Annotated in this window: 50 protein-coding genes (1 of these 50 running past the window's edge); 14 read left to right on the forward strand and 36 right to left on the reverse strand. The window is 46.3% G+C overall.

The annotated features are described in order from the left end of the window. Positions 1 to 225 precede the first annotated feature (225 nt). Complete coding sequence (locus MMY95_RS03215) at positions 226 to 1,200, forward strand: Gfo/Idh/MocA family oxidoreductase (RefSeq protein ID WP_241277499.1); 975 nt, start codon at positions 226 to 228, stop codon at positions 1,198 to 1,200. Positions 1,201 to 1,412: 212 nt separating this feature from the next. On the opposite strand, the gene MMY95_RS03220 is transcribed toward MMY95_RS03215, so the two are convergent. After that, positions 1,413 to 2,327: a 1,4-dihydroxy-2-naphthoate polyprenyltransferase gene (locus tag MMY95_RS03220; RefSeq protein ID WP_241277500.1), complete on the reverse strand. Its 915-nt coding sequence runs from the start codon at positions 2,325 to 2,327 to the stop codon at positions 1,413 to 1,415. A gap of 144 nt (positions 2,328 to 2,471) precedes the next feature. Here MMY95_RS03220 and MMY95_RS03225 point away from each other — a divergent pair, with 144 nt between their 5' ends. After that, positions 2,472 to 3,449, forward strand: coding sequence for a polyprenyl synthetase family protein (locus MMY95_RS03225; RefSeq protein ID WP_104795604.1), 978 nt, complete (start codon positions 2,472 to 2,474; stop codon positions 3,447 to 3,449). Between the two features lie 190 nt (positions 3,450 to 3,639). After that, a complete protein-coding gene (locus tag MMY95_RS03230; RefSeq protein ID WP_003641329.1) occupies positions 3,640 to 4,617 on the forward strand; it encodes a L,D-transpeptidase family protein in 978 nt (325 codons plus the stop codon). A gap of 4 nt (positions 4,618 to 4,621) precedes the next feature. On the opposite strand, the gene MMY95_RS03235 is transcribed toward MMY95_RS03230, so the two are convergent. From MMY95_RS03235 to MMY95_RS03255, 5 genes are all read right to left on the reverse strand, one after another. Beyond that, positions 4,622 to 4,723: a ribosome recycling factor gene (locus MMY95_RS03235; RefSeq protein WP_241277501.1), complete on the reverse strand. Its 102-nt coding sequence runs from the start codon at positions 4,721 to 4,723 to the stop codon at positions 4,622 to 4,624. Positions 4,724 to 4,823: 100 nt separating this feature from the next. Continuing rightward, on the reverse strand, positions 4,824 to 6,584 hold the full coding sequence (gene cydC, locus MMY95_RS03240; RefSeq protein WP_104795602.1) for a thiol reductant ABC exporter subunit CydC: 1,761 nt from the start codon (positions 6,582 to 6,584) through the stop codon (positions 4,824 to 4,826). Then, complete coding sequence (gene cydD / locus MMY95_RS03245; RefSeq protein WP_241277502.1) at positions 6,584 to 8,317, reverse strand: thiol reductant ABC exporter subunit CydD; 1,734 nt, start codon at positions 8,315 to 8,317, stop codon at positions 6,584 to 6,586. The genes cydC and cydD overlap by 1 nt, the downstream gene beginning before the upstream one ends. Before the next feature lie 128 nt (positions 8,318 to 8,445). Next, the gene (gene cydB, locus MMY95_RS03250; RefSeq protein ID WP_003641325.1) at positions 8,446 to 9,441 is read right to left on the reverse strand and encodes a cytochrome d ubiquinol oxidase subunit II; all 996 of its coding nucleotides are present in this window, start codon (positions 9,439 to 9,441) and stop codon (positions 8,446 to 8,448) included. Continuing rightward, positions 9,434 to 10,873 carry a cytochrome ubiquinol oxidase subunit I gene (locus MMY95_RS03255; RefSeq protein WP_202861308.1) on the reverse strand — a complete coding sequence of 480 codons (1,440 nt, stop codon included), beginning with the start codon at positions 10,871 to 10,873 and terminating at the stop codon, positions 9,434 to 9,436. The genes cydB and MMY95_RS03255 overlap by 8 nt, the downstream gene beginning before the upstream one ends. 424 nt (positions 10,874 to 11,297) lie before the next feature. On the opposite strand from MMY95_RS03255, the gene MMY95_RS03260 reads away from it, so the two are divergent. Together MMY95_RS03260 and MMY95_RS03265 are read left to right on the forward strand one after the other, a co-directional pair. Beyond that, on the forward strand, positions 11,298 to 13,868 hold the full coding sequence (locus MMY95_RS03260; RefSeq protein ID WP_241277503.1) for a KxYKxGKxW signal peptide domain-containing protein: 2,571 nt from the start codon (positions 11,298 to 11,300) through the stop codon (positions 13,866 to 13,868). Positions 13,869 to 13,939: 71 nt separating this feature from the next. After that, positions 13,940 to 14,116 carry a hypothetical protein gene (locus MMY95_RS03265; RefSeq protein WP_003641322.1) on the forward strand — a complete coding sequence of 59 codons (177 nt, stop codon included), beginning with the start codon at positions 13,940 to 13,942 and terminating at the stop codon, positions 14,114 to 14,116. Positions 14,117 to 14,208: 92 nt separating this feature from the next. On the opposite strand, the gene MMY95_RS03270 is transcribed toward MMY95_RS03265, so the two are convergent. The 4 genes from MMY95_RS03270 to MMY95_RS03285 all read right to left on the reverse strand — a co-directional run bounded on the left by MMY95_RS03270 (position 14,209) and on the right by MMY95_RS03285 (position 19,496). Further along, positions 14,209 to 14,790, reverse strand: coding sequence for an ECF transporter S component (locus tag MMY95_RS03270; RefSeq protein ID WP_003644117.1), 582 nt, complete (start codon positions 14,788 to 14,790; stop codon positions 14,209 to 14,211). A gap of 120 nt (positions 14,791 to 14,910) precedes the next feature. Further along, entirely contained in the window at positions 14,911 to 16,338 is a 1,428-nt protein-coding gene (locus tag MMY95_RS03275) for an amino acid permease (RefSeq protein WP_003641320.1), read from the reverse strand. 501 nt (positions 16,339 to 16,839) lie between these two features. Further along, positions 16,840 to 17,811 (reverse strand): AEC family transporter, encoded by a 972-nt coding sequence (locus MMY95_RS03280; protein WP_054396299.1) that lies wholly within the window; start codon positions 17,809 to 17,811, stop codon positions 16,840 to 16,842. A gap of 41 nt (positions 17,812 to 17,852) precedes the next feature. Beyond that, the gene (locus tag MMY95_RS03285; RefSeq protein ID WP_104795599.1) at positions 17,853 to 19,496 is read right to left on the reverse strand and encodes a malolactic enzyme; all 1,644 of its coding nucleotides are present in this window, start codon (positions 19,494 to 19,496) and stop codon (positions 17,853 to 17,855) included. Positions 19,497 to 19,670: 174 nt separating this feature from the next. Here MMY95_RS03285 and MMY95_RS03290 point away from each other — a divergent pair, with 174 nt between their 5' ends. Further along, positions 19,671 to 20,573 (forward strand): LysR family transcriptional regulator, encoded by a 903-nt coding sequence (locus tag MMY95_RS03290; RefSeq protein WP_003641317.1) that lies wholly within the window; start codon positions 19,671 to 19,673, stop codon positions 20,571 to 20,573. Between the two features lie 176 nt (positions 20,574 to 20,749). Here the strand turns inward: MMY95_RS03290 and MMY95_RS03295 are convergent, their stop codons facing one another. From MMY95_RS03295 to MMY95_RS03335, 9 genes are all read right to left on the reverse strand, one after another. Further along, positions 20,750 to 21,631 (reverse strand): LysR family transcriptional regulator, encoded by an 882-nt coding sequence (locus MMY95_RS03295; protein WP_003644114.1) that lies wholly within the window; start codon positions 21,629 to 21,631, stop codon positions 20,750 to 20,752. Further along, entirely contained in the window at positions 21,628 to 22,164 is a 537-nt protein-coding gene (gene citX, locus MMY95_RS03300) for a citrate lyase holo-[acyl-carrier protein] synthase (RefSeq protein WP_241277504.1), read from the reverse strand. Before citX ends, MMY95_RS03295 begins: the two co-directional genes overlap by 4 nt. A 164-nt stretch (positions 22,165 to 22,328) precedes the next feature. After that, complete coding sequence (locus tag MMY95_RS03305; RefSeq protein ID WP_104795598.1) at positions 22,329 to 23,717, reverse strand: flavocytochrome c; 1,389 nt, start codon at positions 23,715 to 23,717, stop codon at positions 22,329 to 22,331. A gap of 172 nt (positions 23,718 to 23,889) precedes the next feature. After that, the gene (locus tag MMY95_RS03310) at positions 23,890 to 25,272 is read right to left on the reverse strand and encodes a class II fumarate hydratase (protein WP_003644112.1); all 1,383 of its coding nucleotides are present in this window, start codon (positions 25,270 to 25,272) and stop codon (positions 23,890 to 23,892) included. Between the two features lie 1,053 nt (positions 25,273 to 26,325). After that, the gene (gene citF / locus MMY95_RS03315; RefSeq protein WP_003641305.1) at positions 26,326 to 27,864 is read right to left on the reverse strand and encodes a citrate lyase subunit alpha; all 1,539 of its coding nucleotides are present in this window, start codon (positions 27,862 to 27,864) and stop codon (positions 26,326 to 26,328) included. Next, entirely contained in the window at positions 27,854 to 28,768 is a 915-nt protein-coding gene (gene citE / locus MMY95_RS03320; protein ID WP_003645519.1) for a citrate (pro-3S)-lyase subunit beta, read from the reverse strand. The genes citF and citE overlap by 11 nt, the downstream gene beginning before the upstream one ends. Beyond that, complete coding sequence (citD, locus tag MMY95_RS03325; protein ID WP_003641303.1) at positions 28,768 to 29,058, reverse strand: citrate lyase acyl carrier protein; 291 nt, start codon at positions 29,056 to 29,058, stop codon at positions 28,768 to 28,770. The genes citE and citD overlap by 1 nt, the downstream gene beginning before the upstream one ends. After that, on the reverse strand, positions 29,048 to 30,103 hold the full coding sequence (gene citC, locus MMY95_RS03330) for a [citrate (pro-3S)-lyase] ligase (RefSeq protein WP_003645518.1): 1,056 nt from the start codon (positions 30,101 to 30,103) through the stop codon (positions 29,048 to 29,050). The genes citD and citC overlap by 11 nt, the downstream gene beginning before the upstream one ends. 17 nt (positions 30,104 to 30,120) lie before the next feature. Then, a complete protein-coding gene (locus MMY95_RS03335) occupies positions 30,121 to 31,281 on the reverse strand; it encodes an NADP-dependent malic enzyme (RefSeq protein WP_202861305.1) in 1,161 nt (386 codons plus the stop codon). Between the two features lie 195 nt (positions 31,282 to 31,476). Here MMY95_RS03335 and MMY95_RS03340 point away from each other — a divergent pair, with 195 nt between their 5' ends. Further along, positions 31,477 to 32,439, forward strand: a complete 963-nt coding sequence (locus MMY95_RS03340; RefSeq protein ID WP_085775920.1) for a sugar-binding domain-containing protein — start codon at positions 31,477 to 31,479, stop codon at positions 32,437 to 32,439. Between the two features lie 76 nt (positions 32,440 to 32,515). Here the strand turns inward: MMY95_RS03340 and MMY95_RS03345 are convergent, their stop codons facing one another. Together MMY95_RS03345 and MMY95_RS03350 are read right to left on the reverse strand one after the other, a co-directional pair. Then, the gene (locus MMY95_RS03345) at positions 32,516 to 33,934 is read right to left on the reverse strand and encodes an anion permease (RefSeq protein WP_003641299.1); all 1,419 of its coding nucleotides are present in this window, start codon (positions 33,932 to 33,934) and stop codon (positions 32,516 to 32,518) included. A gap of 31 nt (positions 33,935 to 33,965) precedes the next feature. Further along, positions 33,966 to 34,895, reverse strand: a complete 930-nt coding sequence (locus MMY95_RS03350) for an L-lactate dehydrogenase (protein WP_027822238.1) — start codon at positions 34,893 to 34,895, stop codon at positions 33,966 to 33,968. Between the two features lie 395 nt (positions 34,896 to 35,290). Between MMY95_RS03350 and MMY95_RS03355 the strand changes: the two genes are divergently transcribed. Then, positions 35,291 to 35,602, forward strand: coding sequence for a hypothetical protein (locus tag MMY95_RS03355; RefSeq protein WP_003641297.1), 312 nt, complete (start codon positions 35,291 to 35,293; stop codon positions 35,600 to 35,602). Positions 35,603 to 35,712: 110 nt separating this feature from the next. Here the strand turns inward: MMY95_RS03355 and MMY95_RS03360 are convergent, their stop codons facing one another. The 4 genes from MMY95_RS03360 to MMY95_RS03375 all read right to left on the reverse strand — a co-directional run bounded on the left by MMY95_RS03360 (position 35,713) and on the right by MMY95_RS03375 (position 39,433). After that, a complete protein-coding gene (locus tag MMY95_RS03360) occupies positions 35,713 to 36,654 on the reverse strand; it encodes a zinc ABC transporter substrate-binding protein (protein ID WP_104795596.1) in 942 nt (313 codons plus the stop codon). After that, positions 36,651 to 37,523 (reverse strand): metal ABC transporter permease, encoded by an 873-nt coding sequence (locus tag MMY95_RS03365; RefSeq protein ID WP_016511596.1) that lies wholly within the window; start codon positions 37,521 to 37,523, stop codon positions 36,651 to 36,653. Before MMY95_RS03365 ends, MMY95_RS03360 begins: the two co-directional genes overlap by 4 nt. Then, positions 37,523 to 38,260 (reverse strand): metal ABC transporter ATP-binding protein, encoded by a 738-nt coding sequence (locus tag MMY95_RS03370; protein ID WP_202861304.1) that lies wholly within the window; start codon positions 38,258 to 38,260, stop codon positions 37,523 to 37,525. The genes MMY95_RS03365 and MMY95_RS03370 overlap by 1 nt, the downstream gene beginning before the upstream one ends. A gap of 330 nt (positions 38,261 to 38,590) precedes the next feature. Next, positions 38,591 to 39,433: a triphosphoribosyl-dephospho-CoA synthase gene (locus MMY95_RS03375; RefSeq protein ID WP_104795594.1), complete on the reverse strand. Its 843-nt coding sequence runs from the start codon at positions 39,431 to 39,433 to the stop codon at positions 38,591 to 38,593. Positions 39,434 to 39,667: 234 nt separating this feature from the next. Between MMY95_RS03375 and MMY95_RS03380 the strand changes: the two genes are divergently transcribed. The 5 genes from MMY95_RS03380 (at position 39,668) to MMY95_RS03400 (ending at position 44,404) form a co-directional block, all read left to right on the forward strand. After that, positions 39,668 to 40,693: an AraC family transcriptional regulator gene (locus tag MMY95_RS03380; protein WP_015380011.1), complete on the forward strand. Its 1,026-nt coding sequence runs from the start codon at positions 39,668 to 39,670 to the stop codon at positions 40,691 to 40,693. A gap of 255 nt (positions 40,694 to 40,948) precedes the next feature. Further along, the gene (ttdA, locus tag MMY95_RS03385; RefSeq protein ID WP_104795593.1) at positions 40,949 to 41,881 is read left to right on the forward strand and encodes a L(+)-tartrate dehydratase subunit alpha; all 933 of its coding nucleotides are present in this window, start codon (positions 40,949 to 40,951) and stop codon (positions 41,879 to 41,881) included. Then, positions 41,878 to 42,489, forward strand: a complete 612-nt coding sequence (gene ttdB, locus MMY95_RS03390) for a L(+)-tartrate dehydratase subunit beta (RefSeq protein WP_003596657.1) — start codon at positions 41,878 to 41,880, stop codon at positions 42,487 to 42,489. Before ttdA ends, ttdB begins: the two co-directional genes overlap by 4 nt. A gap of 63 nt (positions 42,490 to 42,552) precedes the next feature. After that, entirely contained in the window at positions 42,553 to 42,879 is a 327-nt protein-coding gene (locus MMY95_RS03395; RefSeq protein ID WP_003596658.1) for a metal-sulfur cluster assembly factor, read from the forward strand. A gap of 103 nt (positions 42,880 to 42,982) precedes the next feature. After that, positions 42,983 to 44,404: a DASS family sodium-coupled anion symporter gene (locus tag MMY95_RS03400; RefSeq protein ID WP_104795592.1), complete on the forward strand. Its 1,422-nt coding sequence runs from the start codon at positions 42,983 to 42,985 to the stop codon at positions 44,402 to 44,404. Between the two features lie 458 nt (positions 44,405 to 44,862). Here MMY95_RS03400 and aroB read toward each other — a convergent pair whose 3' ends face one another. The 5 genes from aroB to MMY95_RS03425 all read right to left on the reverse strand — a co-directional run bounded on the left by aroB (position 44,863) and on the right by MMY95_RS03425 (position 51,879). Beyond that, the gene (gene aroB, locus MMY95_RS03405) at positions 44,863 to 45,942 is read right to left on the reverse strand and encodes a 3-dehydroquinate synthase (RefSeq protein ID WP_241277505.1); all 1,080 of its coding nucleotides are present in this window, start codon (positions 45,940 to 45,942) and stop codon (positions 44,863 to 44,865) included. 9 nt (positions 45,943 to 45,951) lie between these two features. Then, entirely contained in the window at positions 45,952 to 46,947 is a 996-nt protein-coding gene (gene aroF, locus MMY95_RS03410) for a 3-deoxy-7-phosphoheptulonate synthase (protein WP_003644102.1), read from the reverse strand. A 40-nt stretch (positions 46,948 to 46,987) separates the two neighbouring features. Next, positions 46,988 to 47,881 carry a shikimate dehydrogenase gene (aroE, locus tag MMY95_RS03415; RefSeq protein ID WP_063852214.1) on the reverse strand — a complete coding sequence of 298 codons (894 nt, stop codon included), beginning with the start codon at positions 47,879 to 47,881 and terminating at the stop codon, positions 46,988 to 46,990. A 19-nt stretch (positions 47,882 to 47,900) separates the two neighbouring features. Then, positions 47,901 to 49,913 carry a transketolase gene (gene tkt / locus MMY95_RS03420; protein ID WP_011101251.1) on the reverse strand — a complete coding sequence of 671 codons (2,013 nt, stop codon included), beginning with the start codon at positions 49,911 to 49,913 and terminating at the stop codon, positions 47,901 to 47,903. 877 nt (positions 49,914 to 50,790) lie between these two features. Continuing rightward, complete coding sequence (locus MMY95_RS03425; RefSeq protein ID WP_104795589.1) at positions 50,791 to 51,879, reverse strand: Ldh family oxidoreductase; 1,089 nt, start codon at positions 51,877 to 51,879, stop codon at positions 50,791 to 50,793. A gap of 578 nt (positions 51,880 to 52,457) precedes the next feature. Here MMY95_RS03425 and MMY95_RS03430 point away from each other — a divergent pair. Continuing rightward, entirely contained in the window at positions 52,458 to 53,327 is an 870-nt protein-coding gene (locus MMY95_RS03430; protein ID WP_015825292.1) for a DegV family protein, read from the forward strand. A gap of 263 nt (positions 53,328 to 53,590) precedes the next feature. Here MMY95_RS03430 and rpsI read toward each other — a convergent pair whose 3' ends face one another. The 6 genes from rpsI to MMY95_RS03460 form a co-directional block, all read right to left on the reverse strand. Then, entirely contained in the window at positions 53,591 to 53,983 is a 393-nt protein-coding gene (gene rpsI, locus MMY95_RS03435; RefSeq protein WP_003638099.1) for a 30S ribosomal protein S9, read from the reverse strand. 13 nt (positions 53,984 to 53,996) lie between these two features. Further along, the gene (rplM, locus tag MMY95_RS03440; protein WP_003638098.1) at positions 53,997 to 54,440 is read right to left on the reverse strand and encodes a 50S ribosomal protein L13; all 444 of its coding nucleotides are present in this window, start codon (positions 54,438 to 54,440) and stop codon (positions 53,997 to 53,999) included. 108 nt (positions 54,441 to 54,548) lie between these two features. Further along, complete coding sequence (gene truA, locus MMY95_RS03445) at positions 54,549 to 55,337, reverse strand: tRNA pseudouridine(38-40) synthase TruA (protein ID WP_003644097.1); 789 nt, start codon at positions 55,335 to 55,337, stop codon at positions 54,549 to 54,551. 64 nt (positions 55,338 to 55,401) lie between these two features. Continuing rightward, positions 55,402 to 56,202, reverse strand: a complete 801-nt coding sequence (locus MMY95_RS03450; protein ID WP_015379999.1) for an energy-coupling factor transporter transmembrane component T — start codon at positions 56,200 to 56,202, stop codon at positions 55,402 to 55,404. Beyond that, on the reverse strand, positions 56,192 to 57,079 hold the full coding sequence (locus MMY95_RS03455; RefSeq protein WP_015379998.1) for an energy-coupling factor ABC transporter ATP-binding protein: 888 nt from the start codon (positions 57,077 to 57,079) through the stop codon (positions 56,192 to 56,194). The genes MMY95_RS03450 and MMY95_RS03455 overlap by 11 nt, the downstream gene beginning before the upstream one ends. Next, positions 57,055 to 57,671, reverse strand: the 3' portion of a protein-coding gene (locus MMY95_RS03460; protein ID WP_027822229.1) for an energy-coupling factor ABC transporter ATP-binding protein. 226 nt of this gene lie beyond the right edge of the window; only the last 617 of its 843 coding nucleotides appear in the window; its start codon lies beyond the right edge, outside the window — the gene reads right to left on this strand; it ends in the stop codon at positions 57,055 to 57,057. Before MMY95_RS03460 ends, MMY95_RS03455 begins: the two co-directional genes overlap by 25 nt.

Here is a 57,671-nt window from a genome sequence, read left to right on the forward strand (position 1 = left end):
TCGATTCGTTTTTCCTCAGATTATACCTGAATTTTTAGTTTTCAGACAGTCCCTAACCAACATGTTTTAATTCTAAGTAAGCCTAAATCGCAATGAGCACCGGTCATATTACACTCTATTTTACCGACTTTTGTATTAATTTTACATGATTATTGGGCGCCAATTCCTTATTTTTTTGCTAAAATGTAAGTGGTCACATTCGATTAATCCTAGGAGGAACCTATAATGTCGAAAACTTATCGCTGGGCCATTGTTGGCCTTGGTAACATCGCGCACAGTTTCGTTAAATATTTTGATCAACCTGACGGAAAAATCTACGCCGTTTGCTCACGTTCGCAGGATAAAGCTAACTCCTTTGCTGCCGAACACAATATTCCAAAAGCTTATGGTAATTTAGACGAGCTACTGGCTGATGAACAAGTCGACATCGTTTACGTGGCAACGCCCCATAATTATCACATTGACACGATTTTACCCGCCTTACGTGCTGGCAAACACGTCCTCAGTGAAAAGGCCATCACAATGTCTAGTACCCAACTCGCAATCGCCAAGGAAGTGGCTGCTAGCAACCACCTTATCTTAGCGGAAGCGATGACCCTGTATCACATGCCATTATACGAGAAGCTCCATGATTTTGCGGCAGAACGTCATCTTGGTGATCTGAAAATGATCCAAGCTAGCTTTGGTAGTTTTAAAGAACCAGACCCAACTAATCGCTTCTTTAATTCCGACCTTGCCGGCGGTGCTTTACTGGACATTGGTGTCTATGCCCTAGCCTTCGTGGAAGAATTCTTGACTGCTAAACCATACATTACCGGAACAACCATGCACCGATTCAGCAGTGGCGTCGATGAATCTTCGACAATCACGTTACGAAACGCCAATGATGAACTGGCCACCGTTGCCTTAACGTTCCGAGCTAAAATGCCTAAACGCGGTATCGTCGCGTATGAGAATGGTTACTTTACCGTTGATACCTATCCACGTGCCGACAGTGCCACTTTCACCGACAGCGAAGGCCATACTGAAACCATCACAGCCGGCGATAGCACTAACGCCATGAATTACGAAATTGCTGACATGCAAAAAATGGTTGCTGGCGAATTACACAACACGAGTCTTGCTAAAACGACTGACGTTATGGATATCATGACTGCCGCTCGTGCACAATGGGACTTCCGCTATCCATTTGAAAACTAGTTATAAATAACATCTTTATGTAAATTAAAAAAGCTTAGATACCGTGTGTTTTTTCACACGATATCTAAGCTTTTTTTACCCCCGTGAAATACCATTGAAAAACCCCAAGCCATAAAATCAGAAAGCCAGCTTGGACTCGCTGGGAAAAATACTGCTTAGTATCAACTTGGTTAGTTGGCGCTTTCTCAAAGCCATACTCGTTTATTGAAGGACTAGTTAAAAATCAGTCCTAAGCCCATGAAAACGATAAATGAAAGACAAATCAACGTTGCGTTTTTAATTGAAATCGTGAAAGTTTCTCGTTTGACCTGTTTGTGCAAGAAGACCCGCGTATTTTTCCAAACTGGAATAATACTGAGCAACGTTAGTAAACTAAACTTTGGTAGCACACCCATCAAGACCGCAATCACCAGACAAGCATAACCAGCAACGTAACTCCATGCAAATACCTGAAGCATCACCGGTTTGCCAAGGTAATACAAAATCGTGTGTCGCCCTAACGCAATGTCCTCGTCCATATCACAAATATTATTAGCTAACATAATGTTAGAAATTGCAAAAATGGCCAGACCTGACGCAATTAAAACAGCCAGCGTTGACTGCCAAGTAATGGCTGCCGTGTCATACGTATTAATAAAGACGGCAATCCAGAAGATCATAAAGCCCATCGTAAAGCCCGAGAAAAATTCGCCAAACGGGCCTTGTGAAATTGGCTTCGGACCGCCAGCGTAAAAGTAACCGACCGCATATGAATATAGCCCCATCCACAACAACGGCAACCCCGTTTGTGTTACTAACCATAGTCCGATAATCAATGAGATTCCGGTTAAACCAAACGTAATCGTCCGGGCCTGACCAATGGAAATCTGGTTAACACCGACCACATTAGTCTCTTGCAAAAATTCTTGATTGTCGTCATTACGTGGCGCGTGTAGGAAGTCTTGGTAATTATCATTCGCATTAGTCGCCATATGAAAAAGTGAAGATGCAATGAAAAATAGCAATAAATAACCAAGATGTAACTGATGATAATTATAATAGGCGTACATACTCCCCAAAACGAACGGTAACACGCTCGCAATTAATGATTTAATTTCAACAAATTCAAGAAACACTTTTGGTTTCAATGATTTACACCATCCTTTTGTTTGACAACGAAACAAGTTATTTGTACCTTTAATATAGATTGTATTTTAGAATGTGACTGGCTGCAAGTGTTGGCGTCAAAACGTCCCGGAGCCATCTCTCAAATAAAGCGGGGTATTTTGATTATGATGCAAACCATTTGGCAACCGGAAAGTCTTGTCGCAAAGGAGCTAGCAGCGCTGAAGCCGTATCTAGCTACTAACGTAAAAATTGATAACGCCGCCATTAATGACCGCGTACACGACTTACTCGCTGCGGGTGGTAAGTTTTTACGCCCGGGCTTCTTTTACTTGTTTAGTCAATTTGGACCGGATCATAACACGGCCCGGTTACGTGCTGGCGCAGCGGCTATGGAACTACTACACGTGGCGACACTGATTCACGATGATGTAATTGATGAATCGCCAGAACGCCGCCATGTGACAACGATCCACCAAGACTACGGTCAACGTAATGCTATTTACGCCGGTGATCTGCTGTTTACCTGCTATTTCGATCAAGTCCTGATTGCTGCCAAGACAGCTGACGACGTTAAAATCAATACTGCGGCGATGCGAGCCATCCTCCAAGGCGAACTGGATCAAATGGCACATAACTTCGATCCGACGACCACGGTCGATGACTACTTAGCAATTGCTCGTGGCAAAACGGCCCGTCTGTTCAGCCTCAGTTGTGAACAAGGTGCCCACTTCGCGGGTGCCGACGCAGGCGTCGTTAAACTAGCGCAACAGATTGGTGAACGGATGGGGTTAGCCTACCAGATGTTAGATGACGTCCTTGACTACGCCGGTGATGAGGCCTTAACTCAAAAGCCGGCGCTTAATGACTTACGGGACGGCGTTTATTCACTGCCACTTATCTACGCCCTGACCGCTGAACCACAATTGGCCGAACAATTACCCCAACCCGGCGACCACATCAGTAATGAACAGCTACTGACAATTCGCGATCAGGTCATTGCTTTGGGGGGCGTTACCCAGGCACAACAATTGGCTACTCACTATACCAAAACCGCACTGAACCTAATCGATCAGCTACCAACTGGTGAAACACAACAAACTTTACGCCGGCTAGTGACTGAATTACTGGTTCGCAACCATTAATACACAAATTAAATCAGCGCGTCAAAGTAACCTATTACTCTGACGCGCTGATTTTTCAGCTACAACCACTACTCACCCTACACCGCCGCGATTTAGTCAAAAATTGTTATCCATTCCGCCGAAATAAATAGTATTATAGTATTTGTATAAAAATTGTAATAACGGGGCTATTTTTACTAGGAGGGGTTTCATGAAAAAGATTGTTAATTGGTTGCTGGGGAGCGTACTAATGATCGCAGCGGTCACAATGCTAAGTTCAGTATCTGCGAATGCCAGCACTTACTATCATCGCACGCCAACGCGGGCAACGGCTAGAAAGGCCTATTATACGACCGATACCAAATCACATACCTTTAGGGCTAATGGTAATTATAATCGTTGGACATTCAGGGCCAATCATGATTTGAAGAACTATCGCAACACCGTCTGGACAACGACTCAGCAAACTGATATTATCATGCACGGCAAAAAGGTTCGTTACTACTGGGTTCACAATAGCAAGAATGGGGCCACTGGCTGGATTTGGAGTGGCTACTTAAAGCCAGTTAAAGCCAAAGCTGCCACCCCATCCGAAGCAACACTCGTCTCCAGAATGCGTGTGTCCAAAAAGGCTCAGCAAATCGTGACGGTCATTCAAAATGGCTCATCCACGGCCACTCTTAAACTTTGGCAAAAAACCAATCGCGGCTGGAAGAATACACTAACTTCCGCAAGTCGCATCGGAGCCGCTGGCATCGGCAATTCTCACGAAGGTAGCAGTACCACACCCAAAGGCGTTTATCACTTAAGCTTCGCATTTGGTAAAGCTGCCAGTGCAAGAACTAGTGGTATGGCCTATCGACAGATCAACCGGAAATCTTACTGGATTGAAGATCCACATGACCGGCAATATAACACTTGGCAGAACCGAAACTGGGCCAATAATAAGAACGAGCATCTGATCGATTACACGAAGGCCGCGCCCCACAATCAGTATCAATTAGCGATTGTGATGGACAATCACGGTCAGCATAATGGCTCGGGCTTCTTTATTCACGTCAAGAATCAATGGGCAACGGCTGGTTGCGTCTCAATCAATTACAATGATGTACGGACCTTACTCAGCCGCTTAGGCACGAAAGCCTACGTGGTCGACGTTCAGAATCGGGCACAATTACAAAATTACTAACAGGTTAAATCATAACCTGGCGATTAATTGCATATAAAAAGGACTTGGTCTCAGCGACTAAGTCCTTTTTACGCTCTAAATCGGCGGTGTAATCAGTAATGGTCATCATGACCACTACATTCGTAGGCTGAATACCCATTCAGCGCAGTAATTAAAAGTCTGTTTCACAAGCCCAAGGTGCACGTGGAAGACTGCTATCAACCGGATTACCGATCATTGTTCGCATCATCACGCCCTTGATCCAAATCATAAAGGCGTTTAAACCGCGGTGCATTCGCGTACAATTCGCTCGGCGTACCGGCCATATCGAATTGACCATCTTCCAAGAAGCGAACTTGATCGACATGGTTGACCCCGGCCAAATGGTGCGTGACCCACAGAATCGTCTTATCATGCAAGACCCGGAACACCGTGGTCAGCAAATGGGCCTCGGTAATCGGATCAAGACTAACTGTCGGTTCATCTAAAATGATGATGGGCGCATCTTGTAATAAGATGCGAGCTAACGCGAGCCGTTGTCGTTCGCCACCAGAAAAGCGCGCACCGCCCTCTTCTACAACTGTCTCGTAACCATCGGGGAGCGTGTCGATCAAGGGTGCTAACTCGACTGCTGCTAGTGCGGCTTTAACTTGTTCGTCAGTCGCTTGCAAGTTACCCATCCGCACATTGTTCATAATCGTGGTATTGAACAAGTACGGCTGCTGATCCAAGACGCCGAATAACTGGGCGCGCTCAGTTTGTAACCGTGTGATGGGCACATCATTCAATTGAACCGTCCCACTATCCGGTGTCAGATCACCTAAAATCAGCTTGAGCAAGGTACTCTTTCCCGTTCCGGAAGGTCCTAGCAGGGCTACCTTTTCACCGGCTTTTAAAGTCAGATTCAAACCGTCAAAAATCGCGTGACCACCTTCCGCATATTTAAAGTCAAGGTCCGCAATACGCAATACTTGGAATGGCTCCGTTAAGACTGTCTGATCGTGTTCATCTTCAGGCGTGGTATCTAAGGCGTTGACTCGTTTGATTGACCGTTGATAACTTGGCCACTCACTAACACCCTGACTAACAGACTGCATGGCATCAACCAACGGGAATACGGAGAGGACAAACGCCGCAATCCAATTAGAACTAGCCGCATTCGTTGTCCAGTAAAAACTACTCCAGATCAAGAGCGCTAAACAAATCACCCCGAAAATGATCTGAATCGTAAAATCTCGCCACCACTGAAAGCGATGGTCCTGTTTACGAAGTGCCGCAATTGCTTCGATAGGCTGGGTTTGCCGCTCATAGAAATCCGTTTGACGTCCGGCAATCAACCAATCACCGAGCCCCATTACCGAATCAGTCAGCTGCGTATAAAAGCCCTGTTGAATCTGACGACTGCGTGATTCACGAGCACCATTCAGTAAGACCGACCATAGCGGCATTACCACAACGACCAATCCTAACATCAACAACATCAATAGCCCGAACCACCAGCTAAAGTAGCCCAGACCAATCACAATCACTAGCGTCATCAACCAGGCAATCACCGTTGGAAAAACGGTCCGTAAATATAAATTTTCAATATGGTCAATATCGTCAGCTAAAATGCTCAGGACATCACCAGTCTGGAAATTTTGGCGAATCGCTACGGCGTGCTTGGCGACGGATTGGTACAGTTTCTTACGAAAATCTGACACGATCCGTAGCACCCAGTTATGACTCGTAATTCGCTCCGCATAGCGAAAGGCAGGTCGACCAATCCCAAACGCTCTCGTTAGAACGATTGGCACATAAATCATCAGAATATTATACGGGTGTCGTGCGGCTTTACTGATCAAGTAGCCCGAGTTGAACATCAGCGCTGAACCGCAGAAAAATGTCATTAGACCCAAAAACAGCGTCAGGGCTAGTAACTTTTTATACTTGCGCAAATACGGCATGACCCAAGTATCATTTTTAAAAGTTGCCAAAAAATCTTTCATTAGATCGCACCTACCATTTCATCACGTAACCGAACGTACGCCCCGTCATGCGCGGCCAATTCCGCCGGTGTCCCTTGTTCAACGATTTCCCCATGATCCATCACTAACACGTAATCCATCTGATTAATCCAGTGTAACCGGTGAGTCGCAAAGAAAACTAAGTGATTATCAAGTACAGGTAAAATCGTCGTTTTCAGTTCCGCTTCAGTTTCAATATCCAAGTGGGCAGTTGGTTCATCAAATAACAGAACTCGCCGCGAGTCGTCAAGAAAGGCCCGCGCCAAAGCAATCCGTTGCGCCTGACCACCACTGACACCACGGGAGCCTTCACCAATCGCCGTATCCAACCCCGCTGGTAACGTTGCAATCCAGGCCGTTAATCCGGCGTTTTCAGCAGCTCGTTCAATCGCTTGACGTGAAGCGTCTGGCTGATAAAAAGCGATGTTCTCTGCTAACGTTGCATGGAACAGATATGGGTTTTGCGGAATGTAGAAAAAGCTCTGCTGCCAGGCGTCCTGGCTCAAATGCGAGACTGTTTGCCCGTTGACTTGAATTTTACCCTGATCAGCGACCGGGGTTAGAAAGCCACCTAACAAATTGATCAAAGTTGATTTGCCGGAGCCTGATGCCCCAATAATCCCGATCCGTTGGTAACCATGCACATCAATATTAATGTGTTTTAAGGCCAGCTGATCATCATCATACTTAAAATCAACGTCATGTAAGCTTAACGTACTATCACTTTGCCATTGCACAGGCTGAGTACCGAGCTGTTGACGTTCAGTTGGCACCGGCAAAGCTAGCATCTTCTGGACATCCGCAAACGCATTCTTGCCATTTAAAGTGGCATGATAATCATTAGCAAATGTTCGTAATGGCAAGAAATAGTCTGGCGATAAGACCAAAATAACCAACGCTGGTAGCAACGTAATCGTGCCGTTAATCAAACCAAAACCAAGGAAGACTGCGACAACCGCAATCGATAAGGTCGTGAAGAAATCCAAGGCGAAAGTCGATAACATCGCAATCTTGATGACCGCCATCGTTTGCTTGCGATAACCTTCACTACCCTGATAAACGTTGTCAGCGTACCGTTTGCTCAGTCCTAACTGCTTCAAGGTCGGTAAACCGCGCAGCGTATCAACGAAGTGATTAGACATCCGTTGATAGCCCACGTACTGCTTATCCGCTTTAGCTTGAGCGGCATAGCCCAAAATAATCATAAATAGAATAATTAATGGAAAAATTGCCAGTAGAAAAAGGGCCTCACGCCAGCGCAACCACGCGATGTAAATTAAAATGATCCACGGGATCACCATCATGTCGATTACTTTAATCACAACCAACATTAAGTATGTCTGAACTTTATCGATGCCTTCAAGCGCTGTCGTCACCACGTTACCAGTCCCAGTCTTAGCCACATAACTTGGGCCGAGCCGGTATAACTTCTGCATCACTTTACGCCGCAGGTCACCCGTCGTCTGTTCGACTAACGGATACATCACACGATTTTTAATGACGACCAGTAACTGCCGTCCGACCCAAGCTAATGCGAACCATAGCATGGGCTGACTGATCGACGCCAATGAATGCAAGTGCCACAGTCCAACAATCGCCACTGATAGATAGTAGGCCTGAAAGACAATACAAATACCCTCGACGATGGCCAGTAACCCTAAAATCGTGGCTGCTCGGCGCATCCCTGGTAGTTTAAATAATGCCGGATCAAACACATTCGATCACTCCCTACTTAAAATGAACGGGGTCGCACCCTGGCACTTGGCCAAGGTCGCGACCCCGTTGGTGCTGTTAAATTAATTGTACCACCGCACCAGTGATACTGTCGTCATCTGCATTTGAATTACGATGCCAACCGTTTATAGAAGACCCAGTAACTCCAAATAAAGTAGATCAACATAATCGGTAATACCGATAATGAGATTACAGTCATCAGATGCAACGTATATGGTGAATTAGACGCATCTTTAATCAGAATGCTGTATGCAGAATTGTTCGCCACCATGACACGTGGGAATAGTCCATTGAACAGGAGCACGACCACGTCGATCAGTGAGAGACCACTGCTAATAAATGAGAGCCATTCATGATTTCCATAAACACCCCAAGTTGCCAAGACCGTCAAAGCCACTAAGGCGACCACTAAAATCGTGGTTGAGATTGGTTTCTTGGTAAAGAAATCGGTGTTAAAGAACAGCAGAATTGCGAAGACAACTTCACCGGCAAACAGGACCCAGTATAACGGTTTGGCCCACTGAAGCGCCCGTTCACGCAACGTCCCGGTCGTCTTCAGACGAATAAAGTTTAACCCGTGCAAATAGCAGAGTAACGTTACGGCAACCCCACCAACGATTGAGAACAAGTTCACGTAATCGGTGAAGTGGGCAGTCATATCGCCATTGGCATTGATTGGCATCCCTTTGACCAAAGCAGTAAACATCATCCCAAATAGGAAGGCAGCAAAGAAACTACCTAGGGCTGCGGCCCATTCCCAGAAATTCCGGCCGGCGTCACTTTCCATCCGACTTCTAAATTCAAATGAGACCCCTCGCATAATGAGGGCCACTAGAATCAACAATAAGATAAGATAGAATCCGGAGAATAAGGAAGCATACCACATTGGGAACGACGCAAACATCGCCCCACCAGCAGTGATCAACCACACTTCATTGGCATCCCAATGTGGGCCAATCGTATGAATCACAACATCGCGCTCAGCGCGTGTTTGGGCTAAGCTCTTAATCGTCATCCCAACCCCGAAGTCAAAACCTTCAAGGAAGAAGAAACCACTAAATAGAACGCCCACCAGAATAAACCATAAGAATTGTAGATTACTCATGACTGAACGCCTCCTTACCATAAGGATCGTACGGTGCGTCATCGCTAGCTTGTAACAAATCATCAGGTCCTCGGTGTAAGGCACGCCGTGATAAGACGATCATGACAATGCCTAAGCCACTGAACAAGCAGAAGTACACGATGTTAGAGATCAGCAACGAAGCGACACTAACATTTGGTGAAACGGCATCTGCAATCGTCAGTAAACCATAAACAACCCATGGATAACGACCTAATTCAGTAATCAGCCACCCGGCCGTGTTTGCGGCGAATGGTAAGAACGTACAGATTCCTAGTACCCACAGGAACCAGCGCTGCCGCTCAATCAGCGTTGACTTTGCACGGTTGAAGTATAGACCGATAATGGCAATCAGTGCGAAGAGCCCACCAGCTACCGTCATGACCCGGAAGCTCCAGAAAAGCGTCTTTGTTGGCACGTAGTAGTTCATGTCCTTACCAAATTTCTTGTCATACTTGGCATGAAGTTCCTTGTTAAGGGTATTTTGTCCCTTCACATTACCGGACAACTTATGATAGCTTAAAATATCCAACACATACGGGATTTCAATCGACCAGTTGGCCTTATGGTTCTTAGTATCCATCCCTTCAATAACTGCCCATGAAGCTGGCGAGCCGGAATCCTTATATAAGCCTTCCGTTGCGGCAAACTTCATCGGTTGTTCTTTAATGATGTAACGCGTCTGTAAATCTCCCATTCCAATCACACCGATGGAAGCAACCAGGCCAACGATTAAACTGACCTTGATCGATTTGCGGAAGAACGTGACGTTTTTCTTTTTGAGTAACGCAAACGCCGCCATCCCAGCAACCACAAATGAGCCGGTAACAAACGCCCCAAACAACACATGTGGTAATTCATACCAGAGCTGTTCGTTCTTGACGACTGCTGCAAAGCTCGTCATCTGTGCACGACCAGTCTTGGTATTGATCATGAAACCAACTGGATTTTGCATGAAACTGTTCGCTGCTAAAATCCACATCGCGGAAATCATCGTCCCAATCGACGTTAGCCAGATAAACGCACAGTGGAGCTTGGCATTAAACCGATCCCAACCAAACATCCATAACCCAATAAACGTGGATTCCATAAAGAAGGCAACTAACGCTTCAATCGCTAGTGGCGCCCCAAAAATGTCACCCATAAACCGTGAATAATCAGACCAGTTCATCCCAAATTGGAATTCTTGTATAATCCCTGTCACGACACCAACGGCAAAGCTAAGTAAGAAAATGCGGCCCCAAAATTGTGCCATGTGCTTGTACATGATGTCTTTTTTGACAACATACACCGTTTCCATGATGGCAACAACCAAGGCTAAGCCGATTGATAATGGCACAAAGAAGAAATGAAACACCGTGGTCATCGCGAACTGAAAGCGCGCCAAGGATAAAATACTTAATCCGAGATTCATAATGGTCCCCCCTTTATTAATTTATTCCCTACGAAAGCGGAAACACTTTATTCACCTTTCATAATAGCAAGTGATAAGTGAAATTTCAATCAATCTCAACTTTTATTCCCAAAATAGTCAAAGCCGCTAATTTTCAAGGCCACTATTAGTACGCTTATTCGTTTGTAAGTTCACATTTTGCAATCTGGCATCTGCTGGTAAAATCACGCGTGACTCCCGCGAATAACTGAGCTTGTCGCATCATAAAAATCAATCATCGTACTCAATCAGTTAACAAATTAGTTCATACAATAAACAACTGATGCCGTTATTAAAAAAGTACCTCATTTAACAAGTTTAGCCCGCGAAAACGCAAACAAGCCTGGGTTGTCGTGCTATATTTTAAAACGTGCAATAGAATAAAACGTTACGAGGAGTAAATATAATGAAAAGGAATTCACAACAATCAACCACCGTTGATCATTATAAAATGTTCAAAGATGGCAAACATTGGGTTTACGCGGGGATTACCATTGCGGGGCTCGGTAGTACGTTAATGCTGACGACTAACGCCTTAGCAGCAACGGCTACCCCCGTTAGTGCCACGACCACTTCTGCGGCCAACGCCCCAGCTAGCGTTGCCAGTCAACTCAGCCAAGCCGCCGGGGCAACGGTAACCGAGTCAACCACGACAAGTAGCATGACTACTGGTGAAGACAGTAATACCACGTCAAATACCGACAGCAGCGCTACCACTGACACCAATCAAATTACGACTAGTACTAACGCTACTGAGACTAGCGCGACTGAACAAGCCACAAGTGCAGCGTCAGCTACCGACCAAGCTAGTGAGGTTGTTAACAGTGCGAGTGGCACAGTAACTAGTCAGACGACCAGCGCTACTAATTCGACGGCAGCCAATACCATAAGTGGTAACGAACAGGCCGCTAGCTCAGCGACGAGTGACGCTACTCAAGTCACGGATATGGTGACAGCCACGACTAAATCAACGACCGATTCAGCTATTGATTCAACTGATGATACGAGTACCAACACCAATTCGACCGCTGCGGCAACGCCAACTAGTGTGGCGACGACCAGCGCGGCTAGTGCCGCGACAAGTGACAGCGGTCATGGCTTAATCTACGAAACCAACGACACGACTGGCAATCAAAAGAGTACGGTCACCATTACACAAAGTGGCCCTTACAGTGTGACCTGGAAAAAAGTTACTACCTCTGATAAGACGGACACCACCACGGTCACGTTAGATGCCAGTGATATTGTGGCCGTCGTTAATACGATCAAGGACTTAGCAAATCAAGCAGCGACCCCGTCTGGCCAAGAACAATTAGCAGCAGCCAAAGCCAAACTGACGACAATTCTTGACGAGTTGAAAGAGCTCCCCACAGATATCGCCAGCACGATCGTGGGTAATGTACTCTACCCAATCGTCTTCACGGGAACTGGCTCAGAAGCCCTCTCTAATTTACGTACTGAAATGAACCAGCACCGCTATGACATCTCCAATACGTGGACCGGCCTCGATCCAGTCGCTTATGCTGCTGACCGGGCTGCGGCCGAAGAATATTACCCGACAACGGTTACTTGGTGGGATAACGTTACCAAAGAAACCTGGACCCTGCCTGAATACAATGACCCGACGCAGTCTGTCCGTGCTTACTATATTCAAAATGGTGATTCCACCAAGACCGTCATCATCGGCCAAGGTTGGACGGAACATGTTGATTGGATCGGCTACGTTTCAAAGATTTGGTATGACATGGGTTATAACGTCCTCATGCCGAGTCAACGTGGCCAGTTCCTAAGTGACGGTGATAACTTAACGTTTGGTTATCAGGACAAGTATGACTGGCTGAATTGGGTTAAGATGGTCGACGAACGCAATGGTGCCGACAGTCAAGTCGTCTTTTATGGTCAATCATTAGGTGCCGACACCGTGTTAGAAGCAGCCTCAGTTCCTGGACTTTCAAAATCCGTTAAAGCAGTTGTGTCGGACGCCGGGTACGCGACCTTACCAGAACTAGGTAGTTCGCTATACAACAAAGCCATCACCGCCGTTTCAAACGCACTTCAATCCGTTGGTCTGCCAGCCATCACGAGCCTGCCCTTCTTATCCTATGATAAAATCGTGGCCGCGATGAACGCTCGTTTGATCAAGGAACAAGGTTTCAGTGTCGATGACTTATCAGCAACCGATGCAGCTAGCAAAATCACTATCCCGTTACTCTTGATCCACACGCAAGACGACGCCTTCATTCCATATACTCAATCATTGGAATTAGCGGATGCTGAAGATGAAGCAGTTGATGTTGATCAAGTAACGGATAATCGTAATCAGGGAGCGGCTGACAACGGTACAACGACCGATTCCACAGCACAGGACAATGTTACCGATGAAACGACGGCTGATGAGGCCATCAGCGACCATCAAACTATCGTGGATAACACGACCACTGACACTACCAACATAACTAGTGATACAACACCAGACACGACCAATCATGCGAAACCTAATGATGATTCAACGACTAGTTACGTTGACTTGAACGACACGGATAACGCAGTGGATAGTGATTCCGACACGGCGGTTGACGCAACACGTGCGACGACCACTGTGAACCAGACAAGCACTATCGATCAGAGCAGCGTGATTAAGGGCCAAGTCAGTGATTCAATTATGGTCAGTTCAACCGCCATGACTAACACTGACTGGTTAGTTAATCACGATGACAGCGGTTCGGCCGTCACGGCTAGTCTGCTTCAAGATTATAGTGACCAGGAAACAAGTGTGACGACGCCAGCCACGGTATCTGCCACAACAACTAATACTGACAGTGCCGACTTAGTTGCCGTCTCCTCACCATCATCCAAAGCCACAACTGAGCTCCCGCAGACCGACGAAACAACTCAGTCATGGCTCGCAACGCTGGGTACCAGTCTCTTAGCCCTAGCAACGGGGATTTGGGCCCAAGTTCGGCGACGTTTTAATTAGTGAACTTTTACCTGTTACGTCCACTGGTGTGTTATCCTTAATAAAACTATCGTGCGAAAAGAGGCATCATCATGGATATTGGAACACAAGTGACGTTCATTTTGGAAGGCCAGACTTATACCGGGACCATTGCGAAAAGTTACACTAATTCGTATTTAATCACCTTTACAAGTCCTGATCCAGCCATCGTTGATAAGTATCACAACAAAGTAATTATTAGTCAGAAACAAGTTCAAGCCGTTAAATAGCGATTTAAAACAGCCACCCTTGAAATTCAGGAGATTTCAAGGGTGGCTGTTTTAAATTTGAATTGATTCAAGCTAGCTGTCACTTTAGCGACTTATTTTTTAAAACGTAGTAATGGTGTCCCGATCAGTGGTGTGAGAATTCCAGCTAAAATCGCTTCCGGAATCCCATTCGAGGCCACGATCGTTAACAAGTACGGCATTAGTTTGCTCAAATTAACTTGATAAAAACCGGCTGCTTGATGACTATAGAGTAGCCCAATCAAGCCTAAGACTAGAATCGTGTTCGTTAATGCCCCGGCCACGCCCGCCAGCGTCATCCCCAACACTTTTTGATGCCGCTTCTGAAACCAAATAAAGACCCAACCGGCTATCAAACCGACGAGAATCCGGGGTATCACCGAAATCAATGGATTGGTAAATACGATTGGTGCTAAGGGACTCGTCGGTGCGACGAACGCCCGTATCCACGCAATAATTCCCCATGCGCCCCCAATAATTGCCCCATCACGCGGTCCCAAGACCACTGCGGCCAGGATAACCGTCACGTGAATTGTCGTAATACTCAATCCTGGTAATGGAATGTACCCAAAAAACGGAACAATATTCTGAATGATCACGATTGCCATTAGTACCGCTAATACACTGATATGATAGGCGTTTGAACGTCTCTGCATCATCAGCCACCTCAACTCTCTTTACCTTATGAATTATGCGCTTAATTATAGCATATCCCAAAGCTTAGTAGCCGCGAAAAGAATGGGTGCTTACCCGCCCCGGTAAGCACCCACTATTAATTACGATTTTGATTCTTTGGCACGTAACCCTGCTCGAATACGGGAGTGCCGATAACTATAGGCAAAGTAAATCACGATGCCAATAACCAGCCAAATACCAAACATATGCCACGTAAATGCCTGCAAATTAAGCATCAGGTAGACACATGCGAGGAACGAGACAACTGGTAACACTGGATAAAATGGTACTTTAAATGAACTATTGATTTGTTGTAACGTTTCGTGTCGACGCAGGAAGACAACACCGATAGACACCATAGCGAATGCAAATAGCGTTCCAATATTGACTAACTCCGCAATTTTATCTAATGGAATCACAGCCGCAAATACACTGGCAATAATGCCAAAAATCCAAGTACTCTTAACTGGCACTTTGGTATGGGGACTGACCGTCCGAAAGACTTTCGGTAACAACCCATCCCGGCTAATCGCAAACAGTAACCGGGTCCCACCATATAACATGACAATCAAAACGGTCGTCATACCGACAACGGCACCCAGTGACACAATCCCCGCCGCCCAGTTTTGATGAATGACGGCTAAGGCATACGCCACGGGATCACCCACGTTAAGCTTACTGTAATGCACGACCCCGACCAGAACGGCGGCCATTGCCACGTATAAAATCGATGCTACGACTAACGAACCGACAATTCCGATTGGCATATTACGCTTAGGATTTTTCACTTCTTCTGAAGCAGTCGACACCGCATCAAACCCAATATACGCGTAGAATGCTAACGACGCGCCTTTGACCAGTCCGCTAACACCATGGGGCATGAACGGATGATAATTGGCAGGTTTCACAAAGAAAATTGCCACGCCAATGAAAAGAACAATCACTAGAATCTTAACGATTACCATAATTGAATTGACCCGTGTTGACTCTTGTAACCCACCGACCAATAACAGTGAGACAGCCAAAACCACGACAAAAGCAATTAAGTTGAATCCAGCACCACTGACACCGGCAGTACCAGCTGCGGCGGTCAGAAATGTTGGTAGTTTTAGGCCAAAGCCGCTCATTAAATTCTGAAAGTACGATGACCAACTTACCGCCACCGAAGATACCGCGAATAAATATTCTGAGATCAGAGACCAACCAAGAATCCACGCTAAGAATTCCCCAAAAACGGTATAAACGTAAGTATAGGCACTCCCCGCCAAGGGAATGGTTGAAGAAAATTCAGCGTAACATAATGCGGCCAGCGAACACACTACCGCAGCAATCACAAATGAGAGCATGGCAGCCGGACCGGCATACTTAGCGGCGATAATTCCGGGAGTGATAAAAATCCCAGAACCCACGATTGCGCCAACACCCATCATGGTTAAACTAAATGCGCTCAACGTCTTTTCGAGGCCACCCTTATTAAAATTAGCTGGATTGACTGATTTTTTAACCAGCAATCGTTGTGATGCTTTCATCCGGTACGCCTCCTAATCAAAATCTTAATAATGCAACGTTGTTAATTCTATTAATTTTTGTGCAATTAGTCAAGTAAATCTAACAATTTCAATCAATTCCTAATTGAATCCTTTCAAGGCAGCACTTTACAGCATTGGTTATTTTAAACAAATTTATTAATAATCCATAAGATTCACTAATTTTAATTTAACCGCATTATTATGGGTTACGACTTAACCAACTTTTGTTAATCGCCGCTGAAAACCGAGCTGACCAGTCCCACAGTCATACGTCCCGACTTAAATTTGTTTCTATCATATTCATCTGTTTAAATGCAATCGCCACAAGCTTGTATCTCCAAGCACTCCTTTCGCAAAAAATTAAGGTCGGTCAGCTGAAAGAATTCGACTGATCGACCTTAATTTTGACCTTTAACATATTTTAATCGGGTTCAACTCAAGCAGTTTTGATCAAAAAAGAAGCATTCCGTCTCTCTCAACCGGAATGCTTCTAAATAAACTTTAAATATATTGGATCAAGGTCATCAAGACTGGCACAACCACGATGAACAACACGGTACTCGTTGTCACGATGTTAGTGGCGTATTCCACGTCACCATGTGCTTCGTTAGCCAAGATTGGTAGCACGGCTAGCATTGGCGTTGCTGATTGAACGATCAATGTTTGCGATGCTAAGGTTGGGAAGCTAGCACCGAGGTTACCAGCAACCATCAAGACAAGAATCATGATGACTGGTGACAAGATGAAGCGACCAATCAACGCAACGATCGTATCACGGTCGAAACGAATACTCTTCAGACCAGCGTCGGCCAACACGATCCCGATGTAGATCAAGGAAAGTGGCGTTACCAAGTTCCCAACGTAAGTCAACGTTGAACTAACGAATGATACCTTCATGATTGGAATATTTAGCAGTAAGAAAATTAATGCAACTAAGAAACCAACCAATGGCATTGGAATGACTTTCTTCCAATCAATCTTGTTATGCGTCTTTTCCTTGGATTTCGTCGGGTCGTCGTTTGAAATCAAGAAGACCCCAAATGCCCATGTCGAAACGGTATTAACAATATAGTAAACAAGGAAATACGTCATACTCTTGTCACCGAACAACGCAATGTTCAAAGGTAACCCAATGAAAATCGTGTTGGCGTTGACGATCGCATTGATGAAAATCCCCTTACGACCTGGACGGACCCGCATAATTTTAACTAGCGCAAAGGCAATCAAGTAGCCAATAATCACGGCTAGAAATGCATATGCCAAGTAACCTGCAAATGATCCTAATTGCCCACGAGTTAGTCGGCTCAGCACAGATACGAAAATCGATGCTGGCAAAGCGATATTTTTGATAAATTTGGAAATTGTTCCAGCAAACTTATCATCAAACCAACCTGCTCGTCGTAGGACGAAACCTAATATCATGATCAAAACGACAACTAAGACGCTTTGAATTGAATTCCATAAAACTCCCATGTGCTCTTATACCCTCTTACAATTCTCTTATTTTACCGACACTATTTGCTGATGGCCCGGTATTCTGGGACCCACTTCATATCAGCAACCGCTTGTTTAGCATCTGCAATTGGTTCTTTGTTGAGCTTCTGATCGATAACACTTTGTGCCACGACTTCAGCTAATTTTTGTGAAAATTCAGTAATTTTCGCAACTGGTGGCAGTACTGCGGCACCCGGCTTCGACGTATCAACGATTCCACCTAATGCGTGGCAGGCTGCTGACAAGGTTTCAGCGTTCAGCACCTTGGCTGTTGAAGCAATCAAACCAAATCCTAAACCAGGGTACATCAAGGCGTTGTTTCCTTGACCGATTTGGTAAGTGACACCTTTGTATTCAACATCATCAGCTGGAATCCCAGTCGCAACTAAGGCCCGGCCGTCAGTCCATTTGATTAAGTCTTCCGCTTTAGCTTCCGCTAACTTGGTTGGGTTAGAAAGTGGGAAGATGATTGGCCGTTCCGTGTGCGCCGCCATTTCCTTAATGATGCTTTCAGTAAAGGTACCAGGCTGAGTCGATGTCCCAATCATAACGGTTGGGTGAACGGCTTTAACAACGGCTTCCAAGTTGGTTAATTCGTCGGCGTTGCTAAATTCACTCCGTTTGCGCGTGAAGGCTTTTTGGGCTGGGGTTAAACCTTCCGTGTCGTCAAATAGTAAACCTTGCTTATCAACAGCGTAGAAGTGTTGTTTAGCTTCTTCTTCTGTTAAACCAGCTTGCATCAATTCATCCAAGATTTGGTTGGCAATTCCCATACCGGCCGTTCCGGCACCAAATGATAAGATTTTTTGGTCCTTGATGCTTTCCTTTGAAATGTTCAATGCGCCTAAGATACCAGCTAAAACAACCATCCCGGTTCCTTGGATATCATCGTTAAAGGTTGCGATTTGATCCTTGTACTTGTCCAAGATTACTTGAGCATTGTCGCGACCGAAATCTTCAAAGTGTAACAATGAATCTGGGAATAATTGTTGTTCAGCAGCAACGAACTTGTCGATCACATCATAGTATTGTTCGCCGGAAACACGCTTGTGCCGGTTACCAAGATACAATGGATCATCTAATAATTTCTGGTTGTTTGTTCCAGCATCGATGCTAACTGGCAGTACTTGTGATGGGTCAATGCCGGCAGCGGCGGTGTAAACCATTAATTTACCAATGGCAATATCAACACCGTTAACACCCCAGTCACCCATACCAAGAATACCTTCAGCATCCGTAACAACGACTAACCGAATATCACGGCCGTCCGCTGCATTCTTCAAAGTTGCTTCAATATCTTCAGGTGCATCTACGGAAACAAAGGCCGCATTTTGTGGGTCCAAGAACAATTCATTATATTGTTCAATGGAATCGGCAACGACGGGATCATAAACGATTGGCATAAATTCAACCACGCGTTCATCCATCAAATGGAAGAATAGTGTCCGGTTTTCGTTAAAGAGATTCATTAAGAAAATCCGTTGTTCCAAACGACTAGGCTTGCTCTTGAATTGGGCATAAGCTTGCGTCGCCTGTTCATCAATTGTTTGAACCTTGCTTGGTAACGTCCCCGTCAAGCCAAGTGCTTGACGTTCCTCTTTGGTAAAGGCAGTGCCTTTATTTAAGAATGGGTTATTTAAAATTTCACTTGCAGTTTTTGTTATTACTGCGGCCTCCTAATTAATTTACATTTTCATCAATTTTCATTGCTAGGAAAAACGTCCTATCAATTTACAAGTAATACTGTAACGCCAGTAAAATGTTATAGTCAAAACTATGATATGATATAAATATATTAAATAAGGTCGCTACAAAAGCTGATTTAGAAAGGAATAAAAATGAACACAAAAGACTTAGCTTATTTCGATGAATTAATTTCTCAAAAAAATTTTTCAAAAGTTGCGAAAACATTCGGTGTGAGCCAACCAACTGTGACCACCGCAATCAAACGCCTGGAGTCTGAATTCGGGGCACCACTCGTGATTCGTGACCGTGTTAAAAATACGTTGCACGTCACTGCTAGTGGGGCGCAACTCGCTGAACACGCTAAAATCGTTTTACATGAGTTACGCCTCGCCCACCAAGAAATCGACAATCTATCCCAAAATCGACTGATTTTAGGATTACCGCCAATTATTGAAAACCATTATTTTCCAAAAATCGGTGCCCGGTTGGCCGCGGAAGGGCTATTAGCCGGTCTCGAAACCATTGAGGGGGGCTCGATCTGGCTACGTAACGCGGTGCGGGACGGTCGCGTTGACATGACCCTACTTGGTTCGGTGGAGCCGCTCGCTTACCAAACGTTGATTGCCGAAGAATTTGACCGTCAGCCCTTCTGTATCTACGTGTCCAAACAACATCCGTTAGCACAACGTAAACGGGTCTACTTTAACGAACTACGACGTGAAAAATTTGTTTTCTTTAATAGTAATTTCATCCATAATACGGCCTTCAACAAACTCACGCGCCGGAATCACTTTCGCCCCAACATCGTCTTTCGTTCCAACGATACCCACGTTTTAATGAAATTGATTGGTGAAAATGTCGGCATCGGTTTCTTTACCAAAATCGTCGATCACTACCGTACTGACGTCGTACGACTGGACTTGATGGACATTGAACCCCCTGAATTCATCACAAGCATCGTCTACCGAACAACCCATATTCTGACCCCCGTGCAGCAACAGCTACTGACCATTTTGCACGAAACATTAGCGGTTGACACTGATCAGACCGATTAAGCAAAACTGCACCACCCTTACAGAATAGTCTGTGAGGGTGGTGCAGTTTTCGTAATCAAGACAAATTGCGATATATCCAAATGAAACAATCGTGAAGACACGTCAATCTCAAAGTAAAAGTTGAACCACTCAAGGAATCGTGCTGTTCACTTAGACAGATGGCTCAGTCGCGACGTTTAAATCTTCATTTTAAGTAATTGATCAATAAACCGTTGTTCATCAGTGGTTGGTAAGTACCCAGCCCGTGTGACCACCGAGATATTGAAGCTGACCGGCAATTGATCTTTGATTTCCAAACATACGACGCCATCATCCGCTTTAACCACATCACGAACCAGTAAGCTAATGCCCAAGTTGGCTTTAACTAAGGCTTTGACCCATGAGATATCGGGGGTCCGGTAGATAACTTCTGGATGTACCCCGGCAAAGTCACAATAGGCTCGGAAGGCTTGTGGGTGCACGTATTTGCCATCTAATCCAATGAACTGTGCCTGACCGAGATCCTTAAAACTAACGGCGGCTTGTTTCGCCAAACTATTTTGAGGACTCACGATAATACTGAATGGCCGTGCCCCTAAGTGAACCGCACGAACTGTCGGCAAATCAAATGGTAAGTAGGACCCTAATAACGCGATGTTGATCTCACCATGCACTAACTTACGCAATAGCTCATCTGAGCCCGTTTCCGTTATTTTTAACTGTTGCAGTAACCCGTTCTGAAGTAACTTTTCCGCAATTTGAGGGAAATATAAAGTGCCAATAATTGGTGGTAAGCCAAAACGAATATCAGTCTGTAACGTACTCTGAATTTCGCGATGAGCAAGTTGCAAACTGGCCTGGATCTGGCGTGCATTCTTGTAAAGCAGCTGACCGGCCCGGGTAATATTTGTCTGTTGATGGCGACGGTCTTGAATCACCAATTTGACTGCAAACTCTTTTTCCAACCGATGAATTGCTTGAGTCACTGCCGGTTGTGAGACCGCAAACTGCTTGGCGACCATCGTATAATTTTGGCAATCAACTAACGCCCGAAAATAATCTAAATCACGTGTATTCATCCGCGCTCACCAAATTCCTTCATGTACATCGCCGCAATCTTTTGCTGTAGCTCAGCCACTGAATGCCGCCGTGAACGCGCGCAATCCTTGGCTTCGCGGTGACATAATAAGCAACGACGCTTCGGCAGTCCCAAATCCGTCCGCGACAGCGCGCGCTGTGAACCCGCTTGTAAGATATCAATATCATATAAGCGACCTAACGGATCGTGTTCTTCAAACGCGACCGCCAGCCGTTTGCTAGTCGCAAAGTCAGTCGTCAGAATCAAGAACCGCTCATTACCCGCCGGATGATTCCAATCAGCTGCCACCGTGTATGTCGACAACTCAGCTTCAAACCGCTGGACACCGGCCAAAAACAACCGTCGTAGTGCAGCGTTATTCTTAATCGGTCCCGGAATATTCAACTTGATCGCCGCAATCGTGGCCCGGGGGTTAGTCGCTGTCAACTGTTGCTGATACGTGACCCGTTGATCACGGGCTGCTAGCATTGCCGTGATTGTTTGCGGTTCACCGGTTGTAAAAATCGTCGCCATGCTTGTCACTTTCTTCCTATATGTTTGTTATATTTCCAGCTTAACCGAAATTAGTCGATTTTTAAACTAATTTCTTTGGTCTCTAACTACAGCCCAAATCAAAAATAGCCCACGCACCGATTACTCAAGCGCATGGACTATTGATTTGGGTTAGTCAAAATAACTTATTGTAAATATTTGAACATTTGTTGTCCGGCTTGACGGCCAAAGATCACCGTTTCAGCGATTGAGTTACCACCAATCCGGTTATTGCCGTGGAGACCGCCGACCACTTCACCGGCTGCAAACAGGCCGGCAATCGGTCGTTCGTCCTGATTCAACACTTGGGTTGCTGGATTAATGGCAATCCCACCCATCGTGTAGTGAACAGCTGGCGCAATGTGAATTGAGTAGAACGGTCCCGCCGCAATATCGCGATCCATCCCAGTCGTCCGGTTAAAGGCCGCATCATTATGGTTAGCGACTGCCTGATTCCAGTCAGCCACCGTCTGTTTAAGCGTCGCAGCGTCTAAGCCTGTCGCAGTCGCCAGTGTTTCCAAGTCAGTCCCAGTCTTTACCAGGCCAATGTGATCATAGAATTCAACCGCTTTGACCCGGTCACGAATACCGCGGTCAAAGATCAAGTAGGCACCAGTACCACCCAGTTGGTCGATAGCGGCCGTCACGTTCTTACGCGTGTCGAGTTCATTGACGAAACGAGCCCCCTGGTTATCGACCAAAATCGCACCTTCGCCCCGAACCGCTTCACCGATTAAATAAGCATGATCTGTATCTTGTTGGACCGTCGGATGAACTTGGACTTGGTCCATATCAACCAACTTAGCCCCAATAGCTTGTGCCAACAGAATCCCATCTCCAGTCGCGCCCGGCTGATTGGTCGTCTGATAGTTTTTAAGATCATCACGATACTGGCCTAACAAGGTCTTATTCGCACCGAAGCCACCGGTTGCTAACAAGACGGCTCCAGCCGTAATCGTGACAGCTCCATCTGGGGTTGTTGCCTTGACGCCACTAATTTTGCCGGCTTCGACGACTAGTTCATCGACTTTGACATCTGTGAAGAGTGGTAACTGGTCAGCCGCCACTTGTTTCAACAACTCAGTGACTAAGAAACCACCAATGGGAGCCATGGAACTTGGCCGATGGGTCCGCATCACACTCATCCCACCAGTAATCGTCAAATCATCCAACTTAATGCCGTGGTCTGCTAACCAGTCAATTGCGAGCGCACTGTGTTCCGTGAAGAATTTCAACAGTGCTTGGTTATTCATACCGCCACCACCTTTAAGGGTTTCGCCGTAGAAATCGCCAAAACTATCAACAATATGGCGATGCAATTGGACGTTCGTCTCCGCCGCATTCATACCGGATGAAGCCCGGGTGGTGTTACCACCGATTTTCGACATTTTTTCTAAAATAACCGGGTTCAGGCCCAATTCATGTGCCTGGATTGCCGCAGTCAAACCCGCGCCCCCCGATCCAATAATCACTACGTCATAGTTCGGTTTTAGATCCGCTAAGGCGGTTGGTGTAAATGTAAACTTTTCAGCCATTGATTGCCACTTCTCCTCTCAATTCGTCCGGGGTATTCCCCAGGATGGAACCAAAATCTCATTTATTATTGTCGTTAACTGGACACGGGCCACCATTCCAAGTCTAGGAACAATGACCCGTGCCACCTTGATCCACGTTAACGGTTCAACGCCGATCAATACTTATTTTAGCTTAATCATCAATATTCGTCATATCCAGTGGAACCATCCATTCATCGAATTGTTCCGCGGTTACTTTGCCAGACTTGATGGCTGCTTCACGCAATGTCGTCCCCGCTTTTTCAGCTGCTTGAGCAATCATCGCACTATCATGATAGCCAATATGTGGTGACAATGCCGTAACCGTCATCAAGGAACTGTCGACTAACTCTGCCATCCGGTCTTGATTGACCGTCAAACCAGCAATCATTCGGTCAGTGAAGCCGGTAATCGTTCCAGCTAACAATTCAGCAGATTCAAGGAAGGCATCAATCAAAACGGTCTTGTAAACGTTCATTTCAAAATTACCTTGGCTAGAAGCTAAATCGACGACCACGTCATTCCCCATAACTCGTACCGCTGCCATAGTGATGGCTTCAGCTTGGGTTGGGTTAACTTTCCCAGGCATGATTGATGAGCCGGGTTCGTTAGCCGGAATGTTTAATTCGTCATAACCGGCCCGTGGACCGCTTGCCAAGAACCGCACATCATTGGCAATCTTCATCAAATCGGCTGCTAGGGTCTTGATGGCCCCGTGAACCACGTTTAAGCCAGAATGATGGGCCAAACCATAGAACTTATTGGAATCAGCCGTAAATTCAATCCCATACAATTTGCTCATCGCCGCAGCAATATTTTCAGCAAAATGAGGGGCAGCGTTTAGACCAGTCCCAACGGCGGTCCCACCCATTGCAAGCTCGCCTAACGTTGAATTCAACTGTTTTAAGTAGGCAATATCATGTTCAATCGCACTGGCCCAACCACTCACTTCTTGGCCAAAAGTTAATGGCGTTGCATCTTGAAGATGGGTCCGGCCGATCTTTACTACCCGCCAGTACTTCTTTTGTTTGATCTTCAATTCCGCTAATAAGTGTTCCGCTGCGGCAATCAGCTTATCCACGGCAACTGCGGCCGTAATGTTCATCGCCGTTGGGAAGATATCGTTAGAGCTTTGACCATGGTTAACATCGTCGTTCGGCAAGATTTCAATATCAGGATTGATCTTACCAGCCATGTGTGCGACCACTTCATTAACGTTCATATTCGTTTGCGTCCCCGAACCAGTTTGGTAAACAACCAGCGGAAAGTCCTTACGCAAATCTTCATCGTCGAGCGCTAATAACTTATCAATGGCAGCCACGATTAAATCAGCTTTTTCAGCAGTCATTGCTTCAACTTCTTTATTCGCAATCGCTGCGGCCCGCTTAATTTGAAGTAATGCCCGAATCATTTCCAACGGCATCTTCGTACCAGTCGGAAAGTTATGGCGACTCCGTTCTGTCTGAGCACCCCATAAGGCGTTCGCAGGAATTTTAACTTCGCCTAAAGTATCTGATTCAACTCGATATTCTGTCATGTTGATAACCTCCAATTAATGTGTTGGTAAGCGCTTACTAAGTGTGTGAAAAAAATAACATTTAGTTTATAAACCTAGTTTAGCGCCCCCATATAGCTATAGTCAAACTCAGTTTTAGCTATAAGTATTAGTTATGAGGTTGATATAACAGTCGTTTGGCGCTGAAAGTTTGCGGTAACTGCGTGTTTGATAAAGATGTTTATTTATTCACATGTTCCGATTTATTTCTGTTGACCAATTTTACTCGTAATCGTCATTTTTTGCTTACTTCATCGGCTTAAATTTTCCCAATCACAAAATATCGAGTCATGATTAAACGAGATCAAACCAGCTTAAACCCGCTGGAAAAAATTCGAATTAGGGTAAATATGCTTAGCCAGTTCGTCCTACACCGACTTCCAGTCGAAATGGTATTCGAATGGCTGACGGTGAGGTACCCAACTTTTGGTGAATTCGTCACTACTTTTTATAAACGGTTATTTTGTCAATCAACTGTCAGGCAGAAAACGACATTGTGATAGCTCACTATTTCGGAATCACCATAATAATAATCGAACGTCTCAACAAAGTGGTTAATGTAACCCTAACATCCCGTTTAAAGTCCCAGTATCAAAATAGTCAGCGATAAATTGCACTAAGTTCGGTAGTCGTTCATCTGCCATTCGAGTGAATTTCCGAAACATGTTTGGTGCCACTGAAGCTTGTGCCTGAGACTGGAGGGGCTGGGTGACAATGCTCAGTAGCCAAATTATTCTTAGCTGGAAGTGGTCTGCTTCCGGCTTAGAATAAGACTCGTATTTGAGATAACGCGGGTTATGCGTTAGCTCAAATCGACGTCGGCTGCGTTCCAGCAATTGTCACCCAGCCCCGGAAGTCGGAATAGGACACACACCGGCTGACAAATAGCATCGCTAATTAAGACTCACTTTCATTATAAAACCAAAATTTTGTCACACTTGCAATAGAACTGCCCTGCTTAACTCATTTCAATTCACCATAAATAAAAATGACCCAGTTAGTAATAAACCGGGTCATTTTTGTCATCAGTATACTTTAGTCCTTCACCGCTTTAATCGTATCAATAATCGTGCCATCGCGATATTCAATCAAGGCAACGGTGCGATCTGTAAATTCAAGTGGTTGGGGTTGGCCGACTTTCTTTTCGGCTAATTGTTGTAATTCTTCAATCGTATAGACCGGCACACCTGGGACATGACTGAGTGCTTTAACTAGGTCTTGACGCCGCGGGTTGATTGCAATCCCGTATTCCGTCACAACAACGTCAATGGAGTCCCCCGGCGTTACAACGGTTGTTACTTCTGGCACAATCGTCGCTAACCGACCACGGACAAGTGGTGCAGAGATAATGGTCAGTTTGGCCGTAGCCGCGTCTTGATGTCCACCAATGGCGCCACGAATCACGCCATCCGAACCGGACATGACGTTGACATTGAAGTGCGTATCAATTTCCAACGCACTCAGAATGGCAACATCCAATTGATCAACCATCGCTCCTTTATTATCAGGGTCAGCGTACCATGATGCGTCAATTTCTTGTTGATTAGGATTGGCGTGCATCGATGCTGCCGCCCCTTTGTCAAAGTCTTGAACATCCATGACTTTATCAACTAACCCTTCTTCGAGCAAATCAGTGGTTGGTTTCGTAATACCACCAAGTGCAAACGATGCTTTGATTTGATTATCGAGCATTGCTTGCCGCAAGTACCGAGTGACAGCTAACGCAGCACCGCCGGAACCAGTTTGGAATGAGAAGCCGTTTTTAAAGTATGGTGAGTTCACGATCACATCATTAACGGTCTGGGCAATCTTCAATTCCTTTGGGTCCTTGGTGAAGCGCGTCGCACCTGAACCAATCTTGTCAGGGTCACCAACTTGGTCGACTTGCACGACGTAATCGACTTGTGTCTGTTTAATTGAGGCCGGTGTATTTGGATAAGCCACAATATTATCGGTCAATAAGACAACTTGGTTGGCGTATTGCGCATCCATCAGGGCGTAACCTAAGGAACCAAAGACTGCTTTACCAGCCATCCCGTTCGCATTTCCTAGTCGGTCAGCATTCGGCACACCTAGAAAGGCGACATCAATTTTAATATCACCATGTTCAATGGCCCGGGCCCGATTACCATGAGAACGGAAGATTACGGGGTTCTTTAAACCACCGTGTGAAACGAAGTCCCCAAGAGAGCCCCGCATCCCCGAGCTAGTAATATTCGTAATCGTTCCGGCCTTAATTGCTTCGATCACCATATCGTTCATCACGCCCGTTAAGGAGGATGGCGCCAAGGTCAAATCTTTAATACCGGCATCAATAATGGCCCGCATCACTTGATTGAAGACGAAATCCCCATTACGAAAATGGTGGTGAAATGAAATCGTCATACCATCTTTGACAGTGGCTTTTACCACGTCAGCAACGGAATCAACGACTTTGTTGTCCCCTGTTGAAACGTGAACTTTGGGGGCCACCCGTTGAATTTCAGGATGTCCGATTTCGGTTGACTCAAAACCTTGGTAATTTAACTTCGTCATTAATTCTGCTGGTAATTCGCGGTCTACACTATTTTTCAATGTAATTGCCCTCCTCGTCGAGTAAGTTGGAAACTTTGGCTAAGCTCATCACACGTTGAGCCCGCAAAACAACGGGCCGGTCTACCATTTGGCCATTCATGGAAATAACACCAGAACCCTTGATCCGGGCTTCCTCAATCGCGGCGATGACTTTTTGGGCCTTAATAACTTCATCCTTGGTTGGTTCATAGACTGAATTGACCATTGCAATCTGTCGAGGGTTGACCAATGATTTACCGTCAAATCCTAATTGATGAATATGCCGCGTCTCACGGTAGAAGCCATCGGGATCGGCCATGTTTGTAAAGACCGTATCGAACGCGGCGATTCCAGCGGCACGAGCAGCATGAAGCACCATGTTACGGGCAAATTCCAGTTCCGCGCCATCAGGATAACGGTGGGTCTTCATGTCCGTCGTATAATCTTCTGCTGACAAGGCAATCCCAATCATTCGATCCGAGGCTGCCGCGATTGCCGGGGCATTAAGCACGCCCTTAGCGCTTTCAATTGCGGCCATCAAATGAGTCGTACCGACTGGAATATCAAATTCAGCTTCAGCTGCCGCGACATCCTTTTCCAACGTTTGAATCATGGCAGCCGATTCGACTTTTGGTAAACGGATAACGTCAATACCAGCCTTGACCATCGCTTTGACATCATCAGCGTAATACTTGGTGTCTAAGCCATTGATCCGGACGACCAATTCAGCCTTGCCATAGTCCTGCGTTTTTAACGCTTCGTAAACCAGCACCCGGGCCGCGTCCTTTTCAGCCATTGAGACGGCATCTTCCAAGTCAAACATGATCGAGTCCGCACCGTAAATCCCGGCATCCTTCACCATGGCTGGATTATTACCAGGTACAAACATCATTGTCCGCCGTAAGCGTTCTTCATTTTCAGCCATTATAATACCTCCCATGCTGGTGTCGTGGTTTCTAACGCCCGTTGTGCTGCCGTAATAGTCCGCGCCTTAATGACGCAGTCCAACGCCCCTTTATCGACAGCGCGCACCTTCACATTATCGATATTCAATTGTTGAAGCGTCGTCGTGATCACGTGCTTTATTTGTGCCCCGAACTGTTTGATAACATCTGATTCAAGGTCGATTTGAATGCCGTTGTCTCCCGCCATTAACATAATTTGAATATCAGATGATTCCAAGGTTCCGGCGACTGCCGTTGTCTTAATTTCCATCAATTTTCATTCCTTTCTGAATTCGCGCTTGTAATGTTGTTAGGTTATTTTTTATAAACTGGGCCGTTGTTGCCGGTACCAGTTGGTTTAACTCAGTTAAGTTGCCGCTTTGAATCCGTTGCCGAACAGTCCGCGCCGAAATTGGTTGATTAGCCACCGTCGTTCGCGATATCACTCGTACAGCAACTGCCGGTGGTAATTCACGCTGCAAAACTCGGTTATAAATCGCAGTCGTCCGCGACGTCGGTTCACTACCAACGAACCGGGTCGTAATGTGCAGTGCTGGTGCAAGTTGCTGCTTAAAGATCCGGGCGTCCAACGTCGTCTGCGCCTCAATTGCGCTCGCCGCTGAATCCAAGAAGTAGGCTGGAAAGGTCGCTGCACTCACGAGATAGTCCTGCCCGCTGACGACCCGAACGTTGGCCAAGTCGGCTGTTCCTTGTTGAACCAGCTTAACGCGCTCGGCCGTACGGAATAGACTCGCATCTGTCGCAACGACGAAGACGTAAACTAAATCACTGACCGCCGCGGCTTGTTCCACTAAATAGCGGTGTCCCCGCGTAAACGGGTTCGCATTCATGACAATCGCGCTGACACGCTGTTGTGCTTGGTTGGGAATCATCGGCAACTGTTTGACAAAATCCGTCATATCCGGTGCGCCGTTTTCTAATACGGCCGCTTCATCCGAATGAGCTAATTCTTTAAAGCCTACGTGTTGAAAACTCGCTGAATACTTGGCCTTGGTAAATACCATCATATGAAAGATCTGTGCTTGAAACAGCCGATTGACCAGTGCACTCACGATTTGATTAAACCGGGCCCCCGGCTGACTATTCTTATTACAGACACCCACATATTTAAGCACGTTGCCAGCTAACGATCCGGTCCCAACAAGTTGGCCATCCTCGATCAATCCTAAGGTCACATCAATATGTTCAACCTCTTGCGGGCTAAAATTAGTAATCCCTAATGACGTTAAGAATTGTTGCCACTGGGCATGCTCGTGCGGATTATTTAATTGCATTTCAACAACTTGCGCTGCCATCAGACAACCTCCTATGATTAATGCTGTGCTTGCGCGTACGCTGCAACGGCCGCCGTCACGTTCGGTACCACTTGTGAATCAAAGACGCTCGGCACAATCGTCGTCGCAGTTGGGTTCGACACGGTCTTAGCCAAAGCCTGAGCCACTTGGATCTGCAACGCATTATCAACTTGCTTGACCCCATTTGTGAGTAAGCCCTTGAAGAGCCCCGGGAAAGCCAGAATATTATTGACCTGGTTTGGATACTGGCTAGAACCCGTTGCAATGACTGTGGCCCCAGCCTTCTCAGCTACTGCTGGATCGATTTCTGGCACTGGATTAGCGAGTGCAAAGACGATTGGATCATGATTCATCAAGTGGACGGCCCCTGCTGATAAGACGTTGGCGTCTGACAAGCCAATGAAGACGTCCTGGTCGGCCATGACCTTCGCCAGTGGTTGCCCCTTTAGTTGTGCAGGTGTTCCCAACTGTTTGGCAAGATTCCGTTGATACTGGTTGTACCGCTGATCATCCGCTGTAACGACCCCGTAAACATCGACCAAGGTCAGTTGTTTGACACCGACCGCTGCTAATAACCGAGCTGTAGCTAACCCGGATGCGCCGACGCCGTTGACAACGATGCGCATCTGCCGTAAGGACTTACCGACTACGTGAGCGGCATTGATCAGTCCCGCCAACACGACAATTGCGGTGCCTTCCTGATCGTCATGATAAACCGGAATATCAAGCTCATCTTTCAAGACCGCTTCTAGTTCAAAACACTTAGGCGCCGTAATATCTTCCAGATGAATGCCCGCAAATGAGAGCGACATGTTTTTGATTGTCGCCACCATTGCTGGCACGCTGACCTGATTTAACGCCAGCGGAATCGCATTAATCCCCGCGAGGTTCTTGTATAGGAGTGCCTTACCTTCTACGACCGGCAAACCACCCGCGGGACCAATATTGCCGAGGCCCAGTACTGCTGACCCATCCGTGATCAACGCTACTAATTTACCACTCATCGTGTATTTTGCCTTTAATTCCGGATGCGCCGCAATCAGCTTGGAAATCACCGCAACACCAGGTGTATATGCTTTACCTAAATCAGCCTTATCGGTCACTGCAAGGTCTGAATGAATGTCCAAAACCCCCGTATGGGCGGCGTGCAACTTTAAAATCTCATCTTGTTCTACCATCAATATCTGCCTTCTCTTCTCAAAATAATACCGTTAACTTTGTTATCCCCAGTGTACGACCATTTTTTAAAAATATCAAATTTAGATTGGATTTTTATAATTTTTAAAAAGTCAGCTTTTCTGGTATAATAAACTTAAAATATTATAAACGAGTTTTAAAATTTTAAATCTTAGGTTGATAAAGAGGTTATCGATATGGACGATATGAATCATCGCCGCCTGTTGATTGGAATTGCACATGATTATTACTTATCCAAAATCAACATCGCTGAAATTTCAAAGAAATACCAAGTCAGTCGTTATCTAATTTCAAAATACTTAGACGAAGCCATGGCAACCGGCCTAGTCAAAATTAACATTAACACCCCCATCGAACGAAATAGTGAGCTGGAGGCTAAATTTAAACATCGTTTTCCAATTGAACATATTTATATTATCAAAGACGCGGATACCACGAGTGACGATGAACGCCACGTAATCGAGTTTGCCGCCGAAACAATCCAGCGCCAGATCATTCAAAGTAATGTGATTGGGGTGGCATGGGGTGGCACTGTCCTTAGCGTCATCGATAATTTTCAAACGAGCACTCGTGATGACTTACTGTTCACCCAGTTTATGGGTGATAACCTGAAAACGAACGCAGCGAACGGCTCAACACCGTTGGTTCAAAAAGCCGCCGCTAAGTTCGGCGCACAGTACGTCACCATCCCGGCACCACTCTACTTGTTTAATGATCAAGCACACCAAGCATTGGCTCAAGAACCAGCCATTACACCGGCCATCAGTAACTTTGACCGAATGGACATGCTATTTGCCGGAATTGGCACCTTAGCATCCATTGACTCGATTCCCGTCTGGCATCAACATCGCCAAGCCATTCTGGGTGGCGCTGATCCGCAGGCGGTGGTCGGCCTGTTATACGGTCGGCCATACGACATCAATGGTCACATTCTGAACGCCGACCACGACAAACTCTTTGGCGCTAAAATGCCCGCCATTCTCAAAGTGCCGCGTCGTTTTGGCATCATCAAAAGTAAGTTCAAGAGCGAAGCCTTACTTGGCGCCCTCCGCGGACAATTACTCACTGACATCATCATTGATGAAGCCGTCGCGAATCGGGTTCTCCAAGAAAATCAAGCCACACCACTATCCAAATAATCCGCTTCTTCGAAAACAGGTACCAACGCTGACCGTTGCCGGCAGCTTGGTACCTGTTTTTATGCTTAAAATCAGACTACCAAATACCAATCACTTTCATCCAGAGGGCGCCAATGCCACCCCAAACGACTAGGTAGAAGAGACCTAAAATAAAGTTTAACTGCCACCATTTTCCCTGAGTAACATACCCAGAACCGAAGAGAACACTCGCCGGGCCGTTCGCATAATGCGTCGTCGAAGCGAAGATCGAACCAGTAAAGCCAAGTATCAGTGCAGCAAAGGTTGCTGGCGCTCCCGCGGAAACCGCGACCCCAAGTAAGGCACCGTACATTGCGGAAACGTGGGCAGTCCCACTAGCAAACAAGTAGTGACTGTAGAAGTAGAACAAGACGAGTGCCGCTAAAACAATGCCCCAACTGAAGCCTTTCAAGGCACCACCAATCGCGCCAGACAACCATGGAATAAAGCCGAGTTTGTTCAACTCATTAGCCATGAAGATCAAAATTGAGAACCACACCAAGGTATTCCAAGCACCAGTTTCGTGTAGCACGTCATCTACCGATAGAACCCCAGCAACGAGTAGCAAGGAGACGGCCATAAAGGCAACTAATGAAGCTTCGAGACCGATAAAGCTGGATAACATCCATAAGACTAAGGCTAGCAAGAAGACGCCACCCATGATTTTTTCTGGAAGACTCATCTTACCCATCTTTGCCAGCTCATCATCCGCCCATTGCTTGGCATTGGGCGTATCTTTAATTTCTGGTGGATACATTTTATAAATTAAATATGGCACAACCAATAAACAAATAAGTCCTGGGACAATCCCGGCTAAAAACCATTGCATCCACGATAACGTGATGTGTAAACTCTTGGCTAACGTGACAGCAACTAAGTTAGGCGCCATCGCCGTCATGAACATCGTACTGGTGATTAAATCACCGTGAAATTCTGCGAACACTAAGAATGAACCGATTTTACTTTGTGTGCCATCCTTGGGATCAGAACCAAACGTTTCAGCTAACGACTGAATGATTGGATAAACAATCCCACCAGCACGGGCCGTATTACTTGGCGTTGCGGGTGCTGTTACTAAATCGACGCCAATCAGTGCGTATGCCAAACCCAACGTTCGTTTCCCAAACAGCCGCACAAACACCAACGCGACACGTCGACCTAAACCAGTATTGATGAAACCACGTGACATAAAATACGCCATCGCAATCATCCATACCGTACTGCTCCCAAATCCGGCAACCGCTGTATCCATAGGCACGATGCCCAATAACACGGTTAGTGTCAACCCAATGATTGCGACCCCGGCGATTGGTAACGGCCGCGTAATACAACCAATAATGGTTGCCACAAAAATTGCCAGAATATGCCATGCGTTCATCGAAACACTGGCTGGTTTGATAGGACTACTTAACCAAATGATCAGGCCCACCAATAACGGTGCAATAAAATCACGATACTTGACCTTATTTAGTGTCATCTCAATTCCTCCTCATACTTACTCATCATTTTTATGATGCCACATTCATCATGGTCAGCATCTTGGCTGCGAAATGTTGCATCCGGGCACGCTCATCATCTGATAGCTCAGCTTCGATCACTTTTTGGAGCCCGTTGCGATTAATAATGGCGGGTGACCCCAAGTACAAATCGTTAATGCCATATTGACCAGACAAAGCGGCGGAGACAATCAACTCAGCATTTTCATCGTTCAAAATTGCTCGGCAGATTTGCATCAAACTAACGGCGACCCCATAGAACGTGGCCCCCTTCTGACTAATGATTTGACCACCTTTACCACGAACAGCTTGCTCGATTTCAGCTTTGAACTGATCATCGACCGTTGTGACCGTCTTTAAGGGCTGAGCATTGATCATAATTTCATCAAAATTAACGATGGAACTATCACCATGTTCTCCAAGTACCGCAGCATCAACTGCAGTGGTGGCAACATTCAACTTCTGAGCCAAGGCGACCCGTAACCGCGCCGTATCCAAGGAAGTCCCGGTACCAATGACCCGATGCCGTGGAAAACCGGATAAACGTTGCGTCATCGAAGTCAAAATATCGACGGGATTACTTGAGATAACGAAGCAACCATTAAAACCACTCGCAACCACTGGTTTGACGATGGATTCCAGAATCTTCGTATTGCGGTTAATCAAATCTAAACGACTCTCACCAGGCTTACGAGGCACACCAGCCGTAATGACAACGATGTCAGCATCATGCGCATCCGCATATTCACCGGTATGAATGTTGGTCGCATTCGTAAAGGCGGCAACATCTTCCAAATCCTTAACGTCCCCCTCTGCGTGCGTTTTAACCAAGTCAACGATAACGAGTTCATCTAGGGCGCAATTTTGGACCAATGAAAAGGCAAATGATGAACCCACCGAGCCATCACCAACAATTACGACTTTGCGTTGCTTCTTATCCATGTCAATATCCTTCTTTCATCAAAAATGTGTGCTGCACATGTGGTTCCAACTACTTAGTTACTTAACTCACAAGTATTATAACGCAAATGCTTTCATTTTTGCTAATTTTTTAAAAATAAATTATTTTTTTAAAAATTTAAATATAATTATTACTTAAAACGCCTGTGTAGCAGTATTTAAAATCATTTTGATTGTGAACTATTTCTAAAGTGTCGGCTTGTGAAATCATTTTCGTGAGCGGTTACAATCCTGCGTTTAAATTGCCTGATTGGCGTCAATTCGAAACATCTGCGCAAGTTACAAAACTTTTTACCCGCCAACCGATCTTGAAACAGTTAAAACCTGATTAGCGTGGTATATTAGAAGTACGACTCAAACTAGAGAGGACTAATACATTGGATAATGAAACTTTAAAAGACTATCTCGCAAACAACTCCCAAGTTATTACCATTTTTATGGAGAAAGCAACCGATTTTCTGAATCGAAAAAATGAGGACCGGGCGCCAGCACGCCGCTATAACGATGCTGAAATCGCCCGGCAAGCGGATAAGATGCTCGATGATGTGATTGCCAATATTCATGATAAAATCGTCCCCCATACCCGCGAACAAACACCGGCTGCCTGGGAACAATTTCTGAGTGAAAACGACGTACTTGATGATCTGGAACTATCAATGACGGAATTGTCATTCGAATCGGAAGACTAAACTAGCAGTTCAAAATAAGAAAGGACCGTGGAAGATTTAACTTCCACGGTCCTTTTTAGAACAAACTTATATCACATGACATCAACACAACCGAATTATAGTCCCAAGTACTACGACCGAGTCAGCCCAGCATAAATCTTATCAAGATTCCACTTCAACATTGAGTAGTACGTATCACCCGGTTTGCCTTTAGCTGCCAGCGAATCGGTAAAAATCGTACTAGCAACGGGGATTCCCGTCTCCTGTGAAAGCTTATTCATCGATTTCGGTGATACGGATGATTCGACAAACAAACTTCGAACCTGGGTTCCTTCAATTTTCTTCAACGCCGTCCGCATCTGAGCTGGCGTGCCTTGCGATTCCGTATTCACTTCCCAAATATAAGCAGCGGGCACATGGTAGGCCGCCGAGAAATACTTAAAGGCGCCTTCGGATGTCACTAATAATCGTTGACTCGTCGGGATCTGCTTGAATTTGGTTTGAGCGCTCTCATGCAGTTTTGTTAGTTTTTCCACGTAGCGATCCGTATTCTTTTGATAAACAGCGGCGTGCTTAGGATCCTTGGCCTGCAACGTCCGGTTGATGTTCTTGACATATTGAATCCCGTTGGCGAGATCTAACCAAGCATGGGGGTCCGGCTCATTAACGTTCGTCGTTAAATATTTGACCTTAATTCCCTTACTGGCCGCAAAAACATCGTGGTCAAAGTCCTTTTTGGAAGCCGTCACTAACTTTTTAAACCAGCCATTACCGCCAGTTTCAAGGTTTAAGCCATTATAAAAAATCACGTCAGCTTCGGCAGTTGCCGCAATATCAGTGGGCCGTGGTTCATACTCATGCGGGTCAGTGCCGCGCTTCACAATACTGTAATTTTGGACGTACTGCCCACCCACATTTTTCACCATATCATCTAGAATCGAGTTCGTACTTACGACCCGGATTTTGGCACTAGTGGTCGTCGCTTTGGCACTTTGCTGGCGTTGATTCAGAAATACTGCCATCCCGGTAACCATCGCGATGACTCCAATCAGTGCAATTAATTTCGTTTTCATGCTGTCACCCGTCGCGCTGCTGCTTGCCCTTTCCAAAGCGTCGGCAACAAGGCCTGCTTAGGTGAGATGATGAAAGAAATACCGAAGAAAATAGCCGCTACTAGCACGATGGCCGGACCAGAAGCCCAGTTCAACGTGTAGCTGAGATATAAGCCCACCACTGAGGACAAGACCCCAATTAAGGCTGACAGTCCAAGCATGACTGCCAGTCGTTCTGTCCATAGAAAGGCCGTCGCAGCCGGTGTAATCAACATCGCGACCACTAAAATGATCCCGACGGTTTGTAGCGCTGAAACGGTCACTAGCGTTAAGACCAGCATTAAAGCGTAATGTAACAGTTGGACCTTGAGACCATAAGTCTTCGCAAAGGTCGGATCAAATGACGTAATCAGTAATTCCTTGTAGAAGAAGACCACGAATAAAATCACTAGTCCTAACACGACCGTCGTCGTCATCATATCAGTATCACTCACAGCGAGAATGTTACCGAATAAGATGTGGTGCAAGTTCGTCGAACTTTCAGCTAATGAAATTAGGATAAAACCGAGTGCGTAAAACGCACTGAAGACAATCCCAATTGAGGTGTCAGTCTTAATCTTACTACGGCTCGCAACGAATCCGATCAAGCTAGCGGCTAGAATTCCAAAAACCGAAGCACCAATTAGGACGTTGATACCGAGCATATAAGCTACCGCAACACCAGGTAAAACGGCATGCGAGATGGCATCGCCCATCATCGACATGCCTCGTAAAATAATAAAGCTACCAATAATTCCTGACATGACCCCGACCATAATAGCCGTAATTAGCGCACTTTGTAAGAAATCATACTTCCCCAAAGCAGCCATAAAGGTCGTAATTGATTGCATCATCGCGTTTCCTCCTTCGTAAACAGGACGGCCGAAAGATCAGCACTAAACGTCCGTTCAATGTTTGCGGGTGTGTAGACCGCGTCCACGGGACCATAATCAACGATACCGTGATTTAAAATCACGAGATCATCAAAGTAGCGTGAAACTTTGTTCAAATCATGATGCACGACAATAATCATTTTGCCGGTATCACGCCACTGATGCAAGATCGTCATGATAGCCGTCTCACTCTGTAAATCAATGCCGACGAAAGGTTCATCAAGAATAATGATATCGGCTTCTTGGACTAAGGCTCGAGCCACAAAGACCCGTTGTAATTGTCCTCCAGAGAGCTGACTAATTTGGCGCTGTGCTAAATCGGCTAACTCAAGTTGCTCAAGTGCATCTTGGCAACGCTGACGATCCGCCTTGCTTGGTTCGCGGAAAAGTCCGAGTTTGCCATAGGTCCCAGTCAAAACGACGTCAAAAACATTGATTGGAAAGGTTAAGTCGAGATCTTTACGTTGCTCGACATATACAATCTGTTTTTGAAATTGTTTTAGCGCACGACCTTCATATTCGACGGTTCCCGTTTGGGATTTGATCAGACCAAGCATTGCCTTGATCATCGTTGATTTTCCCGCACCGTTGGGACCAATGATTCCAGTAATTTTGCCGGCGTTAAAGTTAACGGCAACATCAGTAAAGACTGGTGTGTCACTGTATGCCACGGTGAGGTTTTGTACTTTTAACATCACATTTCCTCCGTTCATCGCGGTAGTCGGTTTTCTACATCGTCATAAGCATAACTGATAATTAACGCTAGCGCAAATAATTGTTAGGTTCAGTTAACTTTTTTATAATCGGTATTAAATTTTCGTTCATTCTAATACTATTTCTGCTTAACCAAGGCGTTACAACCAACATACTAAATGCTTAATCCAGAACCTACTGAAACGACTTTCGATGCCATCACCACTAAAAAGCACTGACCACTCATCAACTAAGCATTGCAATCGTCATTTAATTTCCATTAATATTTGGTATTAAAAAAGTGTCGTCACCTACAATCACGACACTCATTATTAAGCTAATATATCTGTCTGCAATCCAATAAAAATCGTCAAAATCAACAAATCGGCCGAGCCACCTAAACTATAGTTATGGTCGACAAAAATCTGATTCAATTCGCGTAAAAACGCCATTCCAGCTTCACTGTGGCTTCCCCCTAAATCGAAGTAGCGGTGTGCTTGGTCGTGGACCCAGTCAATGACGTGCGGGTCGTGTGCCCGTTTTACCAGATTGGTATCGACCGTCGCCTGGACAATCGCCATCAGTGTGTCTAATAACCGCTGATTAATCGTGCCACGACTACGTCTCAATGCGGGTAGTGCCACTTGCATCACGGTCGGATAACCCGCCTCGGCTTCACCACGAATTCCCTTGATGCCATATGTTAAGTATTGACGTTCTCCAGCAGTTAAGGTCGTTGGCTCCTTCGTGTTTAAATCATTAAAATCATTTGCCGTTAACCCCGCCAGCATTGTGCGCACAATCGTTGCTAAGTCGACGTCGGAGTGCTGCAACTGATACGCCGCCGCTGTCACTAGCACGCCCAGTGAGAACACCGCCCCTTTATGGGTATTCACGCCCTTGGTCGCCGCAAACATGGTTTGTTCCGCTTGAACACCAATGCCCCGAATTTGCTTGAACAAACCCGTCAAATCGACAGCCGTATACGCGACGCCCGCCGCTGCACAAGCATTAAAGTAGGGGGCTAGACTCAAAGCACTATCAATAAACATAAAAGCGTTCATGTCTGGATGGGGACCCGCCGACAACGGGTCGACCAGCCCGGGCTTAGGGTTGACCGTCACTTCGTATAAAAGCGCTCGTAGCGCATGATTGACAATTATCTTCGTATCCACTATTTCTCCACCATTTCATCCTTAGTCTAACAACGATGATGTGCCCGGGTCACTTTCAGTCTTGATTAAGCGTGACCACAACCAACATTCAGTTACCATTACTTATATTTCCATCATAACTGATACTAGTCAATTTTTGTCATTTTTTTGTATTCTTTTGTCGACTGCTGTTCAAGCATCTTCTGAACGTGTAAGCTAGAGCTAATCAAAGTTATTCCTAAGGAGGACACTGTCATGATACCTAGTCAGCATTTTCAATCCACTCCAACCGTCCAATTTGACTTATTAACATACATGATTGGTAGTTACCACTACAACTGGCATCCGCAAATCGAACTCTTATGGTTATTGCAAGGTACGGTCGAAGTGAATGTTGACGGGACGCGCCATCAATTACACGCAAATGACCTCATCTTGATCAATGCCAATCGCGGCCATGCCACCTTTGCCTTGACCCCAGAATGTATCGCGCTCCGTTTACATATTCTGCCCGATTTCTACACTAGTCAGGGCATCGACCTCAGTTCAGGTGCTTTTCTACTCAACAGCGTGACGACGCCCCAACACCGTGACTACCAAACGATTCGCCAAATTCTGGCACAACTCTATCTAGGATTACATCAGCAGGACTGGCCAATTTTTGACTTGAACGCCCTGTACTTTCAATTGACGAACCTGCTACATCACGATTTCTTTGATACTGGAATCACGATGACTTATCCCCAACCCAAGACGCAGAGTTCACTAAACCGGGTCATTGATTACATTAACCAGGCTTACGATCGACCAATTACCTTAAACGAAGCGGCAAAAATCAGTCACTATTCACCAGCCTATCTCTCACGCATCTTCAAAGCGGAACTCGGCCTGAATTTTTACGAATATCTAACCCGCTGCCGACTACAACACGCCATCTACGATCTGGAAAACCCAACCACAAGAGTCGCCGATCTAGCCTTAGCCAATGGGTTTCAGGAGGTCAAGTCCTTCAATCTAATGTTTAAGAAGCATTTTGGTCAGACACCTTCCAGTTACCGTCAACATTTGTCACACGGGCAACGTCCTGAATATGACCAGTTCAAGCAACCGCTCACTCCCACACAAACTACCATTGTCCAAAAGCAACTCAAGCACTGGGCCCAACTCACAAGTACTGATCAACTCAGTGCTTGTGAAAGTTGCATGTATAAACTACATTTTCAAGAATATCAGGCACTCAAACAAAAGATCGCGCAATTAAAAACATTGCTTAATCAATAATTAATGGCATAACAATTTTTGTGATTACGAACAACTGAACTTACCGATATTTTGATCAAATATTGGGTCATACCAAGGTACGACGGCATCACTCGTCAGAAGGCCTTGGTATTTTTTTGTCATTTTTAACCGGCTACCTGTCCGCTTACCATCACTTTCACAATCCAATACCTGGCATAACTCGGCGAGTAGCGGTTAGTTTTGTATCACACAGTTACTTACAATGTAGCTGTAAATTGATAGGAGGAAACCAGCATGGATACAATGACATACGACTATACCGAACCAACATTATCAACTAAGGGCCAACGGATGCGCGACATTTTGGCCGATTATATTGCGCTCATCAGTCATCGACTACCAGATGATGTGACTGCCAAACTCGAAGAACTCAGTAAGATCGAAGTCGATCCACTCCAAAAGCTCGTCTACGACACGATGATGGAAAACCAATTACTTGCCAATAAACTTAAACGCCCAAGTTGCCAAGATACCGGTGCGTTACAATTCTTCATTAAATGCGGCGCGCAGTTCCCACTATTAGGCGAACTCAATCAAATTTTGAAAGACGCCGTTTATCGTGGGACAAAAAAAGCGCCACTCCGACATAATGCTGTTCAGATATTTGACGAATACAATACCGGTATGAACATTGGTGACGGCATCCCCTCGATTTTTCTGCAAGTTGATGGTAATGGCACTGACATCTCAATGTACGTGTACATGGCCGGCGGTGGCTGCACATTACCCGGGGCTGCCAAAGTCCTGATGCCTGGTGAAGGTTACGAAGGCGTCGTCCGTTTCGTGATGGATCGCATGACGAGCTACGGCATTAACGCTTGCCCACCTTTACTCGTCGGTGTCGGCGTCGCCACATCCGTTGAAACGGCTGCGCTTAATTCTAAATTAGCTTTAATGCGGCGCGTCGATAGTGAAAATCCAAACGCTAATGCTGCCAAACTCGAACACTTATTAGAAGACGGCATCAATCACATTGGCCTGGGACCACAGGGGTTTGGCGGTCAAAAGTCAGTAATGGGTGTCAATGTCGAGAATACCGCCCGACACCCATCAACAATTGGCGTCGCTGTTAGTACCGGCTGCTGGTCACACCGGCGCGGACTTATCAACTTTGACGCAGATCTAAACTATGACTTACCACTGAACAAAGGAGTCGAATTATCATGAAAACTTACCACTTAACCACCCCAATTTCTGATGACGATATTAAGGACATTCGTATCGGCGACATCGTCTACTTGAATGGCTCACTAACAACCTGTCGGGACGTTGCCCATCGGCGGCTCGTCGAAGAACATCGTCCCCTACCCGTTAACGTGACAGACCGAGCAATTCTCCACGCTGGCCCGATCATTAAAGATCTCGGCCATGACAAGTACGAAATGGTCGCAGTCGGGCCAACGACTAGTATGCGGATGGAAAAATTTGAAGAAGAATTCGTAAAACAAACCCGTGTCAAACTAATCGTTGGTAAAGGCGGCATGGGACCGGGAACCGAACGGGCCTGCAAGAAATATCACGCCTTACACCTCGTCTACCCCGCTGGCAATGCTGTTTATGCCGCCCTGCACGTCAATAAGATTGTTGATGCCCAGTGGAAAGACCTCGGAATGCCCGAAACACTCTGGGCGTGTGAGGTCAAAGACTTCGGTCCGTTAATTGTCTCCATCGATACGAATGGCGACAACTTGTTTGAAAAGAACAAGGTCATCTTCAACGAACGTAAAGAAGCTGAGATTAAAAAAATCAACGAACAAGTTAAATTCATTAAATAACCGACCATTAACAGCCTAAGCGGATCACCCTGCTTAGGCTGTTGGTCTAAAGGAGTCTTTCTCATGATTAGTATGGATACACAATCTACTTTAAAAACCCAAGCTTTAGCCGCTCTGAGTACCGTGATCGATCCTGAACTTGGTGTGAACATTGTTGACCTCGGTTTGATCTACGATGTTGCTTACGATGCTGACCTAAAGCTCTGCACCGTTACCATGACACTGACCATCATGGGCTGTCCACTGACAGGCTATTTGAATGACCATATCAAAAGCGCATTAATGACCGTCGCGGGTATCGATCAGGTACTCATCAACCTTGTCTGGGAACCGGCCTGGTCGCTTGATAAAATGTCACGGGCAGCAAAAATGACATTAGGGTTGCATTAATTCTAATTTAGAAATCGTGTCCGGATTAGCATCATTTGCTGACTAGTTTCAGCAGTCACCGTGAGACGATTTTAACGTTTGACTAGAAAGGTGGTCGTTTTCGATGACCAAATTACAATCCGTCAACTACCAGCAACTTACATGGCCGCTGATAATTGGTTTGATTATTTGGCTGAGCGCGCCATTTCGTCCCGCGGGGCTCAGTCTATTAGCATGGCACATGCTGGCTCTCTTTGTTGGCACTATCATTGGTTGCATTACCCAGCCGTTACCTATTGCCGGTGTCGCAATTATTGGTCTCACACTTGGTGTCTTACTTGGTGTTACCTCGATGACGGATGCCATGGCCGGCTTTGGTGATAACACGGTTTGGATGATTGCAATGGCTTACTTCCTATCACGAGGCTTCGTAAAAACGGGGCTAGGGCGACGAGTCGCGCTGGTCTTCGTCAAATTATTTGGTAAAAAGACCCTTGGATTAGCCTACGCGCTGATTGGTGTCGATCTCGTCACTAGTCCGGCCACGCCTAGCAATACCGCCCGCGCCGGTGGAATCGTCTTCCCAATTATTGAATCTTTAGCTAAAGCATACGGCTCTGACCCACAAAACGGTACGCAGCGTAAGGTTGGTAGTTTTCTCATTATGTCAGCTTTCCATGGTAATATTGCCACCAGTGGCTTATTCATGACCGCGATGGCACCAAATCTCGTTGCCGTGGCCTTGGCCCAAGCAATGCAGATTCACATCACATGGATGGGCTGGTTACTCGCCGCTCTATTACCTGGTCTTATTTGCTTAATTAGCGTTCCAGCTATTATTTATTGGCTCTATCCGCCAGAAATTAAGGATACACCCAACGCGCATGCGTGGGCTGCCAACGAACTTGAGCAGATGGGGGCCATGACTTTGGCCGAAAAACTCATGGGCGGTATTTTTATGTTGGCCCTCTTTCTTTGGATCTCAGCTAGTCTCACTGGGCTAGACGCGACCTTAGTGGCCTTCATAGCCGTCACTTTGCTCTTATTAACCGGTGTATTATCCGTTGACGACTTATTACATGAAACTGGGGCTTGGAACACACTCGTTTGGTTTTCAATTCTTATTTTTATGGCTGGCAAACTGAACAGTCTTGGCTTTATTCCATGGCTTTCACAAACTATGGGCCAGGCCCTGCAAGGAATCAGTTGGCTATGGGTCTTGGCAGCTTTGATGCTCGTTTACTTTTACAGCCACTACCTGTTTGCCGGCGCCACTGCTCACGTCTCCGCCATGTACGGCGCCTTCTTGGGTGTGGCAATTTCAGCCGGCGCCCCCCCAATGCTAGCAGCCCTACTATTAGGCTTTGACGGTGCCATTTTCAGTTCGACCACCCATTACGCCAACGGTCCCGCCTCGATTATGTTCGGATCAGGTTACATAACGCAGTCCGAATGGTGGCGTCTGAATCTGTGCCTTGGTGGTTTCTATCTATTAGTATGGGGCGTTGGTGGCACACTCTGGATGAAACTTTTAGGCTATTGGTAAACTAGTTGTTTTTCAACTATACAATTTGACAGGTTCAGACACTCATTCACGTATTTCCCGACTCCGGGCTGAGTGCCCATTTCTGGGGGAAGGACGATCTAGCCGAGCAAGTTTACGCAAATCAGAACTTTTGCCGGTGACCCTAAACTGGCTTTTTAAACTCAAGACTGGCATATTTTAATGCATGCTTCATGAAAATTAACGCGCACAATGTGAACTTACTCCTGACTAACGACTTGATCATACAAACATCACGCCCTAACCAATAACAATCGGCTTTCCAACTATTACTTGGAAAGCCGATTGTTAATCTACCATGTAAGTCCATCAGAACCTGGACGTCAAAAGTTCTGATGCTCCCTCAAATTTCCAGATTCCACCCGGCAACGTTAGTGTGACCGTCATGGGGGCTGCACCATCATGTGTCGAACTGAAGCATATTGTAAACTTACGTCTAATCACGACACCGACCACAAGTCACCCATCCAAGTCGCCAAGTCCGTGACCGCTATGGGATACAGGTGGGGTTGCCCAACCGCCGATAAGTAGACCCAGGTCAGCGCTGTACCGTGCACTTTTTTGTCGTGTTGCATCACTGCGGCCACGGCTTGCGGCGCTATCGGCGGTAATTCCGTGGGCAACCCTACCGCCATTAAGCGTGCCTTGAGCGTCGACGTTAAACTAGTCGGCGCTAACCCATGTGCTGCAAACAACCGACAAACCTGTACTAGACCAATCGCTACCGCTTCCCCATGCATTAGTTGACCGTCAGCCAATAGTTCGACTGCGTGACCAATCGTATGACCAAAATTCAATAATTGCCGCTGACCCTGTTCATGCTCATCCGCCATAACGACGCGCGCTTTGAACGCCACACTAGCTGCAATTAAATCTGGTGCTGCTGGTAAAATCGCTGCCACACTGGTAATTTGGTGCAAGGATTGCCAAAAATCACCGCCAACTAATGCTGCGCACTTAACGATTTCGCCATAACCTTCTGCGAGCATCCGTGGCGGTAACGTCACCAGAATTGCCGGATCAATGACGACTAAATCTGGTTGGTAAAAACTGCCCACTAAGTTTTTGCCAGTTGGTAAGTCAATCGCGGTCTTACCGCCCACCGAACTATCGACTTGCGCTAATAATGATGTCGGTACTTGAATCAAGGCAATACCGCGCATATAAATCGAAGCGACAAACCCTGCTAAGTCACCAACCACCCCGCCACCAAGAGCGAGGACACCGTCACTGCGGCTAAAATGGGCGGCACTCAGCTGATCGATTAACGACTGGACTTGTGACCAAATTTTGCTCGCCTCACCGGCTGGAACCGTCATCACGCGCACCTTGAATCCAGCCGCCGTCAGTTCATCAGTTACCAGCTTCGCATAGTACGGGCCCACATTGGTATCCGTTACCACCGCTACTTGACGGGCACACCATACCTTAGTTACCAATGTTCCTAGGTGATGTAAACTGTTAATCATGATCTTGATCTGATACTGTTTAACTCGCGTCTTGACTTCAATGTTTGTCATAGGCACATCCTACGCCCACGTTTGCATCAGATCATGTAACTGGAAAGCCTGTTGCGCCATTTTTAAGTACGTCGCGGGTTTTAACGCTTGCGGCCCATCGGATAAAGCTTGCGTTGGCTGGTCATGAATTTCAACGATCATGCCACTGGCGCCAGCTGCTACACCTGCCATCGCCATCGGGGTCACGAGTTCCCAGGTACCGACCGCGTGACTCGGATCAACGATGACTGGGTAATGTGTCAACGATTGCAAGACTGGCACTGCACCTAAGTCAAACGTGTTGCGTGTGTACTTATTATCAAACGTTCGAATTCCCCGCTCCAAAAGCATGATCTGATGATTACCACCAGCTGCAATGTATTCAGCTGCATTGAGCACATCGTCGATTGTTGCCGACATTCCTCGCTTTAATGCAACCGGAATTTGGGTCTGTCCAACGGCTTTAAGCAACGAGAAATTTTGCATATTGCGTGCACCAATTTGAAAAATATCCGTGTATTTCGCCACCATCGCCACGTGTTCATCATCCATCACTTCGGTAATCATATCAAGGCCATGTTTATCAGCCGCCGTCCGTAAGTATTGGAGTCCCGTCTCCCCGAGGCCTTGGAAGCTGTAAGGTGACGTCCGTGGCTTGAATGCTCCGCCACGAACAATCGTCGCACCACCCTGCTTGGCAACCGCGGCCATCTGGTCCACGTGTTCAGCGCTTTCGACTGAACACGGGCCAGCCATCATGACGAATTGATTACCACCAATCACACTGTGTGGCGTCTTAATAATCGTATCTTCTGGGTGAAAGAGACGGCTGCTTTGGACCGCTGCGGGAACTGCCGTCAAGATTGATTCACTGGCTGCTTGCACATCCGCGGGAAGTGCTTCTGGACGCAATCCTTGAATTGCAATTCGATTATTGTGCGTGAAGATCTCATGATCCGCACCAAATTGACTCACTAACTTTGCCTGCATAGCCGTAGCGGTTGCTGGTTTTAATATAATAATCATAATAATTTCCTCCTACTAATCAATTCTCAAAAGTTAAGGCCTAAGCCTGCGCCGTAATCGGCGGAGTCGCTTGAATACTGGCTAACATATCTTGGCGGACCTGTTGAACTGGCATCTGCTTACCAGTCCAAAACTCAAAAGCCAAGGCACCTTGCCAAATCAACATCCCCAAACCATTATATGTGGCGCACCCCTGCTGACGCGCTAAGCGCAAAAAGGTCGTTTCTAGCGGTTGGTAAATCACATCATAGACCGTCTGTTGTGGGACTAATTGCTGGATAATTGAGATTGGTAATGGCGTTCCAGCAGTCGTCATGCCGATATTGGTCGCGTTAATGATCAAATTGCTGGTACGAGCAACTTGCTGCATCCGTACTTGGTCTTCATAGGCACAGAGCCGGAGTGGTACCGAAGTCGTGGTACTGAGTTGCTCCAACCAGTGCTGAACACCGGCGTAGCGTTCGTTGTTGCGTTTAAAGACCGTTACACTCGCGACACCATAATCTAAAGCCGCCGCAATGATTGCCTTACCTGCGCCTCCCGCGCCTAAAACCATGACGTGCTTATCAACCAAGTTCAGACCTTGATGTAAGAGATCCTGAAAAACTCCAGCGCCGTCCGTGCTGTCACCAATCAGCTTGCCAGCTTCATTCTTAATCGTATTGACCGCTTGAATCCGTTGCGCTCGCACTGTCAAACCATCTAGTAGCGGTACAACGGCTTGTTTGAATGGCATTGAAAGGTTCACCCCCGCGATACCCATGCTACGAATTCCAGCAAGCGTACCAGCCAATCCATCCGGTGCCACATCAAACGCCAAGTAGCGCGCATTTAGCCCCCAGTAGTCAAAACTCAAATTATGCATTCGCGGTGAGCGACTGTGCCGCGCGGGGTGCGCGATAAATCCAAAGAGTGCCGTTTGTCCATCAATCATGCTTTAACTAACTTCCTTTCTAAATGACTCGCAATTGTTGACCAAGATCCACGTGCGTTTGTTGATACGTCCGCACTAGGTCTGCTACCGTGAACTGGTTAGCGGCTAATACTTGGTCGGCCGCTCCACTGGCGCCAAAGTGGTCCAAGCCTAGTACCGCCCCATCTAACCCAACGTAACGTTCCCAGCCAGATGTTGCGCCCATTTCGACTGCAACTCGCCGCCGAATTTGAGGTGGCAAGACCTGAGCTTGGTAATTCGTTGATTGGCGCGCAAAGTTTTCCATCGACGGCATTGAAACGACACTGACATCTTCACCTAACGTAGCTAGTTTCGCCTGGGCCTGAAGAGCTAAAGCAACTTCTGACCCGCTTGCAATCAAGATTCCCATTGGCTGGCGGCCACGCTGCGGTGAGAGAACATAACCGCCACGAGCCACACCAGTCATGGCCTTAGTCTTAGATCCGGATAGCACTGCCAAATTCTGACGGGTCAAGACGAGCACGGTTGGATGATCCGTCGCGTTGATGGCTTGCCACCAAGCTGCGACCGTTTCATTCGGGTCAGCGGGCCGGATCACCGTTAGATTCGGAATCAATCGTAAACTCATTAGCTGTTCAATTGGCTGATGAGTCGGACCGTCCTCGCCGACTGCAATCGAGTCATGCGTGAAAACGTAAGTGACTGGTAACTTCATCATCGCCGCCAATCGAATAGCCGCACGCGTGTAATCGGAAAAGACAAGGAAGGTGCCACCAAAGACCCGCAAGCCACCGTGTAAAGTCATCCCATTCAAAATGGTGCCCATACCAAACTCCCGGACACCAAAGGCAACGTTGCGCTGATCCGGGGTCACCGGAGTCGACAATTGATCCTGCTCAATGGTCGTTTTATTCGAACTGGCTAAATCAGCCGCGCCCCCGACTAATCCTGGTAACTGAGCGGCTAGCTTCTGAATGACGGTATGACTCGTGATCCGCGAAGCTTGGGCGCCTTCATCAAAGATCGGTAAACTGGTGGCTAAGTCAACTGGCAGACGCATACTGAGCTGTTGTTCGAAACGGTGTTGTACGGCTTGTGGTAAAGCCTCTCGTTGTGACTGCCACCGGCGATGTGCACGCTGACCACGTTGCAAGATTAGTTGCTGTGCGCGTTTAGCAACGGCCGGCATCACCGTAAATGGCGCGGCTTGCCACCCTAATTGTTGCCGCAAACTAGTTAAACCGGCCGTTCCCAACGGATTGCCATGCACCGCATTCGTACCCGCTTGTGGTGCGCCAAATCCAATCGTCGTTTTAACAGCGATCAGGCTTGGACGTGAACTGTGTTTGGCACGCTCAATGGCGGCATTAATCGCCGTTAAATCATTGCCATCACCTACCGTTTGTGTATCCCAACCATAACTAGCGAAGCGCTGGTTCACATCGGTACGAAACGACCGGCTGGTGGGGCCATCAAGCGAAACAGCGTTATCGTCGTACAATACAATTAATTTTTGCAATTGTTGATTACCGGCAAAGCTGGCGGCTTCGTGGGAGACACCTTCCATCAAATCACCATCACCGACTAACGCATAAGTATAGTGATCCACCAACTGCGGTGACTCGGAGAACTGAGCCGCTAGTTGCCGTTCAGCCAGGGCCATGCCCACCGCCATCCCTAACCCCTGTCCCAGTGGACCGGTCGTGGCTTCCACACCATCCACGATTCCCAGTTCAGGGTGGCCTGGCGTGTGACTGCCGAATTGACGAAAACGTTGTAACTCGCCCATTGTCACGTTGAAGCCACTCACATGTAGCAGACTGTACAACAACGCCGACCCGTGTCCGGCTGATAAGACAAAGCGATCGCGATTAGCCCATTGAGACTGCTGTGGATCGACCCGTAATTGTCGGCTCCACAGTGCCCACATCATTGGAGCCGCGCCGAGTGGCAATCCTGGATGACCAGAACCGGCCCGTTCAATCATTTCCGCACTCAGTACTCGTAGATTATTCACCGCTAATTCATCAATTTCATCAAATGCTTGCATTAACTTCGCTCCCTCTCATTTTGGCTAACAAAAAAGACTCACAGTTACACCAACTGTGAGTCCACTAATTCTTCGCAGGGTGCCCGAAAAACACCGCTACTCAGAAGCAGAAAAGTCACACAGTGGTTGTTCACAACACTGATATGACTTTTCCATAAATTTTAATCATTCCAAAATTTACTGGTCACATCCGTTGCGAGGGCGTGCCTCGCAGTGGATGCCAAGGCACTAAGTAAACCAGTAATAATAATACGAATTCAATTGTAAATTGGTATTAATCGTCATGATTAAAATCTCCTTAATTTATAATGTGTATTTGATGACTTAAAATATACGGCTAATCAATAGAATTGTCAAATGGTTTTTGCAAACTTTTTCTATTAATCAACAAAAACATGTTGGTCCACCCTCGATTTGCTAGTCGTCATCATCCTCGCTAACTGCTAATAAATACTGGTAAATCAGCAAGTTTGCGTGTCAAATCATTTTACAGATATTAAAATGGTTCCCTGCCACTTTCTGAAAATATTTTTAGCCAGTAGCTTGCACTGACTTAACTTATAATCCACCGCAAGGCAAATCATTAAAGTCTAAAAGCCGCACTCCAACGCTAAATTTCTCACAACGAACGACTGACAAACGGTCATTTTCGATTACAATTTCAACAATGTTCCGTATGCTTTAGCAACTAACCTTAGCCGCTCGTCAGTTGTCTGAACTGCCATCTATTCCCAACCAGCTAGCTGGTCTTCACCACCGCACATAATCGTGATAACCAAAAATAGTGTCGCCAGCATCCAGAGCAGATTCCAGCCACACTATCATCAGTTTATGTGATCCCCATTTTAGTCACAATAATTGCCGCAACTACACCAAACTACGCTTTCAAGGCTGCGGGGACTGCCACTCCAAATTCAGCACCAACTTGCTGCATTTCCGTCAACGTCTGTGGATCAATACTGACGCCCTGCACCAAATTTTCATCATAGTGCCGGTATTCCCGGTCACCTGGTATCATGATCTTAGTACCTGGTAGATGCTTCAAATGCCGAATACGGTCAAACATAGTCGTCACGTTGGCCTTCAACACCTCGGGATCGCCAAATAAGGCGGGATTAATCGTCATGAAGAACTGACTAAAGTCATGCTTACCGGTGTTCGTATCAGCCGACAGCGACCCTTGCGCTAAAATTCCCGTGAGTAACTCAATAATTAGTGAGTTGCCAAAGCCTTTGTAATTTGAATTGACTTCCTGCTGGCCACCTAGGGTCAGGACCCCACCACCAGGACGATTCTCAGAAAACACAATTTTAGCCAAGTTATCCTCCACCGTCTGCGCATCATGCAAGACTTGACGATGATCATCAACCGCCCAATCACCCGGAATCTGTGCACCTTTTTTGGCCAGCACTTGAATCTTCCCGCTTGAAACCACCGCAGTCGCGCCGTCAAAAACGAAAGGATGCGGGTCGGCTGGAAAAGTAAAAGCTAATGCGTTGGAACCCAAAAAAGCTTCTGTCGCATTCGTCGGCACCACCAACGGCCGCGTATTAGTCGTTGAAATACCGATCAAACCCGCTTTGCAAGCCATGCGCGAATAATAGCCCGCCGTTCCAAAGTGATTCGAATTGCGGATAACCGCTAATGAAACACCGAGTTGCTTAGTCTTTTCAATCAGTTTATTCATCGTAAACGCCGACGCAATCTGGCCCATGCTCTGGTTCACATCGATCAATAGACTGGTAGGTGTTTCATTCAAAATCTTCGGTTGATTCGTCGGTTCCAAGGTATGATCCTTGATCATCCGCGTATACCAAGCCAGCCGCTGGATACCATGTGATGAGATTCCACGTAAATCTGCATCGACCAGGGTGTCTGCCAGCAGTGCCCCATCCTTGGCACTAAACCGTTGGGCCTTAAAAACTGCTTCTAAAAATTGTCGTTCCGTTTCCGCACTAATTCGCATCTTGATAATATCCTCCATTATTAATACCCACAAATGACCATCAATTAACAATCATCACTAATATTTATGTCATTATTATCTAAATTATAAAAGCTTTAACAACGCCTATTATCCAATTAAAAATTATAAATTTCAAGTAATGATTATATTTAAGTGAAAATAAAATGTGAAAATATTTCAATTACATTTACACCTATCATCAATCTATCTTCTTTCACATACTCTGCCGATTATCAAACACACTATACACCATCACTTTAGTCCCAAAAACCGATTGTTATTTGTCTGTGCCAAAGATAATCAATGGTTAATTCAACCTTGTCATAAGCAGCTAACAATTCTCACTGTAAGCTGTAACCTTTTAGAAAATTGCCTTTTACTACCATCACTGCTTGGACAGCCACTGTTCCAAGCACTCATGTCAAAATCTACAATAAAACCCAACGTCTTATTACTAGCGACAAAACGATACGTCTATTTATTTGCTCTAATCAGTTTGAAACATCAAAGTATTAATTTTCCATGGCCGCCCAAATAAGCGTACAATGTAACAGTAAGTACAATTAAGGGAGAAAACTATGTATCAGCTATTAACAGATTCAACCGTTGATTTACCTTATCAACTACTTAAAGACAAGCATGTCGATTTTGTTTCAATGAACGTCACGATTGACGACCAGGAATACGCGGACGATTTGGGTCACCACTTTGACTTGACTGACTTTTATCATCGGATTGGTAACGGTGTGATGCCTTCTACTGCTCAGATTAATATCGGCCAGTTTATTGAATTTTTCAAGCCGTACGTTCAGGCACATACGCCAATCCTATACCTCGGCTTTTCATCAGGCTTAAGTGGGACCTTCAATAATGCGCAACAGGCCAAGGCCATGCTTTTACAAGACCAGCCAGATGCCGAGATCTACCTCGTGGATTCTCGAGCAGCCTGCTGCGGTGAAGGCCTGATGCTACTAGATGCCATTGACAAGCGCGATGCTGGTATGCCGATCGCCCAATTGGCGGATTGGCTGACTGAAAACCGCCTCTATTATCACCAATGGTTCACTGTTGATGACTTAAATTACCTTTATCACGGCGGCCGGGTCTCACGGACCTCCGCGACGGTTGGATCACTCTTACAGATAAAGCCAGTCATGGACGTCGACCCACTCGGCCACTTGCGTCCAGTACAAAAGGTGCGCTCACGGCGCCGGTCACTGACCACACTAGTTAACAACACACTAGCCGATTTACGTGATCAGACCAAGCCGCGCATTATCATTGCCACTAGCGACGCTCAGGAAGCCGCCCAAACCGTTCGTGAAAAGATTTTAGCCAAGATCCCTGATGCTGAAATTTTGCTCGAACACATTGGGCCGACTATCACTAGCCATACCGGCCTCGGTTGCGTTGCCGTCTTCTCTTTTGGTAAAACTAAACGTCAGTAATTAAAATGGATTGAGCCGGCAATGGCCCAATCCATTTTTAAGTAACCGAGCGTTACTTGCTTAGTTTGTTTCAAGGCGGGCTATATTCGAACCAATTAGTATCAAATAAAACCTGCCCAAATGGGTTATTTATCTCGTTGAGCCACGTCATATGGTTTTTTTGTGGTTTTTTTCTCACTCAACCAAAAAAAAGCACCCGTCCATAGACAGGTGCTTTCTCATATAGCCAGAAAATGTTGATAAAACAACGTTTTTGGATAATATTAACGTTTTGAGAATTGTGAAGCTTTCCGGGCTTTCTTCAAACCTGGCTTCTTACGTTCCTTCATACGAGCATCACGAGTTAAGAGACCCGCGCGCTTCAAAGGAGTACGGAAATCTGGGTCAACTTCGAGCAATGCCCGAGCGATCCCATGACGAGTTGCGCCGGCTTGACCATGGAAGCCACCACCATTAACGTTAACTAAAACATCATATTGATCAGTTGTTTCAGTTACTTCGAATGGTTGTAACAATTCCTTGCGAATATCTGCAAATGGAATGTAATCTTCAACAGATTTGTCATTCATAACAATTTTACCAGTACCTGGTACTAAGCGTACGCGGGCTACTGAATCTTTACGACGGCCTGTGCCGCGATATTGTACTTGAGCCAATGTAGTTTCCTCCTTAGATTAAGTTAGTGATGTCCAAAACTTCAGGCTTTTGTGCTTGTTGCGTATGTTCTGCACCAGCATAAACATGCAACTTCAAGCCCATCTTGTGGCCTAAAGAGTTGTGAGGAAGCATACCCTTAACTGAAGTTTCAATCAATTTAGTAGGTTCCTTTGCCAAGAAGTCACCGGCAGTCCGTTCCTTTAAACCACCAGCATAAGCAGTATGATGATAATAAATCTTCCGTTCTGCTTTCTTCCCAGTTAAAGCGACCTTGCTTGCATTAATAACGATAACGTTATCACCAGTATCCACGTTAGGGGTAAAGGTAGGTTTGTTCTTACCACGCAAGATTGATGCGACGACAGTTGAAAGACGACCCAAAGGTACATCGGTTGCATCAACTACATACCATTTACGATCAATTTCACCTGGTTTAGCCATATATGTTGTACGCACGTTGTGTTCCTCCATTTTCTGTGTTTGTTTGACACTCAATAAGATTTCCGGGGCTTATCGTGGGGCAAACAATACCAACGACTAGTCTACCCAATTTCGCCTCAGAAGTCAATACTTTATCAAATCAGCTTGTAATTCATTTTGTTCATAATACACTTTTTTCATATAAAGTCCAGCCGCAGGAGCCGTTCCCCGCGCTTGCTCACGGTCTTTAGCCGCTAGTAATGCTGGAATACAGTCAACTGCGCGCCGGCCCTGACCAATTTCCATCAAAACAGCCACCATGATTCGAACCTGGTTATATAAAAAACCACTACCGCAAAATTCAAACTGAATTTCGCGTTCATCCGGCAAGGCCCACGCTTTGGCTGAATAGATCTCACGAACATGGTCATGTGCTTGCGAACCGGACGCAACGAATGTCGAGAAATCGTGCCGTCCTTCTAAGTCACCGATGGCTTGCTGAATTCTGTCAATATCCGCAGCGAACTTAAAATGCCCCGTATAGTGCCGTTTAAATGGATCTACAAATTCATTTTGATAGGCCCGATACCAGTACCGCTTACCGACCGTATCATAACGCGCGTGAAAATCATTCGGCACAATGGAAACGGCCTTTACGATTGTATCCATCGGTAACATGCTGTTCAGGCCGCGCCGAACCCCTTCTGGATTAATTTCGTACGGCAAGTCAAAATGCAACGTCTGTCCAAACGCATGTACACCAGCATCTGTTCGGCCCGCGCCGTAGATCACAATCGGTTCAACGGGATCTTTCGCCATCTTATTGACCGCCTTAGTGACGACCTGCTCGACAGTTCGCTGGTGTGGCTGGCGTTGAAAGCCCGCAAAATTGGTGCCGTCATATGCTAAAACTACTTTATACCGCGTGGTCACAATATCCCTCCAGTTAAAAACGTGGGTCGCCATCAGTGCGACGCCCACGTTAATCAGTCTTCATTTATGCACGCAAGAAAATCAATGCAACGGTCAAGATCGCAAAGCATCCGGTAGCCCACGTATCACGTTGGTGCCACTTAAGAATCCGGTACTTACTGCGACCCTCGCCGCCTTGATAGCCACGTGCTTCCATTGCCGTTGCTAAATCCTCAGCCCGGTTGAATGAGCTGACAAACAGCGGAATCAGCAGCGGAACTACGGCACGCATTTGTTGAAAGATATTGCCCTCACCAAAGTCGACCCCCCGGGCCCGTTGTGCATTCATAATTTTTTCCGTTTCGTCCATCAACGTTGGCACAAAGCGTAAGGCAATCGACAACATCAGTGCCACTTCATAGACTGGAAAACGGACCGCTTTGAGCGGCATCAAGATATACTCGATGGCATCCGACAATTCCAGTGGCGGCGTTGTTAGAGTTAACAGCGTTGACATAAAAATAATCAACACGAACCGGCAAAAAATATAGACCCCGTTGATCAATCCAAGTTGGCTGATTGTAATGATGCCCCATTGAAAGTAAACGTGCCCGCCACTTGCACTAAACAATACTTGCAGGATGACGGTGAATAAAATCAACCAAATCAGCGGTTTGACACCGTTGATGAAGAACGACCATTTCACACCGGATAGGTAAATAGCGGCCAATGTAAAGACAAATAGCAAGGCATAGGTCGCCCAGTTATTGGCAATAAAAATAATCCCAATGAAATAAAAACTCAATAACAGTTTCGCCCGGGGGTCCATATGGTGAACCACGGAGTCTCCCGGAATGTAGCGACCAAAGATCAATTTATTCATCATGAGCGGCCACCTCCCCCATCGCGTTCGGTGGCAACTGTTGGACGATGGCTGCTGCTAATTCGTCCTCGGTCAACGGCCACTCATCAAATTGCCAGCCTTGCTTTTGGAGTGTATGCGCAAAGGCCGTTGTTTTCGGTAAGCCCAGTTGATGGGCAGTTAGCCACGCAGGATCTTTGAAGATCTCACGAGGCGTCCCCGTTTTGACGATTTGTCCACGATCCATCACGATTACATTATCCGCGTAATTAGCAACATCATCCATCTGATGGGTCACTAGTACCACGGTCAAATCACGTTCATGACGCAAACGGGCAAACATCTCCATCATATCTAAACGGCCCTGAGGGTCCAATCCGGCAGTCGGTTCATCCAAGACTAGGACTTGTGGCTGCATCGCAAGGACCCCCGCAATGGCCACTCGCCGCATCTGTCCACCAGAGAGGTCAAACGGTGACCGCGTCAGTAACGACTCGTCTAACCCAACTAAAGCCAACATTTCAGCCGCAGTTTTCAAAGCATCCGCTTCGCTAGCCCCAAAGTTCTGGGGCCCGAACGCAATGTCTTTGGCCACCGTTTCTTCAAACAACTGACTTTCTGGAAACTGAAAGACGATGCCCACGTGTTGCCGCAATCGCTTCAAGTCCTTATTACTCGTCGTTGGCGTAATGACCCGTTCACCAATCGTGACCGTTCCACTAGTCGGTTTGAGTAAGGCGTTCAAATGCTGTAAAAGTGTAGACTTACCACTCCCCGTATGACCAATCAAAGCCGTATAAGAGCCGGTGGGAATGGTGACGTTAATATCAGTTAACGCCTTAGTTTCGAACGGCGTACCCGGTTGGTAAGTAAAATCTACTTGTTTGAACGTAATTGCCATAACCAGTCCGCCATTCCTTTCTCTGTTAAATATTGTGTGGGCACTTGAACACCCTGCCGCTTTAGCGCTGCTTTTAAGCGCTCAGCATATGGCATGTCCAATCCCATCTTAATTAAGGCTTCTCCATGCTGAAAAATTTCCGCTGGGGTCCCCTCTTCCTTAACCTCACCGTCATTGATCACTAAGACCCGATTAGCGCTGGCCGCTTCGTCAATATCATGCGTAATTGACAAGACCGTTAACGCTGAATTAGCCTTCATGTCGCGAATCGTCGTCAATACTTCCTGACGACCACGGGGATCCAACATCGACGTCGCTTCGTCCAGAATCAAAATCTGAGGCCGCGCCGCTATCATACCAGCCAGCGCCACCCGTTGTTTTTGACCACCTGACAAACGTGCCGGTTCACGTGTCGCAAAATCCTGCATGTTGACTTGTTCTAGGGCCGCTTGTACCCGCGTTAGCATCTCGGAACGCGGCACGCCCTGGTTTTCAAGGCTAAACGCAACATCATCAGCAACGGTTGCCCCAACGAATTGGTTATCTGGGTTTTGGAAAACCATCCCAATTTTGCGCCGAATGTCCCAAACGG

Source organism: Lactiplantibacillus sp. ME-2, from assembly GCF_022549155.1.
Classification (GTDB): Bacteria; Bacillota; Bacilli; order Lactobacillales; family Lactobacillaceae; genus Lactiplantibacillus; species Lactiplantibacillus plantarum.

What these genes read in the sequence shown, in the direction of transcription:
- MMY95_RS03215 (WP_241277499.1), top strand. Translation starts at nt 226, where the DNA reads ATGTCGAAAACTTATCGCTGGGCCATTGTTGGCCTTGGTAACATCGCG.
- MMY95_RS03225 (WP_104795604.1), top strand. Translation starts at nt 2,472, where the DNA reads ATGATGCAAACCATTTGGCAACCGGAAAGTCTTGTCGCAAAGGAGCTA.
- MMY95_RS03230 (WP_003641329.1), top strand. Translation starts at nt 3,640, where the DNA reads ATGAAAAAGATTGTTAATTGGTTGCTGGGGAGCGTACTAATGATCGCA.
- MMY95_RS03235 (WP_241277501.1), bottom strand. Translation starts at nt 4,723, where the DNA reads ATGACCATTACTGATTACACCGCCGATTTAGAGCGTAAAAAGGACTTA.
- cydC (WP_104795602.1), bottom strand. Translation starts at nt 6,584, where the DNA reads ATGAAAGATTTTTTGGCAACTTTTAAAAATGATACTTGGGTCATGCCG.
- cydB (WP_003641325.1), bottom strand. Translation starts at nt 9,441, where the DNA reads ATGAGTAATCTACAATTCTTATGGTTTATTCTGGTGGGCGTTCTATTT.
- MMY95_RS03255 (WP_202861308.1), bottom strand. Translation starts at nt 10,873, where the DNA reads ATGAATCTCGGATTAAGTATTTTATCCTTGGCGCGCTTTCAGTTCGCG.
- MMY95_RS03260 (WP_241277503.1), top strand. Translation starts at nt 11,298, where the DNA reads ATGAAAAGGAATTCACAACAATCAACCACCGTTGATCATTATAAAATG.
- MMY95_RS03265 (WP_003641322.1), top strand. Translation starts at nt 13,940, where the DNA reads ATGGATATTGGAACACAAGTGACGTTCATTTTGGAAGGCCAGACTTAT.
- MMY95_RS03270 (WP_003644117.1), bottom strand. Translation starts at nt 14,790, where the DNA reads ATGCAGAGACGTTCAAACGCCTATCATATCAGTGTATTAGCGGTACTA.
- MMY95_RS03275 (WP_003641320.1), bottom strand. Translation starts at nt 16,338, where the DNA reads ATGAAAGCATCACAACGATTGCTGGTTAAAAAATCAGTCAATCCAGCT.
- MMY95_RS03280 (WP_054396299.1), bottom strand. Translation starts at nt 17,811, where the DNA reads ATGGGAGTTTTATGGAATTCAATTCAAAGCGTCTTAGTTGTCGTTTTG.
- MMY95_RS03290 (WP_003641317.1), top strand. Translation starts at nt 19,671, where the DNA reads ATGAACACAAAAGACTTAGCTTATTTCGATGAATTAATTTCTCAAAAA.
- MMY95_RS03295 (WP_003644114.1), bottom strand. Translation starts at nt 21,631, where the DNA reads ATGAATACACGTGATTTAGATTATTTTCGGGCGTTAGTTGATTGCCAA.
- citX (WP_241277504.1), bottom strand. Translation starts at nt 22,164, where the DNA reads ATGGCGACGATTTTTACAACCGGTGAACCGCAAACAATCACGGCAATG.
- MMY95_RS03305 (WP_104795598.1), bottom strand. Translation starts at nt 23,717, where the DNA reads ATGGCTGAAAAGTTTACATTTACACCAACCGCCTTAGCGGATCTAAAA.
- MMY95_RS03310 (WP_003644112.1), bottom strand. Translation starts at nt 25,272, where the DNA reads ATGACAGAATATCGAGTTGAATCAGATACTTTAGGCGAAGTTAAAATT.
- citE (WP_003645519.1), bottom strand. Translation starts at nt 28,768, where the DNA reads ATGGCTGAAAATGAAGAACGCTTACGGCGGACAATGATGTTTGTACCT.
- citD (WP_003641303.1), bottom strand. Translation starts at nt 29,058, where the DNA reads ATGGAAATTAAGACAACGGCAGTCGCCGGAACCTTGGAATCATCTGAT.
- citC (WP_003645518.1), bottom strand. Translation starts at nt 30,103, where the DNA reads ATGGCAGCGCAAGTTGTTGAAATGCAATTAAATAATCCGCACGAGCAT.
- MMY95_RS03335 (WP_202861305.1), bottom strand. Translation starts at nt 31,281, where the DNA reads ATGGTAGAACAAGATGAGATTTTAAAGTTGCACGCCGCCCATACGGGG.
- MMY95_RS03340 (WP_085775920.1), top strand. Translation starts at nt 31,477, where the DNA reads ATGGACGATATGAATCATCGCCGCCTGTTGATTGGAATTGCACATGAT.
- MMY95_RS03345 (WP_003641299.1), bottom strand. Translation starts at nt 33,934, where the DNA reads ATGACACTAAATAAGGTCAAGTATCGTGATTTTATTGCACCGTTATTG.
- MMY95_RS03350 (WP_027822238.1), bottom strand. Translation starts at nt 34,895, where the DNA reads ATGGATAAGAAGCAACGCAAAGTCGTAATTGTTGGTGATGGCTCGGTG.
- MMY95_RS03360 (WP_104795596.1), bottom strand. Translation starts at nt 36,654, where the DNA reads ATGAAAACGAAATTAATTGCACTGATTGGAGTCATCGCGATGGTTACC.
- MMY95_RS03365 (WP_016511596.1), bottom strand. Translation starts at nt 37,523, where the DNA reads ATGCAATCAATTACGACCTTTATGGCTGCTTTGGGGAAGTATGATTTC.
- MMY95_RS03370 (WP_202861304.1), bottom strand. Translation starts at nt 38,260, where the DNA reads ATGTTAAAAGTACAAAACCTCACCGTGGCATACAGTGACACACCAGTC.
- MMY95_RS03380 (WP_015380011.1), top strand. Translation starts at nt 39,668, where the DNA reads ATGATACCTAGTCAGCATTTTCAATCCACTCCAACCGTCCAATTTGAC.
- ttdA (WP_104795593.1), top strand. Translation starts at nt 40,949, where the DNA reads ATGGATACAATGACATACGACTATACCGAACCAACATTATCAACTAAG.
- ttdB (WP_003596657.1), top strand. Translation starts at nt 41,878, where the DNA reads ATGAAAACTTACCACTTAACCACCCCAATTTCTGATGACGATATTAAG.
- MMY95_RS03395 (WP_003596658.1), top strand. Translation starts at nt 42,553, where the DNA reads ATGATTAGTATGGATACACAATCTACTTTAAAAACCCAAGCTTTAGCC.
- MMY95_RS03400 (WP_104795592.1), top strand. Translation starts at nt 42,983, where the DNA reads ATGACCAAATTACAATCCGTCAACTACCAGCAACTTACATGGCCGCTG.
- aroB (WP_241277505.1), bottom strand. Translation starts at nt 45,942, where the DNA reads ATGACAAACATTGAAGTCAAGACGCGAGTTAAACAGTATCAGATCAAG.
- aroF (WP_003644102.1), bottom strand. Translation starts at nt 46,947, where the DNA reads ATGATTATTATATTAAAACCAGCAACCGCTACGGCTATGCAGGCAAAG.
- aroE (WP_063852214.1), bottom strand. Translation starts at nt 47,881, where the DNA reads ATGATTGATGGACAAACGGCACTCTTTGGATTTATCGCGCACCCCGCG.
- tkt (WP_011101251.1), bottom strand. Translation starts at nt 49,913, where the DNA reads ATGCAAGCATTTGATGAAATTGATGAATTAGCGGTGAATAATCTACGA.
- MMY95_RS03425 (WP_104795589.1), bottom strand. Translation starts at nt 51,879, where the DNA reads ATGCGAATTAGTGCGGAAACGGAACGACAATTTTTAGAAGCAGTTTTT.
- MMY95_RS03430 (WP_015825292.1), top strand. Translation starts at nt 52,458, where the DNA reads ATGTATCAGCTATTAACAGATTCAACCGTTGATTTACCTTATCAACTA.
- MMY95_RS03450 (WP_015379999.1), bottom strand. Translation starts at nt 56,202, where the DNA reads ATGATGAATAAATTGATCTTTGGTCGCTACATTCCGGGAGACTCCGTG.
- MMY95_RS03455 (WP_015379998.1), bottom strand. Translation starts at nt 57,079, where the DNA reads ATGGCAATTACGTTCAAACAAGTAGATTTTACTTACCAACCGGGTACG.